The sequence below is a fragment of the Campylobacter sp. IFREMER_LSEM_CL2194 genome, from assembly GCF_025771685.1.
GTDB lineage: Bacteria > Campylobacterota > Campylobacteria > Campylobacterales > Campylobacteraceae > Campylobacter_D.
On sequence record NZ_JAKMQS010000002.1, the window covers coordinates 1 to 57,671 of the forward strand.

The window sequence follows — 57,671 nt, forward strand, 5'->3', positions numbered from 1 at the left end:
GCATGAGCTTTATCTTTAGGATTATCATAGATTAAAGTGATATTTGAAAGATTTTTATTAGTAGCCATTTGACCATAGAAGTTTTTACCACTTAAGAGTTTATAAGTATCAAGATTATAATCATAGACATCATTGTTCTCATAATGGTGTTTTTTAATTACATAAGCATTAGAAGTTTTATCATAATTTGACTGGGTGGCAGCTTCTAAAGAGCTTAGTGAAAATACAGTAAATAAAGAAAGCTTTAAAAGATTAGAGTTTTTTAAAGAATTTAAAGCATTTAAGCTAAAACGAAAATTATCGTATCCCCCCCCCCCGTGAGGTGATTTTTGGATAAATTTTTATTCATTGAAAATTCCTTTCAAAAAATAGTTAATGTGTTGTTTAATTTATTGCTTGTTTGTATATTTTTGTAATGAGTATTACCAATATATTCTTAACAATTAAGAAATGTTAATACTATATTTATAAATTTAAGCTTAATTATAAAAAATAATAAAATATTAGTATGATAAGAATATATTATATCGGCTTGAATATATTGTAAAATAGGTGTTTGAATAAAGAATAGTGTTATAAATTTTTTAAATTATTTTTTACTAAAATATACTTTATAAAACACCTAAATCTATTGTAAAAATTTAATCTTATTTTCTAAAACACTTTTTGGGGTAAGTCCGATGAATTTTTCATTTATTTTACCTTTTTCATCAAAAAAAATCATCACAGGCACGCCATAAATTCCACCCACAGCTTTAGATAAAAATGAGCTTGCTTTAACTTCATATAAAAGTGGCAAATCTAGCTTTTTTTCCAAAAGAATTTTTTGAGCTTCTTCTTTTGAATTAGCTCCATTTAGCACCGCTAAAATAGGAAAATTTCTTTCCTTATAAAGCTCGTTTAACATAGGAATTTGTGCATTACATGCACCACAATCTTGCGTGAAAAAAAATAAAGCATAAGCTTGATTTGCATTTTGTGTTTTTAAGGTTTTTTCAAAACCATCATATTTGAAAGTATAGTTTTGATTTGAATTTAAGGTTTGAAATTCGTTATTTGAGCATGCGCTAAAGAAAAAAACGCTTATTAAAGCCAAGAAGCAATAGAAGCTTTTAGTTGCGACCATGGTTTTTCTCCTATGATTTTATCTTGTACAACTCCATCTTTAATGACAAAAGTAGTTGGCACTGCAAAAACGCTAAATCTTTGCCATGAGATATCTAAATCATCTTGTAAAAATATAATATTTTTGTAATCATATTTTGTAGCAAATTCTTCAAAATCTTTCCCCTTATCTATAGAATCAAGCGCTAAAACAGTCATTTTTTTAGGGTATTCGTTAGCTAGTTTTTCCAAAAGTGGCAAGTCTTTTAAACAAGATGCACAACCTTGCTCTACAAAAGTTAAAACGATAAGATTATCAAAATCAGCTAGTTTAATTTTCTCACCTTCTAAATTTTTAGCTGCGATCTCTGGTGCTTTTAAGCCTACTTTGCCGCCATTTTTATTGTTGTTTTCAAAACATGCACTTAAAAAAACTAAACATAAACAAGCTAAAATTATACTTTTAATTTTCACTTTTCATCACTCCATGGCTTAAAATGATAGTTCTATCAGCAAAGGTTGCTAAGTCTGGATTGTGAGTGATTAAAACTATGGTTTTACCATCTTGTTTTAATTTACAAAAAAGTTCTAAAATGTTTTTTTCATTTGCCTCATCTAAATTTCCAGTTGGCTCATCTGCTAATAAAATTTCAGGATCATTCACTAAAGCTCTTGCTATGCATAGCCTTTGTTGCTCCCCGCCACTTAATTGGCTAGGTAAATGCGTAAGTCTGTGTGAAAGCCCTACTTTTTCTAGCGCCATTATAGCGTCTTTTTGTTCTATGCTTGAATGATAAAACTGAGCTAGCATAACATTTTCTAAGGCATTTAAATAAGGTATTAAATGAAATTGTTGAAAAATCAAACCTATTTTTTCTCTTCTAATCACGCTTTTTTCTTCTTCGCTTAAATTTCCAACTTCTTTATCATCTAAAAAATACTCCCCACTACTTTGAGTATCCATCAAAGAAAGTATATTTAAAAGTGTTGATTTACCTGAACCTGATGGACCCATAATGGCTAGCCATTCGCCTTGCTTTACTTCTAGGTTGATATTTTGTAAAGCTTTAACTTCATTAAAATTACGATTTAAATTTGAAATTTTTATAATATTTTTCATCACTCACCCTTTAAATTTTCACAAACATTGATTTTTAAGGCTTTTTTTAGCGGTAAAATACTTGCAAAAAATGCAAATACCAAAGAAACAAGCACCGCAAAAAATACTGAAAGCAATCTAAAGTCTATACTTGCATTAAAAATCAAATACCCAAAAATATTTGCCAAAAAATACCCACAAAAAGCACCAAGCAAACTCGCACTTAAACTTAAAATAAACACTTCAGCTCCAAAGAGCTTGATGATTTCTTTATGCTTAGCTCCTAGTGCAAGGTGTAAGGCTATTTCTTTTTTTCTTGAAAAAATAACTGCACTAAGAGTGGTATTTACGCTCAAAGAACTAATGAGTAAAATCGTCAAGCTAATCAAAGCCATTAAAGCTTTAATCTTTTCTAAAATCACACCTTCGCTAATGGACACTGAAGCTATGACTTTAGCTTCTACATTGCCCTTGCTAAGCTCTTTTGCTTTTTGATCTAAGCTTTCATAATCGCCTAGTAAAATAGCTTGAGCATAATTTATAACTTCTTTAGCTGCTAGCTCTTGAGCTTTTTTTAAAGAGATGATTAAAACCCCATCTTGCTCATCGTTACTTCTTAAAATAGCTTTGATTTTTACTTTGACTATTTTAGAAATGCTTGGGTTGTAAATTTGTAATTCTTGTCCTATTTTAAGTTCAAGTTGTTTAGCTAAATCAGCCCCTACAAAGGCACTATCTTCACTAAAATCACTCAAAGAAAAGCTTCCTTTTAAAACCTCCATAAAAGGCTTAGTAAGCTTTAAATTTGCAAAATCAACCCCAACCACCACCGCACTTGAGCTTTCAAGATTATAAAAACCATATAAAAATGGGGTTAAAGCCTTTGCTTTCAAGCTTTCTTTGGCTTGATTAAACTCATCCATGCTTAAAAATTCATCATCTTTTGGCGTGATGATAAAATTAGCCCCATAAGCTTTTAATTCTTTAGATAATTTTGTATCAATATCAAAATAAATATTAAAAAATGAAGCACTAACCATAGCACCCATAAACACAGCTATAAAAATAATACAAACTCTTTTATAAGAAAAAATAAGAGATTTAAAAACCTCTTGCATAAAAAAATTATTTGCCATATAAAACCTCTGAAGTAGAAAGTTTAGAAATTCCTTTGATAGAGAACAAACATCCTAAAAATACTATAAGCATCGCAAAAAATAAACAAATTGGTAAAATAATCCAAGATATAGCAATAGTATGGTCGAATATACTTAGAGCAATAATTTCTGAAACCCCAACGCCAAAAGCAAAACCAAAAACAGCCCCAACTAAAGCTACCACAACCCCTTCTAATGCAAAAATCATATAAATTTGCAAAGTGCTAGCACCCAAAGCTTTTAAAAGTCCTATTTCGCTTTTTCTTCTAAAAATATCTGCACTCATTAAAGATGATATAGCTATGGAAGCTACGATTAAACATATAATGCTAACTACACCCATTAAAGATTGAATTTTAGATACTATCAAACTTTCTGCATCTGAAATCGCACTCACTACTTTTGTGCTAGCACCTTTAAAATCTTCTGCGATTTGATAAGCAATAGAACTTACATAAGCAGTGCAATACCACTGATCATACTCAAGCTGATTAAGACTATCTACATCGCGTCTTGCTTTTTGTGCTAAATCGTTTTCAGGTATAGTCAAAGCTGAAACTTCTGCTTTGGCAAACAAACCTTCTTTTTTAGAAAGTTTTTGTGCTAAAAGTAAAGAAGTAATGATTTTATTTGAAAAGGCTTGAGTTAAGTCTATAATACCAACAATTTTTACTTTAAAAATTTGATTATTTTGCACAAGGGTGATTTCATCATCTATTTTTAAATCATATTTTTGTGCTAAGTCTTTTCCTAGCATTATTTCATCTAAACTATCATCTTTTGGGTAGCTTCCTTTGATTTGACTATATTTGTATAATTCTTTAATGCCTGCATAAAAATCATCATCATCTTGCACCTTTATAGCTTTATCAAAATAAGTTCCCACTAAAGAGATATTTTCATAATTTGCATTTGGAGTTTGAATTTTTACTTGGGTATCTAAAAATGGCGCAAAGGCGTTGATATTATTTCTCCAAAAAATTTCTTTTATAGTATGGAGTTTGCTTTCTTCTAAAAAATTTTGATTTTTCAAAGGCTCATAGATTTTATTACCCACTTCTACACTTAAACTTGCGCCTTTAGGTAAAACTAAAATGTTCGATCCATAACTTCTTAATTCTTTTGTGATTTCATTACCTATGCCTAAAGTAAGATTTAACATCGTAGCCATAAGTAAAGTAGCTAAAAAAATCGTTAGTAAGGCTAGAGATTTTTGAATTTTATTTTGAAAAATGGAATTTTTTACAATCTTAATTTGCATAGTCATTTCCTAATAAATTATGAATTCTATATTTTGATGTTTTATTCATATCGATGTATTTTAAAGGATCGTTTTTAAACTCTTCATAGTTTTTTTCATTCGCAAAAAAATATGTTCTTCCTTTATAAACATAAGATCTTGGCGCTTTTAAATTAATTAGTTCAGTATTATCAATAGGATCATAAACTTTCTTTTCTACTACTTGAGTGAAAAAATTTACCCCATCTAAAATTTCTGAAAAAGGTATAATAACTTTGCCATTTTCAAATTTATATTTCATAGGGATAGGATTACACCCACCTGCCTTACCTACACTTGGTAAGAAAATTCTAACATTACATGAGATACAAATTAACTCTCCACCTTTTTTAACATAACCCATATCCCCACATATACTACAAGCATCAAAAACCGCTACTGGCGAGTCTTTATCTTCTCTTTTGTTGATTAAGAAAAATCTCACTACCTTACCCTCATCGCTAATATAAGCAAAGCGGTGTAAGTTATTATCTCTTAAAATAGCTACATCAAAGACAAATTCATCATTATCATTTGGCTCTACATAGGTTGGCTCATCTATGGTTACCGGTCTTGAAGCATGTAAGTCATAAAAGAGAAAAATACAAAGACTCAAAATCATAGCACTGAAAATACTTGCACTAAAATTAGTTATAGTTGAATTTTTTGCTTGATTTTTTCTAAATTCTATATCAAAATCTTTTTTCTTAGTATTTTCACTTACTCTTTGCTTTAGAGCTAAAACTATAAAAAGCCCCAATAATACAAACCATACATAAGTATAAAATTTAGCATAATACACACTTTTTGCCACATAGCTTAAATACAAGCTTTCTGTTTCTATCACGCCTTCTCTCATAAGGTGTAATAAAATTTGCGCTAAAGCTTCATTTAGATAAAAAATTACGATAATAAATAAAAATAAATTTAAAAACTTGAATTTAAATTCTCTTAGCCATCTTGTAAAAAGATAAACCCCAAAGCACATAATAAAAGCAAGTAAAATAAACCCAAAAGAGCTAATCGCTAAAGAATCTAAAAAATTAGTGCTTAATATAGGAAAGTCAATAGAAATATGTAAGTATTTTATACCAAAAGCAAAAGATAATAAAAAAAGTAATATTGCTTGAATTTTTTCTTTTAAAAAATTATTTTTCATAAAAGAAAAAATGATAATACACAAAAACAATAAAACAAATAAAATATCATTAGAAAAATATAGCAAATCATAACTTAGTGTTTTAGCGCTAATAAAAAAAGCAAAATAAGAAAAAACAAAACCTACAAAAGCAAGTTTAAACACTAAAGAATTTTTTAGATTATAAAAAAATAAAGCACTCAAAAGCGCATAAGAAAAAAATACTCCAAAAAAATGTACAAAATAAATCGACATAGGCTCTTCTTTGATAGAATTTATTTATAAAATCAATAATTTCATAAATAAACCCTAGCAAAAGCTAGGGAAAAATCACTTAGGTTTTCCTGTGTATTTGAAGTTATATTTAACCGAAAATGGCTCAAACCATTTACCAACACCTGTTTCTTTATCAACATGGCGTCCAAAACCTTGTTTTTCTGGACTTTCTATTAAAAATACTAACTCGTAATTTCCAATGCCTGTATCCATTTTTAAATTTGCACCATAGTGAGGGCCATCATCTGCAACCATAGGCATAAGAGTTCCTGTTTTTACTTTACCATTGTCAAGATTAGTTAGCTTATAAGCTATAGTTAAATAAGGGATCCAAAAGCCTTCTGGAAAGCCGTTTTTATTACCCTTTAATGCATGAATATCTGCTTCAAGGTGAATATCTGCCAAACTTGCTGCAAGATCAATCCCTCTTGGCTCCATTTCGATTGGTTGTAAATAAACCGCTGCTATTTCCATACCATTTAATTCATAAGGATCGCCAATTGGCACCTCTGCTGCAAAAACTGAACTAGCTAAAATACTAGCTGCTGCGCCTAAACTTAATAAAGTTTTTTTCATATTTTTTCCCTTTTATTTGAAATTTGCTTTGTTATAAAAATACCCATAATGAGTAAGATTAAAACCATAAACTGAGGTATGATACTCTCATAGTAAGGATAAATTCCAAGCCACAAAATTCCTTCAAAATCAAAAGGAAGTAAGCTTGGGGTGATAACCTTAGCTTCTATGAGCTCACCAATGCCTTTGCCTGTAAAGACAAAGACCATGTAAAAAATAATGTATGAAGTTATATAGAAAAATTGTTTTACTGGTATTTTTAAAGCACCAGCTTTTAATAAATAATAAAGTATGATAAGTATAATTAATCCACTAGCTAATCCTATAAATATAAAACTATAATCTGTGCTTGTTTTTGCATCAAATAATAAAGCCTGATAAAAAAGAATAGTTTCAGCACCTTCTCTATATACAGCTAAAAACACACTAAACCATAAGGTTTTTGCTGAATTATTTGATATAGCTTTAACTGCTTGGGTTTTTATGTGATTTGCCCATTTTTTATTTTGTGCATTTGATAAAAGCCAAAAACCTACATAAAATAATAATGCAACAGCCACAAGCATAGTAATGCCTTCTAGCAACTCTCTGCTTTGCCCTGCTTGTTCTTTAAAAATCCATGAAATAAAAAATGCTGTTACAAAACTTAAAAATACCCCACTCCAAAGTGCTGAATATACTATATTTAAACGCTTTTTATTACCACTTTGAACTAGGTATGAAACTATAGCTACAATAATAATTAAAGCCTCCAAGCCCTCTCTTAAGATAATACCCAAAGCCCATATAAATAAAGACATAGGTGAGGATTCTTGAATTTTATCTAAAGAGCCTTCCACTAAGGCACTAAGCTCGTCAAAATTTTGTTTTAATTCTTCTTTAGAAGCACTTGCTTTAATAAGTGCAACACCTTTTGAAAAATAACTTTCTATTTTTAATTTTAAAGCACTATCAATAGCACCAATTTTACTTTCCATGCCACTTGCTTCAAAAATATCTAAATACACATTTTGTAAAGCATCTATACTATTTAAACTAAATCCCTCATAATTTTGCAAAATATCATTAAGAGCAATTTTCATATCATCATATACTTTAGTATAGTTTTTAGTACTCATAGCACTTTCATCAAAGCCTTTAACTTGAAGCAAGGCTAATTCTTCTTTAGGTAGAGCTAAAAACGCTTCATATAATAAATCTGATATGTTTGAAATTTCATCTCTAATAGTTTTTTCATCTAAAGTATTAGCATTGATTTTTCTTATAATAGTTCTAAGTTTAGTTTGAATTTTTTTATCCACTCCTGCCTTAGTATATCTTGCCACTAAAACTTCTACTTTTGAGTTTCTATAGTCTTCAAACAATGCTGATTGAATCAAATCTTTAGCTTTTTGATAGTCTTTATTTACAAACGCTAATGCAGCCTGATCAAGCTTTGAAATCATAGAATCCATTAAAAATTGCAACCTTGCATCCAAAGTCGAAGCTTCTTGTAAAGCTAGCAATGCTTCATCTTTTTGAGTGTCTTGCTCTTGAGCAATCAAACTTTGAGTTGAGTTTTGTGAAGTTTGTTCTTTAACATTCTCTCCAAGCAAAGCAGCAAACATCGCTTCAGCTTGTGCTTGGCGTTCTTTTTCTGCTTTTAAAGATGAGTTTTCAGCTGCTTTTTTATCATAATTTACATCACTAGCTTCAGCTTTAAGCTGGAAGCCTTTTTCTAAAATAGGAACTATTTCATCTAAATCAAAATACAAACTACTAATCAAGGCTTCTATTTTAGAAAAATCTTCTTTATCTTTATATAACTTTCTTAAATTAACAAATTTACGCTCCATAACAATGGCTTTTCTACCAACATTACGCCCAATAGAACCTTCCATGGTTTCAAAATGCTGAAAATATGCATCTTCTGCCTTTTTTTTCGCTTCTAAATTTTTATTTTCTTTGTATAAAATCATACTTTCATTTAAAATTTGTTTGATTGCTTGGGCTTCTTTTTGATAATCAATCTCTCTAGCATAAACAATAGTACAAAATAAAAAAATTATCAACAAGCTTATTTTTTTAAACACTATTTTACTCCGAAATGATATTCATTTTTAAAATCATAGTCGCAAGTATAGTACTAGCTTTCTTAAATTTAGATAAACATTATCATTATTTATTTCATAATAAATCAGATAAAAATACTACAAAATGCTACTTTTAGCTACAAAATAAGCTAAAAAATTATTATTTTTAAGAGTATTGTTTATTTTTTATTTGTTTTAATCATAAAAATAAGTTTTTCTTTGCTAATATGTGGTGGTTTTAAAAATTCAAGGAGTTTTTGTGCTAGTAATTACCCATGAAAAACCAAGCAAGCTCAAAAAAATGTTAAAAAATTTAGGTTTTTGGGTGATTATAGGAATAATAGCTGGTATTAGCCTTGGTTTATTAGATAAAGAACTTGCACTAGCTAGTAAAATCGGAGTGGATTATTTTATACAAGCTTTAAAATTTTTAATAGGGCCTATTATATTTTTAACTATTGTTTTAGGAGTTGTTAGCCTTGAAAGTCTAAAGCAAGTTGGAAGTATAGGTGCTAAAGCTTTATTATACTTTGAAGTAGTGAGTACTTTTGCTTTAGCTATTGGTATTTTTATGGCAAATATTATGGGACCTGGAAAAGGAATGAACCTTGATCCAAACACCTTAGATCAAGAGAGTGTAGCTCAATTTGTCAATAACAATATAGAAATAAGCGCACAAAATGAGATTTTACATATTTTAAAAGACGCCATACCTACTGATATCATCGCTGCTTTTAGCGAGGGAAAAACCTTGCAAATCTTAGTTATAGCCCTAGCTTGTGCTTTCATTATTTCGCTTATGAGAATTGATGAGAGAAAAGCTATACAAAAAACCTTAGAAATAATGCAAAGTTTTGTTTTTAAAATCCTAGAAATCATTATGTATTTTTCTCCTATTGCTGCTTTTTCTGCGATGGCTTTTTTAGTGGCAAAATATGGACTTGACTCTTTGTTAAATTTAGGATATTTACTTGTTGTTATGTTGCTTGCTTCTTTGCTTTTTATCTTTGGAGTTTTGGGAATTATTTGTTTTATTGCCAAAGTAAATATTTTTAAATTTATGCGTTTTATTTCAAGAGAAGTTTTGATAGTTTTTGCTACAAGTTCTAGCGAATCAGCATTAGCTCCACTTATGAGAAAGCTTGAAAAAGCAGGAATTTCAAAAGCCACTGTGGGTTTGGTATTGCCAACTGGATATAGTTTTAATCTTGATTGTACTAATATTTATTTGGCTATGAGTTTGATTTTCCTTGCACAAGCTTTTAATGTAGAGCTTTCTTTAACGCATGAAATTAGCATTTTAATCGTACTAATGATAGCTTCAAAAGGTGCTGTTGGTGTAACTGGTTCAGGTTTTATCATACTAGGAAGTACGCTGGCAGCTTTATCTAATATGCATATTGCAGAAGCTAACAATGGCTTAGGAGCAAGTTTAGGCGAGGTTTTACCAGTAGCTGCTATTTCTATACTCTTGGGTGTGGATAAGTTTATGTCTGAAATTCGTGCGGTAGGAAATTTATGCGGTAATAGCGTAGCAGCTTTAATCGTAGCTATTTGGGATAAACAAATAGACTGGGAAAAGTTTCGCTACGCTCTTGATAATCCTAAAGAATTTACTAATGCGGGTTTTGATTAAAAAACCTCTTTTTGTATTTTTTCTACATATTTTTCTCTTAGTTTTTGGGTATAAAAGCCTACTTTACCATCATTAATCACCTTGCTATCTGCTTTTATAACACCTAAAATCAAAAAAGTAGCCGCAGAAATAAATACCTCATCAGCCTCATATACTTCTTTCATACTAAAAGCTCTTTGATCTACTTTAAGATCAAGTTCTTTGGCAAATTTCAAGATATTTTTACGGCGAATTCCTGGTAAGATTTCATTAGAAAATGGCTTAGTAATTAAAGTTTTATCTTTTATAATAAAAGCTGAACTACTAGAAGCTTCCGTTACTAAAGCATTTTCTACCATAAAAGCTTCAAAAACCTTAGCTTTTATAGCTTCTTCTTTTGCAAGACATTGAGCCAATAAAGAAATTGATTTTATATCCCTTCTTTTCCATCTTAAATCAGCTGTTGAAATAACACTTACCCCATTTTTAGCATACTCATGCTCAATCACCTTGCATTCAAAAGCAAAAGCCATAATAGTAGGTTTTAATCCCTTCAAAAGAGCAAAATTTCTACTAGCAACCCCTCTAGTAACTTGCATATAAAGCCCACCTTCTTTAAGAGAGTTTTTAATGATTAATTGCTCTAAAATATTTTCAAATTCTTCTTTTGTATAAGGAATTTGTAGTTCAATTTGAGCCAAACTACGCTCAAAACGCTCCCAAAATTCTTCTTTGTCAGCTATTTTTGCATTTACCACAGGAACTACTTCATAAATTCCATCTCCAAAGATAAAACCTCTATCAAAAACACTCACTTTAGCTTCACTAGCTTTTACAAACTCATCATTTAAAAACACCACTTCCATTTCTTGCATAAGTCCTCCTTTTAATCAAATAAATCAACAATATCTTTTGGCAAATCAAGCTGATTAGAATAATAAAAATACTTAGCTAAAACTAAAATTCCTATATAAAATTCTATCTTTTCATCCAAAAATTGCTCTATGTAAGCATGGGCATTTTGAATGATTTCTTTTGCTCTATACGGATTAATTAAATAATAATCAAGCAAAGCTTCTACATTTTCATAATCATCATCAATCAAAGCAAAGTGCTCATTTGGAACTAGCTTTCCTTCCATAAACCAAGTTTCATAGCGCATTTTTGGTGCCAAAACTAAAGAATTTGTTCTCATCGCCCACTTTAAGTTGCTTGCTACATCATTGCCTTCTAAAGAAAGTAAAAATTTAAACTGAGTTTGATAGGCTCTACTGATTTTAAAATTTAAATTTTTAATCCATTTTTCGGCTTGAATTTTTCTACCACCAACATGAGCAATATCACAACGAGGATTATCAAAATACTTTTCAAAAAATTTAATACGATGAGGTTGATAAATTGCGCCTCTAAAAAAAAGCAAATCTTCTTTATCTTCAAATTGGTTTTTATCTTGTATAAAATCAAAATGTCTGTTTTTGTCTAATTTTAAAATGATATTATTAAAACCATTTTCAACCGGTCTTGATTTAGCTATACTTGGATATTTAAGATTATAACTAATATCCCCAAAACCTTTAACCCATAAAAAATCATCATCAAAATACTTACTGATTGCATAAGCATCGTAAGCATAAGAAGTTTTTTTAAAAGGAAATTTTCCTATTTTTTCATAATTTTCAAATTTTTTTATATCAAAAAAATCATTTTGCAGATTATAATAATTTAAACGAGTAATAATATTATCTATATTTTTTGATTTTAAAATTTCTTTTAAAATATTTTGCAATTGATTTTGATAAATTTTTCTAGGTATAAAACTTTTAGCTATGCCTTTTACATTCATCATAAATCTAGAATCTGCCATTTTTCTTCCATTTTGATATTAAAATAATATAAATTTTAACACAAGAATTCATTTACAAGACTTAAAATTTAGTTTAATTAAAAACAAAAATGTTAAAATCACAAAAATCACATACTAATTGGGTAAAAAATGAAAATACAAGAATTTATTTTAAACTTTATTTTTAAAGTTTCAAACCAACCTGTTAATTTAAAAGATTTATTAGAAGCAAACGCCTTACTTAATGAAGGCATGATGGTAGATCCTGCGAAATTAAATTTTAAATTTAAGGTGTTTAATTCTTATCTTATTTATGCATTTTTTTGCATAGCTATTTTAGTTCCTATGCTTATCATTAGTCATTATTTTTTAACAATTATTGATTTTCATATTAGTATTTTAAGTGCTGTTTTTGTAACCGCTTGTGTTTTTATTGGCTATGATATTTTTAAAATTTACACTAGAAAAGCAATAAGCAAAAGATTATTAAAAAAAGCTTGGGTTTTGCATTTTCCATATTTTGCTTATGAAAAATATTCAAAAATAGCAGAAAATATTTATAACCAAGCCATTAAAGAAGAAATCCCAAAAAACCAACTCGAGCAATATGTTTTAGAAAAAATCATTCAAACACAAGATTAATCTAAAAAGTCTAAAACTTGATTTTGAAAATATAGCGCTTCAAGCTGTCTTTGAAGCTCTTTGTTTTCTTCATCTAAAACAAGTTCTTGCGATCTTAAATCCGCTATATCTCTACTTACATAATAAATTTGATTTCTAATATAAATTTGTGGGAAAAATATCAATAAAGCAAATGCTATCATCAAACCTGCATATATTAAATTTTTAGGACTTAAATTTTTATTCTCCTCACTTACTATACTATCTAAAAGCTCATATTTATCTTCTTGATTATACTCTTGGTTTTCTTCAAGTCTTACTTTTTCTTCTAAAATTTTTTGTTCTTGCTTGGCTAGTTTTTCTTTTTCTTTTAATTCCTCTTGAGCTTTTCTTAGTTTTTCTTGTTCGATTTTTTTTTGCTCTTTTAATTCTTGTTTGAGTTTAGCTTTTTCTTTTCTTTTTTCTTTTAAATCTTGAAATTTTGAAGTGACAAAAACATTGCTTTGAGTAAGAATTTTAGATATTTGAATAGGATCTTTATTTTCTTGTTTTTTTTCTATTTTTCTTACTTCTTGAGTTGATTTGTTACTTTTAAGCGTTTTAGAATTTGCAATATTTTTTTTATCGAATTTTTCTTTTTGCTTTTTGAAAAAATTAAGTTGTAATTTAAAAGGCTTTTTTTCTTCTAATTTAACATTAATCAAATCTTCTTTTAAATAAATAGCAGATTGCTTCTTAGGTTTTTCTTCATACTCTTCATCAAAATCTGTAAATTTAGGTCTTTTTTTACGTTGTATTCTATTTTTTAGTATACGATCGCTCTCATTAAAATTTTGCTCATATTCTTCATAAGGCCTACCTTCTTTAATAGCCCTGGAATATTTCAACATTTTTTCACGTATATTTTGCTTTTCTTTTAAAAAATCATCTTCAACCATTATTTACCTAAAATAAAAAATTCTCATTTTTGCACAACTTGATCTGCTATTATAGCTTATTTCTTCTTTGGAGGCACTTATAGCTTTTTTACTTAAAATTTTCCCAAGACTATGTCCTTTGCCACATTCGCATTTTATGGCTCTTTCATCACAAATGCAGTCTTTTTCCCATCTTTTAAAAGTATTTTTTACTATCCTATCTTCTAAAGAATGAAAACTAATAATAGCTAATTTACAATCTTTTAATTTTACTTTTTCTATGTTTTCAAGCAAGGATTTTAATTCGCCAAGCTCATTATTTACTTCTATGCGTAAAGCTTGAAATACAAGCAAAGCTAAAGACACATTGCGTCCTTTTAGCTTAGCATTTCCTATAATTTGACTTAATTCTTTTGCGCTTGTAATCTCTTTTTGACTTCTTGCATTGATGATTTTTTGAGTAAGCATTGAAGCAACCGGTGTTAAATCTCCATAGTCTTTAAAAATTTGCTCCAAGGCTTCCTTGCTGTAAGAATTTACCACTTCTTTAGCGCTTAAAGGATTATTTTGATCCATTCTCATATCTAAAAAATCAGAATTTAGTGAAAAACCTCTATCATTTTTGTCAAGCTGCAAAGAAGATACACCGATATCAGCTAAAATTCCTCTTAGGTTTTGCGTTGGAATTTGAGTTAAAATGTCTTTAAAACCTATATGATTAAAACTTATCCTATCTTGAAATTTTTTTAAAAATTCTTTAGAAAAATTTAAAGCTTCTAAATCTTTATCACAAGCAATTAATCTTAGTTTCTCATGAGCTTGCAATAACGCCTTAGAATGCCCTCCATAACCCAAAGTGCAATCTAAAAAATCTCCACTATCAAAATCATCAAAAGCGTCTAAAACTTCTTGCAGTAAAACAGGAATATGTGGACTTTGCAAAATAAACCTTTAAAATATTTTTTAGTATAATATCTTAGTTAAGTTTAAAACAAGGTTTTTAATGAATAAAGAAAATATCATTTCTCAAATCAAAATACTTTCTACTTCAATGTTTAAAAAAAATTTTTTTGGAATTTGCCACGGATCAGTTTCAGCAAAACTATCTCAAAGTTCTTTTATTATAAATAAAAATGACACTTTTTTAAATCAACTAGATGAAAAAAGTTTAAGTATTTTAAAATTTGCAAAAGATTATAGCTGGGATGAGGCAAGTAGCGATAGTGAAATCCATAAAAGTATATATGAGAACATACCTGAAGCTAAATTTATATGTTTTGCCTGCCCAACCTATACCTTATCTATGAGTTTAAATCATGATTTTATAACACCTCAAGATTATTTTGGTGAAATTTTTCTAGAAGAAATTCGAGTTTATAATCCTAAAAATTATGAAGATTGGGAGGATAGATCACAAACTGAAATTTATCGTTATATGTTAGAACAAAAACAAAATTTTGTTGTTGTAAAGGGCTATGGTATATTTGCCTATGGTAGAACAAGTTATGAATTAGGTAAAATTATAGATTTAATTGAAAATTCTTGCAAAATTATCCATTTAGCGGAAACAAATTTATCATAATAATTTAAAATTAATCTTTTATTAATCACAAATTATTTATAATTTATAGTTTAATTTATTTAATCAGATTGGGGTAAAAATGCTCACTTGGATGCAGCATCATAAAAAATACTTAGTTGTAACTATTTGGATTAGCGTTATTGCTTTTGTTGGAGCAGGTTTTGTTGGTTGGGGGAGTTATGATTTTAACACTGACAGGTCAAATTCTGTTGCAAAAGTAGGCGATGAAAAAATAAGTTATGATGAGTTTAATCTTAAATATTCTCAATTATTTGGCTATTATTCTCAGCTAAACAATGGCAATTACACACAAGAACAAGCACAAAAAGATGGCTTAGACACCCAAGCTATTAATGAACTTATACAAGAAAAATTACTACTTTCTTATGCTAAAACCTTGGGTTTAAATGTGAGCGAGGAAGAAATTGCTTATGATTTAGCACATCAAAAAATCTTTCATAATGCTTCAGGTGTTTTTGACAAAAATTTATACTATAATCTGCTTGCAAGAAACAACTATACACCAAAAACTTATGAAAAAATCATTCACGATGAGTTATTACTTAAAAAAATCAATGCTATTTTAAATTTACAAATCAAACCCAATGAACTTGATATGTTTGGCGCAAGTTTTTTAATGCAAGATAGTTTAAAAGTTCAAGCTATAAAACTTGATAATAAAAACATAACAATGGATGAAAAAGAATTAAAACAAACTTGGGAGAAAAATAAAGAGCTTTATAAGACGCAAAAAAGTTACGAGCTTGCAACTTATTTTTTAAACCCTGATATAATCAAAATTGATGACAAAGAAATCCAAGCTTACTATGAAGAAAATAAAAATGACTATAAAGATTTTGCAGGGAAAATTCTAAGTCTAGAACAAAGCAAAGATAAAGTTATAAAAGATTTAAAACTTTCTAAACTTAAACTTAAAGCCAATGAAAGCTATGTGGCTTTGAGAAAGAACGAGCTTAGTTTTGATAAAAATATCACAATCAGCGATGCTGATATTTATTATCCTTTAGAAAATATACAAAAAGCTAAAGAAAATGATTTTATTAAGCCTTTTAAATTTGAAAACGGCTATATGATTGCAAAAATTATAAAAATAAATCCTATACAAACTATGACTTTTGAGCAAGCTAAAAACGAAGTAAGTAAACTTTACATTAAAGAAAAAACTAAAGCCTTATTAGAAGAAAAAGCAAAACTCACCCTAGATAATTTCCAAGGTATAGACATAGGTACTTATAGCCGTGACTCAAGCAAAAATGCAAAAGTGGGTAATATGATGAATGATACTGAATTTAGCGAGTTTTTAATGCATGTATTTGACTCAAACAAAGCTAAATCTTATGTATTATTTGATGATAAAGCAATAGTTTATGAGATCACAAAACAAACTTTAGAAAATAAAAACAAAGAAGAAATTTACAAATTTATCATAGAGCAAAGCGCTAAACAAACTAAACAAGCTTTACTTAAGGAAGAATTATTAAAAAAACTTATAGAATTATATCCAATTCAACGCTATTATAAAGGAAATACAAATTGAATATTTTAGGAATTGATTTAGGCTCAATACAAACTTGCGCCATATTAGCACAAAAAAGCGAAGAAGGACTAAAAGTCATTGGTTTTGGAAAATCAAAATCAAATGGTATAAAAAAAGGAGCAATTACTAATATAGAACTTGCTTCAAAATCCATAGAAGAAGCAGTAGCTGATGCACAAATGATGTCAGGCGTGCATTATGATAAAGTAATTGTATCTATTTCAGGTGCTTACGCAAAAAGCGTAGATAGTATAGGTGTAGTTAATATACCAAATCATGAAATAGGCATTAAAGAAATTCACAGAGCAGTAAGCACAGCAAAGCATACCGCAAATATACCTAGTGGATATGAAATCATTCATGTATTACCTTATAATTTTAAAGTAAATGATCTTGAACATGTAGAAGATCCTTTGGGAATGAGTGGAAATCGCCTTGAAGTTTCTACGCATATTGTAATCTCGCAAGAAGTGCATATTAAAAATCTAAAAAAAGCTGTGGAGCTTGCTGATCTTAGAGTAGATAACATCGTTCTTTCAGGCTATGCTTCTTCTATTGCTTGCTTTGATGATAGTGAAAAAGAATTAGGTGCTATTTTAATCGATATGGGTGGAGCAGTTTGCGATATGGTCATTCATGCGGGTAATTCTATACGCTACAATGAATGCTTACAAATTGGCTCAGTAAATATCACCAATGATTTATCCATAGCTTTACATACCCCGCCAAAAGAAGCAGAAAAACTAAAATTAAATTATGCATCTTTAGCGCAAAATGAAAACTCAATTATACAAATTCCATACATGGGTGATGAAAAAAGAAAAAATGAAGTTTCAGTAGAAGTCATATCCAATGTAATTTATGCAAGAATTGAAGAAACTATTATTATTTTAGCTAAAATGCTAAGCGATAATGCTTGTGCAAATCAAGCAGGAGCAGGTATAGTATTAACAGGTGGAATGACAAAATTTGCAGGACTTGACAAGCTTGCTTCAGCTTATTTTGATAATAAAGCTGTTAGAATAGCGACTGCAAAAAAAGATACTATGGATGGTTTTAAAGAAATTTTTGAAGATGCAGAAAATAGCTGTGCTATAGGTCTTTGTTTGTATGGTGGTGGGCATTTTACTCCTTATGAATTAGATTCTAATGAGAAACTAAGATACAAAGGAGAGCCTGAGTTTATCAATAAACAGATCAAACAAAATCTTACCATAGATGAAAACGAAGAAGAAAATAAAGATTTTGAAGAAATTTTTCAAGATCAAAAAGAATTTGAAGATGAAAAAACAGAATTAGCAAAAATAGAAACAAAGAAAGATAAAAAAACGAATTTAATGCATAAATTTTGGAATAAATTAATAAACCAGTTCTAATAGGAGACACAATGAGCGAATATCTAGTGGAAGAAATGCAACACGCAAAAGGTGCAAAAATAAAAGTCATAGGCTGCGGTGGCGGTGGCGGTAACATGATAGATCATATGGTAAATATGGGTTTACATGATCTTGATCTTATTTCAGCTAATACTGATGCACAAGCTATAGCTAAATCTTTAGCAAAAACTAGAATTCAACTAGGTGAGAAAAAAACCAAAGGTTTGGGTGCTGGAATGCAACCAGAAATTGGGGCAGAAAGTGCAAGAGAAAGTTTTGAAGAAGTAAAAGCTGCTTTAAGTCAAAGCGACATAGTATTTATTTCAGCAGGACTTGGTGGTGGAACTGGTACAGGTGCAGCTCCTGTTGTAGCACAAGCTGCTAAAGAAGTAGGTGCGCTAACTGTTTCAGTTGTAACTATGCCTTTTGCATTTGAAGGAAAACAAAGAAAAAAATTAGCAGAAGCTGGTTTAGCTGAATTAAAAAAAGAAAGTGATTCTATCATTGTAATCCAAAACGAAAAACTTCTTAGCATACTCCCAAAAAAAGCAGGTATAAAAGAAGCATTTAAACTAGTTGATGATATTTTAGCTAGAGCTGTTAGGGGTATGGTGTCTATCCTTTTAGAAGATGGTGATATTAATGTTGACTTTGCTGATGTTAGAACTGTTATGAGCCACAGAGGTTTAGCACTAATGGGCGTGGGTCATGGAGAAGGTGAAAATGCTATCATGGATGCATTATCAAGTGCTATAGAATCTCCATTATTAGACGGCATGACTATGAAAGGCGTTAAAGGCGTAATCATCCATTATAAAATTGGTCCTGAATGCTCATTGATAGAAATTTCACAAGCTACTCAAAGCATTAGCGATATAGCAGATGAAAACGCAAAAGTAATCTTTGGTGCAACGACTGATGAGAGTATGGGTGATCGCGTTGAAGTTACTATCATTGCTACAGGTTTTGAAGATAAAGCTGAAATAGAAAGTGCTAAAGAACAAGAAGAAAGTAAAAAAAATAGCTATATGAATTTACGTAAAGCTAGCGGTGGATTTGATGAAGAAGTGATTTCTCAGCTTGATGTTCCTGCTTTCTTGCGTCGCCAAATGGATTAATTTTTTAGTAAAAATCCTTATATGAATTCTTCATTATTATGTGATTTTTACGAACTAAGTATGGCTTATGCTTATTTTAAACAAAATATGCATAAGCAAATTGTTTATTTTGAAGTTTTTTTTAGAAAAGCTCCTGATAATGCTTCTTATGCTGTTTTTTGTGGATTAGAACAAATCATAAATCATATTAATCATTTTTCTTTCTCTAAAGATGACATAGATTTTTTGAAAAATACTAAAAAATTTGATGATGAATTTTTAAACTACCTTTCAACTTTAAAATTTAGTGGAGATATACTAAGCGTTAAAGAAGGTGAATGTGTTTTTGCTAATACTCCTTTAATGATTATTAAAGCACCTATAATAGAGGCTTTATTGTTAGAAACTTTCATACTTTTAACCCTAAATCATCAATGTCTAATTGCCACTAAAGCTAGCAGAATTACTCAAATTGCAAAAGAAAAATTGCTTTTAGAATTTGGTTCTCGTAGAGCTCATGGAGAAAGTGCAGCTTTAAATGGAGCTAGAGCTGCTTTTATAGGTGGTTTTCATGCAAGTGCTTGTACTTTAGCTGGGAAAAAATTTAATATTCCTATTAGTGGAACCATGTCTCATGCTTGGGTGCAAATGTTTGATGATGAGTTAAGTGCTTTTAGAGCATATTGTCAAATTTATAAAGACAATATAAGTCTTTTGATTGATACTTATGATTATAAAAAAGGTATTGAAAATGCTATTTTAATTTTTAATGAGTTAAATGCACAAGATTCTATGCAAAATTATTCCATCCGTATTGATTCAGGAGATTTGCTGAAAATCTCTAAATATATTAGAAAAAAACTAGATCTTGCTGGATTAACAAAATGCAAAATCATAGCTAGTAATACTTTAGATGAGTTTATCATAGAAAAATTACTAAAAAACAAAGCTCCAATCGATGCTTTTGGCATTGGAGAAAAGCTTATTACTTCGGCAAGTTCGCCTATTTTTGGAGCTGTTTATAAGCTTGTTGCATTAGAAAAAAACAATCAAATCATCCCTAAAATAAAAATCAGCGCAAGCTCAAGCAAAACAACCTTGCCACATTTTAAAAAACTTATAAGGTATTATAAAAACAATAAAGCAAGTTTTGATATTTTATATACACATGATGAAAGTATCAAAAATTACCAAGGTTATACATATAAAAATTTACATGAGCTTATTTTTAAAGATGGAAAATTAATCTATGGGCTTCCTAACTTAAAAAATATTCAAGAGTATCATAAAAAAAGTGTTGATGGTTTGGATTTTAAACTAAAAAAACTTCAAAATCCAAGTATTTATAAAGTAAAAATTTCTAAAAAATTACAAAATATGCAAAAAACTTACTTAGAAAAAAATTAATCTTTTTCTCTAAGTTTTACCTCATCTTCTACTTCAAGTAAAAATCTATCCACAAGCTCATCTTCTTTTAATTTTGCCACTACTTCGCCATGTCTTATAACTAAACCTTGATTTTTTCCAAAAGCAATCGCCACATCAGCACCCTTAGCCTCGCCCAAGGCATTTACAACACAACCCATAACACTTATATTTAATGGCTCTTTAATATGCTTAGTTTTTTCTTCTACTATTTTAATCGCTTTGATCAAATCACTTTGAATTCTTCCACAAGTTGGACATGAGATGATATTTACTCCACTTTTTTGCACTCCACTATCTTGCAAAATAGCCCTTGCTACTTTAATCTCTTCTTCAAGCTCCCCTGTCATAGAAACTCTCATTGTATCGCCTATGCCTTTTAAAAGCAAATTTCCTAAGGCAATCGAGCTTTTAACCGTGCTATGAAATTTAGTTCCTGCCTCAGTAACCCCTAAATGAAATGGATAATCACAAAGTGGTCTTAGAGCTTCATAAGCTTTTATGGTATTTTGCACATCTGAAGTTTTCATAGAAATTTTAATGTCAAAAAAGTCTAAATCTTCTAGTAATTTTATATTATATAAAGCGCTCCCAAGCATAGCCTCTATATTATAACCATATTTATCGCTAAATTGCTTTTCTATAGAGCCATGATTTACCCCTATTCTAATAGGAATTTTTCTTTGCTTACAAGCTTGCACCACTTCTTTGATATTTTCTTTTGAGCCTATATTTCCTGGGTTAATTCTCACCCCATCGATAAATTCAGCACAAAAGACTGCTAGCTTATGATTAAAATGTATATCCACTATTAAAGGCAAGGGGCTTTTTGCTTTGATTTCTTTTAAAGCTCTTGCATCTGCCATATCCAAACAGGCTAAACGCACTATATTTGCACCAGCAAAATAAAGTCTGTTAAGCTGCTCTAAACAACCTTCAATATCTCTTGTTTTAGTAAAAAGCATAGATTGCACAGAAATAGGAGCATCTCCGCCTATTAAAACATCACCTACTTTTATTTGTCTTGTTTTGTATCTTGTCATTAAAATCACTCTAAAAATATTTTTAGAGTATTATAGCCCAAAAATGGGCTATATCATTAATCTTTTTTATTTTTATTAAGAGATTTATATTTTATATCTGTATCTCTTGTTAAAAGGGTAAAAATTTGATTTGTTAAATCTTGAGTAAGTTTTTTAGCTTCCATTTGATTTTGTAATGAAAAATCAACTAAAATTTGCTTTGCTTTGTTCTTATCTTTTTTATAAAGACTTAAATATTCTTTTTCCATAGCTTCTTGTTTTAAAGATGTGTCTTTTTCAAATTTAGCATAAGCATTTTTTACGATAGGAGCATATTTATTATAATCACTCATTACAAGAGTTTGCAACTTGCGATAAATCCAATAAATTGATTTATCATCAGCTTCATTTGTTCCTTGTTGATATCCTGCAATAAACTCATCATTACCAAAATAATAAGGCAAATACACACTCAAATCAGCCATTCCTATTGCGACATAATTTAACCTACCTATTTCTTTAGGAAGCCACGGCCTAACTTGCATAATGTGAGATTCATAAGTTCTAAACACACTCACAACACGGTAAATGTTTTCATTTTTATTGAAATTTGCATATGGATCATATTTTGTTCCATCATAGTGCGATCTTAAAGCTTTTTTTAAATCATCCACACTAAGTTTTTGCTCAGGTTGTAAAAACACATTAAAATTAGCACCATTTTTTACATCTTGATTTAAAGATGGATTAAACATTTTTTGTATCCACCAAACTCTAGGATAATTATAAGTTAAATCTCTATCATCATTTCTTGTATAAACTTTAAAAAAATCAAAATCCTTATCCACTTTAGGATTATACGCTTTATGTATTATGGCAAAATTTATTAAATTTTTAGAATGCAAGGTATTTTCATCGTTGAATTTTAGTTGTTTTAGCCTACCTTGGTTCGCACTAACAAAATACGAATTATTAGGAATTTTTACAGCCATCCACTGATGTGCTGTAGCACTTTCTAAATACCAAATTTCTTTAGAATCCACAAAAGCTACTCCAAAGCCCTCAGCAACTCCTTGTTTTTCTATAATATCACCCAATAATAAAACACCTTCTTTTGCACTTTTAATTCTTGGAAGCAAAACATCCAAAATATCATCTTCGCTAATGCCATTTTTCTCATTATAAGGATCAAATTTTAAAAGTTCATCTTTTGCATAAATTGATTCAGTAGCACTTATCCCAACACCCATTTCATTAAAACCAGTAGCACCGTGTAATTTACTTTGCCAATTAGCTATAGTGCTATATTGAAAAGATTTAGTAGGTAAAGGGTAAGTAAAATCATTCATTCCTTGATGTGTTTTAGTGCTATAAATACCTTTTTGATTTTCAACTCTTGGGTGGATTAGAAAAACTTGTGCTTTATCTGCTTTACTATCAGCACTTCTTGCAACCAACATAGAGCCATCTTTACTTGCTTCATTTGGTACTAAAATAGTAGTGCAAGCTAAAGCATTATTAAACAAAGCACCAAAAAGTACACAGTTTGTAAGAAAACTAAACTTTTTCATTTTCTCTCCTTTAAATTTAAGAAATTAAAAAAGTATATTCTTATCAAAATAAATTTAAAATTAAAAATAAAATATTGTTTTTATTATAAAATAATAATTATTTATAAATAAATATATTTTTCAAGAAAAATCAACTGGATCTATATCGCAAGTAATATTTTTAAAATTTAAGGCAAAATGCTCAAATTTTACAAGCTCTTGGTGAGTATTAGCACGCAATAATACATAAAAACGCCATTTTTTATTTAGCATTTCAATACCACAAGCACCATGGCCTACTAATTGCACTTGTTTTAATTCTTGAACTTTATTAGCTATAAATTCACATAAATTTAAAGCTTTGTTTTTATCCTCATCTTCAATAATTAGCCTTAAAAGTCTTTTAAATGGAGGGTAAAGCCCGCTCCTAGCATTTAATTCATCTTTTAAAAAACTATCGTAATCTTGTATATATTTTTCAAAAAAAGATCTATTCTTAGTTTGTAAAAGCACCCTACCCTCACCCTTTCGACCTGCACGACCTGCTACTTGCATAGCAAGAGCCAAAGTCTCTTCTAAGGCTTTAAAATTAGGTCTAAATAAATACTCATCAAGACCTAAAATCACACTTAAATCCACGTTGTGATAATCATGCCCTTTAGCAAGCATGGAAGTGCCTACTAAAATATCAATTTTTTCTTGGTTAAAATCTTTTAAAATCATATCAAGCTTTTTTACACTGCTAATCTCATCACTATCAAATCTTTTTATGATAGGATTAAACTCAGCTAATTCTTTTTCTAAAAGCTCACAAAGCTCTGCTGTGCCCATTTTTTTAGCTTCAAGCATAACTCCATTGCAAGTTGGGCAGATTTGATCGATTTCTTTAGTGAAATTACAATAATGGCATTTTAATGCATTTTTATTTTTATGTAAACTCAAAGCAATAGAACAAAAAGGGCATTTAATGGTATTAGCGCATTCTTTGCATAAAATTTGTCTAAAATTTGCCCTTGTAGGTAAAAATACCACGGCTTGCTTTTTATTTCTTAAGCTAATTTTTAATTCTAAAAGTAATTTTGACGAGACACTAAGCTCACTCTCATCGTATAAAAACTGCTTTTTACTTTCAAAGAAAGTTCCTTTAAGTCTAAAACAAGGATGTTTATAAAAACTTACAACACTTGGAGTAGCCGAACCTAAAAGAACTTTTATATGCATTTTTTTTGCTACAAATAAAGCCAAATCTCTTGCATTGATTTTTGGATTATTAGAAGCTTTATAAGAATTATCATGCTCTTCATCAATAATAATCAAACCCAAATTCTTAAAAGGTAAAAACAAAGCCGATCTAGCTCCCACCACTAAAAGAGCTTTTGAATTTGCTAAATCTTGCAAATATTCTTGCTTTTTTTTCTTAGTAATTTTAGAATGCCACAAGAAAAAATGCTCGCCAAAATACACTTTTAATCTTTTTTGCATTTGTGGAGTTAGAGCGATTTCTGGCATTAAAAGCAAAACTTGCTTTCCTTGCTCTAGATATTCTTTTATCAAGCTAATATAAATTTCAGTTTTACCACTTCCTGTATCACCAAATAGCAAACTAGTTTGTTTAGTTTTTATAAATTCCAAAGCCTCTTGCTGGTTTTTACTTAAACTAGGTACTTTTTCTATATGAATTTTTTCATTTTTATACTCTTTAATGCTTTCAAACATACCTAAAACAAAAGCTATTTTACTAGCATAATAATAAGCAATAAATTGAGCAAGTTCGTATTGATATTGCGTTAGTTTAAAACCTGTTTTTTCCTTTATAGCTTGGGTTTTAAAATCAGGCTTTGAACATTTTTGTAAAATTATAGCTTTGAGATTTTTTTTCCTTGCAAGATCAACTATTACCTCATCTAAAATTTCAAATTCTTCTTCACTTTCATAAGTTAAGGTATCTAAATAATATCCTTTAATAGCAAGTTGATAAAAATTCAAAACCCATAATCCTTACAATTTAAACTCACACATTCTAAAAAAACTTTTTCACTATTATAAGAAAAATCTATGTAATTTTTAGAATTTATAAAAAATCTATATTGAGTATTTGCTATTTTCATCCACGATTTTTTAGATGAAATGATTGGTTTTTCTAAAACGCTGTAAGTGCATTGTTTTGTATTTTTATGATTTTGAGAATGAGAACATACAAATAATTTTTGATTTTCGCTATTTATCAAAGCTTCATCTAAAATTGCTGGAAAATCCTTACTTTCTTTAAATAAAAACTGATTTCTAAGTAAAGACAAAGAAGTATTGATAAGCTCCACCTCACTTTTTACTTGAATGAGTTTAGCATCATTTTTTCCAAAAGAAAAATACGGATAAGCAATTACGCTAAGAATAGCAATAATCATCATACAAAAAACAAGCTCTATCAAAGTAAAAGCTTTTTTTGTTTGCATTTATTTTATTTCTTCATCGATAGTATTGATAAGTTTATTGAGTTCTTTTTTTAAGATATAGTTTTCGTAGCTAAGTTTTACAAAAGCATTAATGAAATTTGCAAGCTCTATCTTGCCTGTACCTCCAGAAATTAAAGCAATTTCATCTTCAAGATGATTTGCAAATTCATTACTGCATGTTACAACAAAGTCTTTCGCATAGACATTAATTGTAACTTTTCTTTGGTTATTGTTTGCCAAGAACTGCCTCTATTTTTTTGATCACATCTTCGCTTTCAATATTTTTACTTTTAAGCTCTTCTTCTAAACGTGCGATTTGATTGTTTTTAGCTTCATTTTGTGCTTTTACACTTACTAATTCATTTCTTAAATTTTCATTGATTTCACATACTTCATTATATTTAGCCAAAAGCTCATTTACTTTATCTGTCATTGTGTTGATTATTCTTTCATCATACATATTTTCTTGCCTTTATTGATTTTATATTTAGAGTATTTTAAACACATAATTGTAACAAAAAAAAATTTAATTTTGCATAGCTTTTTGTTTTAAAATTTAAATTTTTACAAAAAATTTTGTGTAAAATTAGCAAAAATACAAGTTAGGAAAATTTATGTTTGAACTTACTAGTGATTTTAAGCCAAGTCCTGATCAAAAACAAGCCATTGATGGTATAGTAAAAAGCATTAAAGCGGGCAATAAATACCAAACCTTGCTAGGTGTTACAGGCAGTGGAAAAACTTTCACTATGGCAAATATCATTAAAAACTTAAACATGCCTACTCTTATCATGAGTCACAATAAAAGCCTATGTGCGCAACTTTATAGTGAATTTAAAGGTTTTTTTGCAAATAATCATGTGGAGTATTTTATAAGCTATTATGATTATTATCAGCCAGAAGCTTATATACCAAGAACGGATGTTTTTATAGAAAAAGATAGTTCTACTAATGAAGACTTAGAAAGATTAAGACTAAGCGCAAGTGCTTCGCTTTTAAGTTATGATGATGTTATTTGCATAGCTAGTGTTTCAGCAAATTATGGTTTGGGAAATCCAAGTGAGTATGTAGGTATGGTTTTAATTTTAGAACTAAATATGCAAATTTCACAAAAAGAACTTTTAAAAAAACTTGTAGATATGGGCTATAAACGCAATGATAATTTCTTTGATAGGGCTGATTTTAGAGTAAATGGAGATATAGTAGATATATATCCAGCTTATTATGAGGATGAAGCTATTAGGCTTGAGTTTTTTGGCGATGAGCTTGAGGCGATGTATCATTATAATGTCTTAGAAAATAAAAAAGGTAAAGATTTAAAAAAATTCATACTTTACCCAACCAGTCAATTTAGCGTAGGTGAGACTAGGCTTAAAGAGGCTATAAAAGGCATAAAAGCTGAATTAAATGAACGCCTTGCTTATTTTGAAAATGAAAATAAACTCGTAGAAGCACAAAGACTAAAACAAAGGGTAGAATTTGACCTTGAAATGCTTCAAAGCACTGGAATGTGTAAAGGAGTTGAAAATTATGCTTTGCATTTAACAGGGCTTAAGAGCGGCGATACACCCTATACGCTTTTTGATTATTTTGCCATTAAAAATCAAGATTTTTTAGTCATTGTGGATGAATCTCATGTATCTTTACCACAATTTCGCGGGATGTTTGCAGGGGATAGAAGTAGAAAACAAACTTTGGTTGATTATGGTTTTCGTTTGCCAAGCGCCTTAGATAATAGACCTTTGATGTTTGATGAATTTATTAATAAAAATTGTAAATTTTTATTTGTTTCAGCTACACCTGCACCTTTAGAACTAGAATTAAGCAAAGAAAATATTTTTTATCAAATCATGCGTCCAACAGGGCTTTTAGATCCTAAAATAGAAATCAAAGATAGTGAAAATCAAGTAGAAATTTTATACGATGAAGCTAAAAAAGTTATAGAACGCAATGAAAGAGTTTTAATAACCGTTTTAACTAAAAAAATGGCTGAAGAGCTTAGTAAATACTACTTAGAACTTGGCTTAAAAGTAAAATACATGCACTCAGAAATTGATGCAATAGAGCGTAATGAAATCATCCGTGGTTTAAGAAGTGGTGCTTTTGATATTTTAATCGGGATTAATCTTTTAAGAGAAGGACTTGATTTACCTGAAGTTTCTCTTATAGCCATTATGGATGCAGATAAAGAAGGCTTTTTAAGAAGTACCACTGCACTCATTCAAACGATGGGGCGTGCTGCTAGAAATGTCAATGGAAAAGTTTTACTTTTTGCCAAAAAAATCACAAAATCTATGCAAGAAGCTATCGATACTACTAACAAAAGAAGGGCTTTACAAGAAGCTTATAATAAAAAACACAACATCACACCAACCTCAGTAAAAAGAAATATAGAAGAAAGTTTAAAACATGAACTTGAGCAAGGAGAAATTTATCGTAAAGGCAAAGAACTTGAAAAAATGCCTGCAAAAGAACGCGCTAAAATAGTAAAAGAATTAAGAAAACAAATGTTAGAAGCAGCTAAAAATCTTGAATTTGAAAAAGCAGCAATGCTTAGAGATGAGATTAATAAATTAAGAACTTTATAATCCCTTAAAATAAGGGATTATTTATTTGCTCTTTCTATATACTCTCCACGCACAGTATCAACGCGAATTACTTCCCCTTCTAATACATGGAAAGGAATTTGCACTACTGCACCTGTTTCTAAAGTAGCTGGCTTTTTGTTTGAGCCTTGAGTGTCACCTTTGAAATTTGGTGCTGTTTCGATAATTTTAAGCTCCATTACTTGAGGCACTTCCACACCGATTGCTTTTCCATTGTGGAATAAAACATCCACCATAGTTCCATCAAGCATCCATTTTTTAGCTTCACCCACATCTTCATCGCTAATTGCAACTTGCTCATAAGTTTGAGTATCCATAAATTGACAATTTTCACCATCATCGTATAGATATTGCATTTGTTTTTCTTCTAAATTTGGAGATTCACATTTATCTCCTGCATGGAAAGTTTTTTCTAAAACCTTACCATCGATAAAAGATTTAATTTTAATACGTACAAAAGCAGGACCTTTTCCTGGTTTTACGTGTTGATATTCTACGATTTTAAAAGGAATACCATCAATTTCTATTTTTAAACCTTTTTTTAAATCTCCCATTCCATAAGAAGCCATATATTTTCCTTAATTTTAAAATTAAAAAATAATTGTAACAATTAAGGCTTATAAAAAGCCTTAAATTTCTGCATATTCTGCAAAAATACAAGCATCAACAGCTCTTAATTCTTCAAGCAAAGCTTTTGAAATTTTTGCATCAAGTAAAATCACAGCTAAAGCTTTTCCAAAACCATTTCTACCAAGTCTAAAATCAGCTATATTAACATTATTTTTAGCTAAAATTCCGCTAACATTAGCAATAACTCCTGGTATATCATTGTTATTTAAAATTATCATTTTCCCTTTTGGTTTAAAATCTACATCAAAACCATTTAACTCTACTATCCTTTGTTCATTTTCACCAAAAATAGTTCCTGAAATAGAAAGGTTAGAATTATCTGTGATTACCTTTATGGTGATTTTATTACTATAACCACTACTTGGTAAAATACAAGAAGAAAGCTCCACGCCCTTATCTTTAGCTACAAAATGTGCGTTAATATAATTAATATTTTCACCTAAAATTCCTCTTAAAACACTCACTGTTGCAAAAGTTAGCAAAGACTCATTATACTCGCTAATTTGTCCTTCGCTCTCAAGTTTAATAGCCTTAATAGGAGTTTTATCAAGCTGAGCAGCCAAAAAGCCCATTTTAGAAATAAGCTCAATATAAGGTGCTACAAAACTTGGTAAATCTTCAGTTTTAATCGGTAAATTTAAAGCATTAGGATAAGAAATTCCTCTTGCAGCATTTAAAGCTTGCTCGCATGCTTGGATAGCTATATTTTCTTGACTTTCTAAGGTATTTGCACCAAGATGAGAAGTCACAGAAACATTTTCAAAGTCTAAAAATGGATGATTAGTTGCTGGTTCTTTATTAAACACATCGATACCAAGCCAAGCTATTTTACCACTTTTTAATCCCTCACACAATGCATCTTCATTATAAAGACCACCTCTGGCACAATTTATCAATCTTACGCCATCTTTCATTTTAGAAATTTCTTCAAAAGAAATCATATCTGTTGTTTCTTTTGTTTTTGGTGTATGTATGGTAATAAAATCACTTTGAGTTAAGATTACATCTAAAGAATTCACACATTCAATACCCAAATCAGTCATTTTAGAAGCTACCACATAAGGATCATAAGCTATAACTTTCATACCAAAAGCTTTTGCGCGTACAGCTACTCTTGAACCTATATTGCCAAAACCTATAACCCCTAAAGTTTTGTTCATAAGTTCAACACCATACCACTTTTCTCTTTCCCATCTTCTTTGTATTTTTAAAAAATTATGAGCATTTACAAAAGATCTTGCAGAGCATAATAGATGATTCATAGTAAGTTCGACTGCTGCTATAGTATTAGCCGTTGGTACATTCATAACTATAATGCCTTTTTTAGAGCATTCATCTATATCAACATTATCAACCCCAACACCTGCTCTAACTAAAGCTTTTAAATTAGAACATGCACTGATAAATTTCAAATCCACATCTGTTGAACTTCTAGTAATAGCTACATCTACATCACTTAATTTTGTTAAAAGCTCATCTTTAGGTAAATGCGCTGCTTCAATAAGTTCTACATCATCAGCTTTTCTTAAAAGCTCCACACCTTTGTCTAATATTGCATCACATACAATAATTTTTTTCATAACCAAACCTCCTTTAATTTTGCATTTATGTTGTAAATTTTTAATTTGTCGATCAGTGCGTTTAAAACTTTTTCATTATTTGTATCTAAATAAATTGCCACTTCATCTTTGCTTTGTGTTAAAGTGTATTTGATAAAAAAAGAATGCAAAGTTTGCTTTAAACAAAACATAGAATAAACATCGTTTTTATTTACATCGAGCATATAAAATTTTTGTTTTGGTTTTACTACAGAATCATCCATATTAAAACTCATATAAAATTCATTCGCTGCTGGAGAAAAATCATTAATTTTAAGATTTGAAAGCTTATCTTGCCAAGTTTGTGGCAATTCTTTTTTTATCTCATCAAAAGAATATTTAACATTTTGTGAGATAGGTAAATTTCCAACATTTACATATCTCACCATAAAAACAAAAGCAACAATCAAAGCTAGGCTTAAAAAGCCTAAAATACCATAAAGGGTATATTTTTTCATTTGTTATTATGAAAGTTGATCTTTGATAATATCACCTAAAGTTACTTTATCATTATCATTGATTTCATTTAACGCTTCTCTTTCTTTCATTCTTGCAAGACTTTTTACGCTTAAACGAATTCTATTTTTCTTTTCATCAATGAAAACAATTAAAGCTTCTATTGTATCGCCTACTTTTAAACTTGAAAAATCAATATTACCTAAATCTTCTTTGTGGATTAGCGCATCAACACCCTCTTCAAGCTCTACAAAAACTCCAAAATCTTTAATATCTCTAATTTTTCCTGAGATAATATCATTCACTTGGTGTTTTTGCGCATAAACTTGCACAGGACTTTTTTGCAATTCTTTAGTACTTAAAGAAATTTTTTGATTTTCTTTATCTAGCTTGATGATTTTAACTTCTACAACATCACCAACTTTATACATATCTTTACATTTATCGTTTCTATTCCATGAAGCGTCTTCATTATGCAATAAACCTTCTAAGTTTGCAATTTTTACAAAGGCGCCAAAATTAGTCACAGAAGTAACGCTACCTTTTACCACATCACCTACTTTATGTGATTTTAAAAACTCATCAAAAGGTTTTGCTAATAAATTTTTTAAAGAAACTCTAAGTCTTCTTTCTTTAGCATTAATCTCAATTACTTCCACATCAAGCTCTTGACCTTCGCTAATATAATCTTTTGGATTTTTAGCATTTTTATCCCAAGAAATTTCACTTATATGTAAAAATCCTTCTATATCATTTCCCAAATCAACAAAAGCACCATATGGCTCTATATTTGAAACTGTAACCTTAATAGTGTCACCAACCTCTAAACCATCTTTAATTTCATCCCAAGGATCAGGCATAGCAAGTTTGATAGATAAAGAAAGATGTTTTTTATCTTTATCATATTTAATCACTTTTACAGGAACCTTATCGCCCTCATTATACAATGAACTAGGATTTACTGGCCCTTTGTAAGAAATTTCACTATAGTGAACCAAACCATCAACACCGCCTACATCAACAAACATACCATAGGTGGTGATTTTTTTAACAATACCTTCTATAATTTCTTCTTGATTTAACACATTTGAGATAATCTCTTTGCGTTTTTTTCTTTCCTCGTCTACTATTTTTTTTCTAGAAACTACTATGCTTTGAGCTTCTTTATCTATTTTGATGATTTTAACTTTGAAAGTTTTATTGATGATGTTATTTGAATCTTTAAAGCTACTTTGTGATTTTGGCAAGAAAAATTCTACTCCATTTTCATCCACAGCCACAAAGCCACCTCTATTTTTACCAATGATTTTTACATCAAACATGCTTTCATCATCTTTATAATTATCAATGAATTCTTTAACTTTTTGCTTTCTTAAAGCTTTTTTATGAGAAAGTAAAGATCTGCCACCGCGAGAACCCACTATAGCAACTTCTAATGTATCGCCTTCTTTGAAGATAAATTCGCCTTTGTCGTTTTGAATTTCTTCCATTGCTAAAATACCTTCTGATTTTTGCCCTACATTTACAAATACTTCATCGCCTTTAATCGCGACAATTATACCCTGTGTAGTTGCCTCCTCATCAGACTTAAAAGATTCTTCAAGCATTTGCTCAAAATCTTCTTCTATGATAATATCCTCTAGTCTGTTTTGAACTTTTTTGTTCACCTCGCTCATCGTGGTCCTTTGTTTTAAATTTTAATTCTTGATTATAGTATTGTTTTCTTTAAACTTAGTTAATTTTGGTGTATTCTTTGATTTTTTCCAAAACCAAGTCAATCACCCAATCTGGTGTAGAAGCACCTGCACTAATACCACATTTTTCTTTGCCACTAAACCATTCTTTTTGAATCTCTTTTTCATTTTCGATTAAATAACTATTCTCACAGTAGTTTTTTGCTATCAAAAAAAGTTGCTTAGTATTAGCTGAATTTTTTCCTCCAACTATTATCATTACATCACTTTTTTTAGCAAGCTCATTGATTGCTTCTTGATTTTTAAAAGTCGCATCACATATGGTATTAAAAACACGCACTTCTTTAACTCTAAGCATTAAAAAATTCACAATCTCCATAAATTTTTCTATCTTTTTTGTAGTTTGTGATACCACTGCAATTTTAGAAGGCAATTTAATATCAAGTAATTCTTTTTCATCAAGCACTACATAAGCCTTAGTACTTACATAACTTCTCACCCCTTTTACTTCAGGATGATTTTCATCTCCAAAAATCACAACTTCATAGCCTTCATTGCTCATTTGCTCACAAATTTTTTGAGGTTTAGTCACAAAAGGACAAGTTGCATCAAAAATTTCTATATCTTTTTGCTTTAATTTTTCCAAATCTTGCTTTGTAATACCATGAGTTCTAATGATAGCTTTTTTTTCTGTGCTTAATTCATTGATATCATTTAATGTTTTAACATTATAATTTTTCCAAAGTCTTGTGATTTCTTCATTGTTATGAATTAAAGGACCTATGGTAGCTGCATCTTTAATCTGCTCAGCCTTTTTAATAGCTCTTTTTACCCCAAAACAAAATCCATAGCTTTTTGCTAGTTCAATCTCCAATTTTAGCTCCTATTTGCTTTAAAATCTCAATAAAATTTGGGAAAGAAGTTTTAATACATTCACTATCATCTACTTCCATTCCACATCTTAAACCTAAAATTAAAAAACTCATCGCAATTCTATGATCTCCAAAGCTTTCTATTTTAGCACTTTTAGCTTCGCCACCTTCTACTTCAAAACCATCTTCAAATTCTTTTACCTTTATGCCACATTTTTGCAAATTTAATACAATTGATTTGATTCTATCGCTTTCTTTTACGCGCAATTCTTTAGCATTTTTTATAACGCTTTTTCCCTTTGCACAAGCAAAAGCTATGGCTAAAGCTGGAATTTCATCAATCAACCATGCGATATTTTCACTCACATTTACCGCCTTTAAAGGCGCACTTTCAACGTAAATTTCTCCAATACTCTCAAAGTCTTCATTGATAATATTATAAGTGATTTTTGCACCCATTTTTTCTAAAATTTTAAAGGCTTCAATACGTGTTTTATTTAACAAAACATTTTTTAAAACTACTTTTGAATGAGGTAAAATACAAGTAGCTAAGGCAAAATAAAATGCCGATGATGGATCATTTGGCACACATACTTCAAATGCTTTTAATTTTTCTTTTAAAGGATTTATTTTGATAAAAGTTTTTTCCTCATTTAAATATTCAATGCAAGCTCCCATTTTATTAAGTATAATCTCACTATGATCTCTTGAAAGCTCAATTTCTTTAAAATAACTTTCTTTTTTGGCAAATAAAGCTGCTAAAATTAAAGCCGATTTTACCTGAGCTGAAGCAATATTACTACTAAAATCAAAACCTTCTAACTTAGCTCCTTGTATACAAATAGGTGCTAAATTTGCATTAGCTCTTCCATAAATTTTAGCCCCTAAACTCATCAAAGGCTCGCTTACACGTCTCATCGGCCTAGCATTTAAATAACAATCCCCACTAAGTACAAAAATTTCATCTTCAATAGCGCTTAAAAGACCTATTAAAAGTCTCATAGCTGTACCTGAATTTCCACAATCTAAAACACAATTTGGAGATTTTATATATTTTGGAGCTTTAATATAAATTAATCCATCAATTTCTTCAACCTCAGCTCCCAAAGCTTGAATAATTGCTAAAGTATGCAAAGTATCTTGTGCTTTTAAATAATTTTTAATCTTACAAGTTCCTTGAGTGAGTAAAGAAAAAATAGCAAAGCGATGAGATATAGACTTATCAGAAGCTATATCTTCAAGCTCTGCTCTAAAAGAACCAATAGGACTGATTTTCATCGAAGTTTTAAACCATGCTCATCATCTAAAGCTTTGATGATTTTATCAATATATTCAAGGATAATATTATCTTCTAAGGTTTTTTCAAAATCTCTAAATACTAAATTAATAGTCAAGCTATAAAAATCGCCTAAATTCTCATCTGTATATAAATCTACCACTCTAAAACTTTCTAATCTTTCAATATCTAATTTAGTAATAGTGTGTTTGATTTTTTCATATTCAAAACCCTTAGGTATAACTATACTTAAATCCCTGCTCATAGATGGAAATTTAGAATAAGCTTTAGCGGTTTTAAAGTCTTGTTTTAAGCCTTCTAAATCAAGCTCGCAAATATAAGTTTTAACCAGATCTCTTTTATTTTCTATACTTAAATGCACTCTACCTACAAAACCTATACGTTTACCGTTTTTATATACATTTGCTTGCTCATATGGGCTTAAAAATGCGTATTCTGATTTTTGCAAACTAAACTCACCTATAATGCTTTTTAATTCTGCTAAAAAAGTATAAAAATCCACTAAAACAGGCTTGGCCTTATTTGTGATTTTAGCTTCTTCTTTGCAGCCACTAAAGATCATCGCAAATTTAGCATGCTCATTTGAAAACTCATCAAAAACACTACCACATTCAAAAAGTTTGATTTTCTTTTTTGAATTTCTTAAATTAAAACTTGCTGCATTTAAAAGATGATTTATCAAAGTGCTTCTTAAAGTATTAAGCTCATTGGTGATAGGATTAATAAGCTTATTTTTAATGCATTTAAATCCTAATTGACTTAATTCTTCTTCATTATCTAAAACATAATGCACACTTTCAAAATACCCATTACTACTTGCTTTTAATCTTAAATTTTTAAGCTCTTGATAATCAAAATATACTTGATTTAGGCGATTTTTTTCTTTAAATTCTAAAGCTTTTGATGGGATATTATCAATGCCAATAATTCTTACTATTTCTTCACTAATATCAGCTATATTTGCTATATCACTGCGATGAAGTGGGATTTTGATATTAAATTGCTCATCATTTACCACACTTATTTCAAAGCCTAGTTTTTTAAGAATTTTTACTAAATTATTTTTATCTATAGGCATACCAATGATTTTATCAATCTCTGCACCAAAAATACCAATAATATTTGCTTCATTTTCTTTAAAAACTTGTTGACTTCCAGAAAAAACACTCATCGTGCTAATTTTCAAGCACTCATTAAATAAATACTCCATTCCCAAAGAAAGCTTAGGTTCACTACCTCTTAAAGAACGATATATAGTGTCATTTTTCTTTTTATAAAAGGCTATTGCATTTGCTATAGTTTGAGGATGAGTATAACTTGCTTCTATAATGATGATTTTGCTCTCATCATTAATTTTAAATTTATCTTCTTGCTCTATACCCGCTAAAGCAATCAACTCATCTTTATAATAAACTCCATATTCTCCATGTTCTTGAGTTTTAATTTCTAAAACAATCTTTTCATCGATTTGACAATCTTGACAAAGTTTATGAAAATCATAAGCACAAAAAATCACTCCACTTGCATGAGTTGCATATGTTAAAAGATTTTCTATGTTATTATTTTTGTATGCTTCAATCAAGGCAAGGCGAATTTGTATCGTAATATTTAGCTTAAATTCTTCTTTAATCTCTAATGCTTTATAAGCAAAAAAGCCTTCAACATCACTCTGATTTTTAACACTTAGTATTCTTCCTATACCTACGCTATTTTCACTTTCTTTTAAAGGATTTAATTCTTTTAAATTTAAATCAAGTGCTGCGCTTAAATCTCTAGCAACACCATATAAGCTCAAACAATCTCCACGATTTGGAGTAAGTTCTATTTCAATTAATTCATCATTAAACAAATCATAATCATTTAAGGCTTTTCCTAGAACTAATTCTCCCATGCTTTCATCTAAAACCATAATGCCTTCATTGCTTTTTCCAAAACCAAGCTCACTAGAAGAGCAAATCATACCCATAGATTCAACACCTCTAAGTTTGGCAGGTTTTATCTCAAGTCCATTTGGAAGCACTGCACCCACTAAAGATACGGCTACAAATTGATCTTTATCAACATTTTTTGCACCACAAACAATTTGTAAAATTTCATTCCCAACATCTACTTTGCAAATATTCAATTTATCTGAATTTTCATGTTTAACTTTTTCTAAAACCTTACCTATTACAACTTTTTGGGGAGCTTTGACACTTTTGAAACTATCAACTTCTAATCCTATAGAATTTAAAGTATTTACTATAGTTTGCGTCGATATTTCACTTAAATCAATCCATTCATTTAACCAATTTCTACTAATAATCATCTAAATTGCTCCAATAATCTTAAATCACCTTCAAACATAGAACGCAAATCAGGAATTTTATGTAAAAGCATAGCAAAACGCTCCACACCCAAACCAAAAGCATAGCCACTTACATTTTTATAACCAACAAATTTATAAACATTAGGATCAACAACACCGCATCCTAAAACTTCAAGCCATCCTGTTTGCTTACAAACCCTACATCCACAACCTTTACAAAATACACAAGAAATATCTACTTCAGCAGATGGCTCTGTAAAAGGAAAAAAGCTAGGTCTAAAACGCACTTTTACATCACCAAACATATGTTTTAAAAAATGCTCTAGCATATCTTTTAAATTTGCAAAATTTACCTTATCACCCTCTTCTACCACAAGTCCTTCCACTTGATGAAACATAGGTGTATGGGTAATATCAAAATCTCTTCTAAAAACTGCACCTGGTGCTATCATTCTAATAGGTGGTTTTTGAGATAGCATAGTTCTAATTTGAACTGGAGAAGTTTGGGATCTAAGCAAGGTTTTATCTTCAAAATAAAAAGTATCTTGCATATCTCTTGCAGGATGATTTTGTGGTAAATTTAATGCTTCAAAATTATGAAAATCATCCTCAATCAAAGGCCCTTTTTCTATGCTGAAATTTAAAGCTGTAAAATATTCTATGATTTTATCCATAGTTTGCATGATTGGGTGCAAAGCACCTGCATTTGAAGTTTCATCAAAAAAGCTAAAATCTTGCACATCTTGTTTCATTTTTTCATTTAAAGCTTTTTCTTCCAATTCTTTTAATTTTACTTGATAAGCTTCATTAAATTCATCTCTTGCTTTATTTAAACCATTAGCAAATTCTTTTTTTTCTTCACCTTGCAAATCTTTTAACTTTGCAAATTCCAAAGTCAAAATACCTTTTTTTCCTAAAACACTTACTTTTATATTTTCAAGTTCTGCTAAAGTACTTGCAGAAGCAATTTTTTTTATCATATCTTGCAATTTTAGCTCCAACTAAATTTTTTTTAAACATTCTAATGTAAAATTATTTAAAATTAGCAAAAATAACAAAAAAAAGGACTATTAAATGAGAGAAAAAACCGTATTTGAACTAATCATAGAAGGAAAAATCCCTGCTAATAAAGTTTTAGAAAGTGAAAAATTTTTAGCCTTTCATGATATTAATCCTAAAGCACCTATTCATATTTTAATCATTCCAAAAGAACATTTTGAAAACTTTCAAGAATTAAGACCTGAATTAATGAGTGAAATGACACAATTCATTCAAGAACTAGCTATTCTTTTAGGACTTGATAAAAGTGGATATAGATTAATCACAAATTGTGGAAAAAATAGCGGGCAAGAAGTCTTTCATTTACATTTTCATATGTTAGGTGGATTTGAGCTTCCAAAAAACAAAGAAACCCAAATCAATCCTGAATCACTATTCTAAAAAGAGCTTAACTCTTTTTAGATAGCAGGACCAGCTAATTTAAATTCTGCTCCTTCTTTTACATCTTCATAGCGTTTAAAATTTTCTATAAACATTTTTGCAAGCTTTAATTTGGTTTCATCATAAGCTTTTTTATCTTCCCAAGTATTAATAGGATTTAATAGCTTACTTTCTACACCTGCTAATTCTTTTGGAACTGCAAGATTAAATAAATCATAATTTTCAAACTCACAATTTTGTATACTACCATCTAAAATCGCATTAATGCAAGCTCTAGTAGCTTTTATACTCATTCTTTTGCCTACACCATAAGCTCCACCGCTCCAACCGGTATTTACTAGATAAACATTCACATTATGCTTGCTGATTTTTTCACCTAAAAGTTTTGCATAAACAGTTGGGTGTAATGGCAAAAACACTTCTCCAAAACAAGCTGAAAAAGTCGCAACAGGCTCAGTAATACCTCTTTCAGTTCCTGCTACTTTTGCAGTATAACCACTTAGAAAATAATACATTGCTTGTTCTTTACTAAGTTTACTAACCGGAGGTAAAACACCAAAAGCATCTGCTGAAAGGAAAATAATATTACTAGGATGACCTGCGCTAAGACTTGGCTCGTGATTTAAAATATGTTCTATCGGATAAGAAACTCTAGTATTTTCAGTTTTAGAACCATCATTGAAATCAACACTTAAATCATCTTTTAAAACTACATTTTCTAAAAGTGCATTTTGCTTTATAGCTCCATAAATTTCTGGCTCACTTTGAGGGTCAAGGTTAATACATTTTGCATAACAACCTCCTTCAAAATTAAACACACCCTCATCATCCCAACCATGCTCATCATCGCCTATTAATTTTCTTTTTGGATCGGTTGAAAGAGTAGTTTTACCTGTACCGCTAAGTCCAAAGAAAAGCGCCACATCACCTTTTTCTCCAACATTAGCACTACAATGCATAGGAAGTTTATTTTCTAGCGGAAGCCAGTAATTCATCATAGAAAAAATTCCTTTTTTCATCTCTCCGCCATACCAAGTCCCACCAATTACTGCTATATTTTTTTCTATGTTAAAAATGACAAAAACTTCTGAATTTAAACCATCTTTTTCATAGTCTTCATTCACACATTTGCAAGCATTATACACCACAAAATCAGGTTTAAACTCACCAAGCTCTTCTTCTTTTGGACGAATAAACATATTTTTTACAAAATGCGCTTGCCAAGCAATTTGTGTTACAAAACGCACAGCTTTGCGACTTTTTAACGAAGCACCACAATATGCATCTTGGATATAAATGTCACTATTACTAAGCTGCTTTTTAGCTTTTGCTAAAAGTTTTTCAAATAATTCCTCGCTAATAGGTTGGTTAATTTTACCCCAAGCAATATATTTTTGTGAAGGATCTTGTTTTACAAAATATTTATCCTTAGGGCTTCTTCCGGTAAAAATTCCCGTATCCACACTAAAGGTACCATTTTTAGTACATACACCTTCATTGTTGTTTTTTTCGTGCTTTAAAAGCTCATCATAACTAAGATTGTGAAAAACTTGTCCGATATTTTCTAAGCCTAAATTTTCTAAACCTTTCATCTTTACCTCCTTATTTATAAGTCATTAAAGCTTGACCTTCACTTACGCTCTCACCAGCATTTACTAAAAGTTCTGCAATTTCTCCATCTTTACTTGCACTAATCTCAATTTCCATTTTCATAGCTTCAAGTACAGCTACAACTTGATCTGCCTTTACACTATCATTTTCTTTAACTAAAATTTTAAATACATTTGCATTCATACTTGCAACAATAGCATTATCATTTACTTGAGTTTTTGCAACTTTTGCATTATCTGCACTTACTTTTACAGCACTTTTAACATTAACATCTCTATCAAAGCCTGCACTTACTTCCACATGATATTTATTACCATTAACTGAAACGGTAAATTGATTTTCATTGATAAGACTTGGTTTTAATTTGCTATTTTTTCTAACATTAACCTTAGCTTCACCTTTTAAGAAAGCTATACCTTTTTCTTTACAAGCTGCAACGATAAAAATATTTTCTTCACTTGTTTCTAAATTTTCTTTTTCCAATAAGTTTTTAATATAAGCTATACTTTTACTCTCATCTGCATCAGCGATATCTGTAGCTAATTTTGTAGTTGGTTCTAATTTTAATTGCTCGCTTGCAAGCTTAATTACTTCAGGATCTGGAGCAACGGGAGTTTTTCCAAAATATCCTAAAACCATTTTTCCATATCCATCTGCAATTTTTTTCCAAGGACCAAACATTACATTATTAAAAGCTTGCTGGAAATAAAACTGCGATACAGGAGTAACAGAAGTACCATAACCACCTTTTTCTACCACTTCTTGCATGGCTTTTATAACTTGAGGAAATTTATCTAAAATATTATTATCTCTCATCATTTGTGTATTAGCAGTTAATGCTCCACCTGGCATAGGTGAAAAAGGTATTAAAGGATTTACCGCTGTTGCTTCAGGTGGTAGAAAATAATCTTTTAAACAATCTTTTAACACTTCTTCATATTTTAAAATTTTTTCTTCATCCAAACCAAGATCAAAATTGCTTCCTTTTAGAGCATGAAGCATTGTTAAAATATCAGGTTGAGAAGTACCGCCACTAACAGGAGCTGCAGCTAAATCTATACCATCAACACCTGCTTCTAAAGCCGCTAAATAGCATGCTATGCTTACCCCTGCGGTTTCATGCGTATGTAATCTTATATGCATATTTTCAGGCAGGTTTTTTCTAGCCATTTTAATAACTTCATAAATTTTATTTGGATTTGAAGTTCCGCTTGCATCTTTAAAACAAATACTATCAAAAGGAATTTGAGCTTGTAGGATTTCTTTTAAAATTCTTTCATAAAATGGCACATCATGCGCACCTTTACATTTTGGAGGTAAATCCATTAAAGTAATGGTAATTTCATGTTTTAAGCCATGTTTAACTATACATTCTCCACTAAATTTTAAATTATTTACATCATTTAATGCATCAAAATTTCTTATTGTAGTTGCGCCGTGTTTTGCAAACATTTTTGCATGCAAATTGATAATTTCTTTACTACCTGTATCAAGTGCTACGGTATTAACCCCTCTTGCAAGAGTTTGTAAATTTGCATCTTTTCCAACGATGGCTCTAAATTTATCCATCATTTCAAAAGCATTTTCGTTCAAATAAAAAAATAAACTTTGAAATCTAGCTCCACCACCAAATTCAAAATGCTTAATATCTGCTTCTTTAGCTGCTTCTAGGGCAGGAAAAAAATCATTCATTAAAACTCTAGCACCATAAACAGATTGAAAACCATCCCTAAATGTGGTATCCATCACATCAATTAACTTTTTAGCCATAATTTTTCCTTATTTTTACATCTTTGCAATTATAACTCTACTTTCTTAAAAAATAAATTTATAAAATTTGATTTAACATAATGATAATAATCGCAATAGGTGCAACAAATCTAAGTAAAAAATACCATACTTCAAAAATACTTCTACTCATAAACTTAGAAAATAAATTGTAAATTTTTATTTTTTCCACAAAAAATCCTACGAAAATAGCACTTGCAATAGCTCCAAGTGGGAGCATAAAATTAGAAGTTAATTTATCTAAAATATCAAAAAAACTTAAACCAAAAAAACTAAAGCTAGCCCCATAATTAGCACTAAAAGATAAAATACAACTCATTCCCAAAAGAAAAACTACAAAGCCTATAAAAACCAAAGCTTTCTTTCTTGAAATTTTATATTCATTTACAAGATAAAAAGTAAAAGGTTCTATCATAGAAACTGCTGAAGTAATCCCTGCAAAAAATAAAGCTAAGAAAAAATAAAAAGCTAAAAAATGTCCAAAGATAGCACCTAAATTAGAAAATAAAGTCGTTAAAGATATAAATACAAGCCCAGCTCCTTCTGCAGGATTAGCATTAAATTTAAATATAAAAGTAAATACAATAAGTCCCATCATCAAACCTATACTGATATTTAAAAGCACAATTATGGCCGAACTTGTAATTAAATTTGTATCGTCTTTTAAAGAGGCTGCATAAGTGGTAATACAACCTATACCTAAACATAAAGTAAAAAAAGCAAGACCTAAAGCTGTTAAAACAGAGTTTAAACTAAGCTTGGTAAAATCAGGATAAAACAAATAAACAAAAGCTTCCTTAAAACCATCTTGAAAAAAACAATATACTAGCATTAAAACAAGCATAATAAACAAACTTGGCATAATCCAAACATTAAGTTTTTCTATACCACTTTTAACCCCTCTTGAAACAACAAACAAGGTAAGAAAAAAAGCAATTAAAAAATACAAACTACTTTCTAAAATACTATTTTGTATTAAATTTCCAAATAAAGCTCCTGCTTCTTGAGTATTACTAGGTAGATAATAAATCGAAGTTATCATGTATTTTAAAACCCAACCCATAATAACAAGATAAAAAGATAATACAAAAATTCCACCGAGCATAAAAAATCCAGCAAATTTCCATTTTTGAGCATATTTAGTTGCTAAGCTTTTATAAGCATTTACAGGATCACTCTGACTTAATCTTCCCATAGCAATTTCAGCCAAAAATACACAAAATCCTATACTAATAGTCAAAAGCAAATACAAAAGCACAAAAGCAAAACCACCATTTTGGCCTACTAAGGTTGGAAATTTCCAAGCATTTCCAAGCCCTATAGCTCCACCTGCTACTGCTAATACAAAACCTATTTTAGAAAATTTATCATTCATTTTAACACCTTAGAAAAAAAGCTGTCTAGCCATGATTAAAATAACCGCTAATGGAGAAATGTATCTTAAAAAGATATACCAAATTTCAAAATATATCCCACGCATAAATGGGTAAAATAAAGTTTGTAAAGCTTCTTTTTTAAGCACAAAACCCACAAAAAATGCTGTAATTAAAGCAGAAATTGGCATTAATAAATTTTGTATGAAAAAGTCTAAAATATCAAAAAAACTTTTCCCAAAGAAATTTAAACTTGGCGCGCTTACATGATAAAAAGAAAGTATAGATAAACTTCCAAGAAAATAAACAATCATACCCACAAAAACCAAAGCTTTTTTTCTTGAAATTTGATAACGATTTATAAGATAAAAAGTAAAAGGTTCTATCATAGAAATAGCCGAAGTAATCCCTGCAAAAAATAAAGCTATAAAAAAGGCTATGGCTAAAACATTTCCCAAAAATCCTAACTTTGCAAAAAGCGTTGTTAATGATATAAATATAAGTCCTGGACCTTGTTGAGTAGGATCAGCTCCGAATTCAAATATAAAAGTAAATACAATAAGTCCCATCATCAAACCAATGATAGTATTAATAATGATAATATTTAAAGCACTACTTATAAAATTTGTTTTATCAGGTAAACTTGCTGCATAAGTTAAAATCACACATACACCTAAAGACATACTAAAAAATGCAAGCCCTAGTGCATCTAATATAGAATTAACACTTAATTTTGAAAAATCAGGTACAAATAAAAACTCACTTGCCTTAGAAAAACCATCCATACTAAAAGAATATCCAAGCATTAAAATAAGTAGTATAAATAAGCTTGGCATCATCCAAACATTGAGTTTTTCTATACCACTTTTAACACCTTTTGATACTACATAAAAAATAACTATAAACACAAAAGTAAAACATATAAATTGAGATAAAACATCATTAGAAAGTAAATTTCCAAAAATAGCGCCTGCTTCATTTGTATCTTTAGGTAATTCAAAAAACCCAAAATAAGCATATTTTGCTATCCAACCTATAACAACACTATAAAAAGACACTAGAATAATAGCACCAAGCATAAAAAATCCTGCGAGCGACCATGCTCTTTTATTTTTTGGCGCTAAAGTATGATAAGCATTTACAGGATCTTTTTCACTAAGTTTTCCTATACTAAGTTCAGCTAAAAATATCACAAAAGCCACACCCAAGGTTAAAAGTAAATATACCACCACAAAAGCTGAACCGCCATTGTTACCCACTAAAGTTGGAAATTTCCAAGCATTTCCAAGTCCAACAGCTGAACCTGCTACCGCTAATACAAAGCCTATTTTAGAAAATTTTTCATTCATCTTTTAACCTTAAAAAAATAATTGTTTTACCATGATTAAAATCACAGCTAAAGGCGAGATATATCTTACAAAAAAATACCAACACTCAAAGTATTTACCCCTCATATAAGGATAAAATAAAGTTTGTAAAGCTTCTTTTTTAAGCACAAAACCTACAAAGATTGCACCAAATAATCCACCTAAAGGCATCATTAAATTTGAAGCAATAAAATCTAATATATCAAAAAAACTTTTTCCAAAAAATTCTAAAGAATCTTTACTCCACTCAATTCCTGATAAAATACACAAACTTCCCAAAAAATACACAATGAAAGCTATAAAAATCAAAGCTTTTTTTCTTGTAAAATTATAAGAATTGATTAAATAAAAGGTTAAAGGTTCTATCATGGAAACTGCTGAAGTAATCCCTGCAAAAAACAAAGCTATAAAAAAAGCCACAGCTAAAATATTTCCCAAAGGTAAAAAGCCAATTGGGTCAATATTTGAAAACAAACTCATCAAAGATACAAAAATCAAACCTGGACCTTGTTGAGCTGGATCTCCATTAAATTCAAATATGAAAGTAAATACAATAAGTCCCATCATAATACCAATAATAATATTAATAATGATAATGTTAATAGTGCTTGTAATAAAATTTGTTTTATCAGATAAACTTGCAGAATAAGTTATAATTGAACCCACTCCAATAGATAAAGAAAAACAAGCAAGTCCCAATGCACTTAAAAATGCTCCTACACTAAGCTTAGAAAAGTCCGGAGAAAATAAAAACTCACTTGCTTTAGAAAAACCATCCATACTAAAAGAATATCCAAGCATTAAAATAAGTAGTATAAATAAGCTTGGCATCATCCAAACATTGAGTTTTTCTATACCACTTTTAACACCTTTTGATACTACATAAAAAATTACTATAAACACAAAAGTAAAACATATAAACTGAGATAAAACATCATTAGAAAGTAAATTTCCAAAAATAGCGCCACTTTCTTCTATACTTTTTGGTAAAGGAAAAAACCCAAAATAAGCATACTTAACAATCCATCCTATTATCACGCTATAGAAAGAAACAATCAAAATAGCACCTATTAAAGAAAAACCAACTATAGACCAAGCTCTTTTATGTTTTGGAGCTAAAGTATAATAGGCATTTACAGGATCTTTTTCACTAAGTTTTCCTATGCTAAGTTCAGCCAAAAATATTACAAACCCTACCCCCAAAGTCAAAAGCAAATATAAAAGTACAAAAGCTGAACCTCCATTTTGTCCTACCAAAGTTGGAAATTTCCAAGCATTTCCAAGTCCAACAGCTGAACCTGCTACCGCTAATACAAAGCCTATTTTAGAAAATTTTTCATTCATAAAGATAACCTTAAATTTATAAAACTATAAAAATTTTTAATGTAGCTAAAAAAAACTTTAATTTATTTTAAAATATATAATATTAATTTAAATTTCAATAATTTTAAAGTTATATTTGTATATAATTTCGCTTTTATAAATCACGAGTAGGGATACGCAAGCCGAAAGGATTTAAATTTTTACAAGGAAAAACTATGAAAAAAATCGTATTTTTAATGCTAGCTTTAAGCGGTTTTGCATTTGCAGCTGAAGGTTCTATGAATCAATGGTTAGCTTCTTTTTCTATCTTAGCAGCAGGTTTAGGACTTGGTGTTGCAGCTTTAGGTGGAGCTATCGGTATGGGTAATACTGCAGCAGCAACTATAGCAGGTACTGCTAGAAACCCTGGTCTTGGTGGTAAATTAATGACTACTATGTTTATTGCTTTAGCGATGATTGAAGCTCAAGTTATTTATGCACTTGTTATTGCTCTTATCGCTCTTTATGCTAATCCATTCCAAGCATTAGTAGCAGCTTAAAATTTTCAAAGCCCTCTTGTGGGGCTTATGCGGTTATGGTGGAATTGGTAGACACGCCATCTTGAGGGGGTGGTGCGCTCAGCGTGTGCGAGTTCAAATCTCGCTAACCGCACCATTTTTATTTTTTAAGGATTATCAAAACAAAATGACTTTCTATATTTTAGTCAGTGCAATAGCTTTTTTAATTCTTTTTTTTGCCATAAAAAAATATACTCTAAAACTAGATGAACAAGCCTTACTTGAACCTATTAAAAATGATATTTATCCTGAATTTTGTGATCTAATTAACGAAGAAATAAGAAATATAAAAAATAATCTTTTACAAAATACCTTTACACTCCAAGATGAAAATTATAAAGATGAATTTTTAGAGAATTTAAGCGATATGAGTAGAAAACTTAATCATATCCAAACAATGAATTTAAGTAAAAGAAATAATGCTTTATGGGAAGAAACACTTTTTGGATTTTTAAAAGAGCTTGAAGAACTTAACAAACAATATCTAAATGACAATGAGAAAATTAACGATGAAATAAGAAATTCTCTCCAAGAAAAATTTTATAATTTAACAAAAAGCTAATATAAACAAATTATTTATTTTAAAAAGCACTATATAATTCCGAATTATTTTATAAAGGGGTTTTATGTTTATCAACAAGAAAAAAATTAATGAACAAATTACTCAATTAGAGCAATCTAATCAAGCTTTTCAAGATATACTTAATGCTATTAGCAAAACTATGGCCATGATAGAATTTCAAACAGATGGAACTATTATTAATGCTAATGAAAATTTTCTAAAAACTATGAATTACTCTTTAAATGAAATCAAAGGTAAACATCATAGTATGTTTTGTTTACCAGAGGTTGTAAAGTCACAACGCTATGTTGATTTTTGGAGAGATTTAAAAAGTGGTATATCAAGAAATGGACTTTTTAGACGCATTGCAAAAGGCGGGAAAGATATTTATCTTGAAGCCAATTATCTTCCTATTTTAAACCAAAACAATGAAGTGTATAAGGTTATTAAATTTGCAAATGACATTACTCAAAGAAACTATGAAATGCTTGATCTAAAAAACACCATAGATGCCGCTAATCGCTCTATGGCTATTATTGAATTTAATCCTTATGGAGAGATTTTAAATGCTAATGAAAACTTCACTCAAACCATGGGTTATTCACTAAGTGAAATCAAAGGAAAACACCATAGTATGTTCTGCGAGGAAAAATTTAGAAATTCCAAAGAATATACAATTTTTTGGGAAGAGCTAAGAAGTGGTAAATTTCAATCAGGAAAATTCATACGCTTTGGTAAAAACAACAAACTAATCCATTTAGAAGCAAGTTATAATCCTATCAAAAATGATGATGGAGAAATTTACAAAGTTATTAAATTTGCAACAGATATTACCGAACAAGTTGTAAGAGATGAGGAAAAATTAAAGCTCATTAGTGAATTAGCTGAACAAAATGACAATCTCACTCAAGAGGGCGATAGTGTTATAGAAAATACGGTTCAAAATATTCAAGGCATTGCTGATATGATGAACAATAGTAGTAATCTCGTATCATCATTAAATGAGCAATCAGAAGAAATTAAAAATATCATTCAAACCATTAGCGATATAGCTGATCAAACCAATCTTTTAGCTCTAAATGCAGCTATTGAGGCAGCGCGTGCAGGTGAGCATGGTAGAGGTTTTGCTGTTGTTGCTGATGAAGTTAGAAATCTAGCTGAAAGAACTGGACATTCAGTAAATGAAATCACTACTACCATTAATTCTATCAGAAATGTAACAGCTGAAGTTGTACAAAGCATTAAAGATGGCTTAAGTGGCGTAAATCAAAGCGTGGATTTAGCCAAAGAAGCTAGAGAATGTATGGAAAAAATTAGAAATAGTTCAGCTCAAGTAGCTCAAGCTATGCAAGATAAATAAAAGTTTTTAGCTTAAAGGCTAAAAACTTTTCCTGCTATAAAACTTTTTTCTACCTTACCTTGCAAGATATCATTTGCATATAAACCTTCTCCATTAAAAGAAAGTTTTTCATCAAATACAACTAAATCAGCATCAAAACCAAGTTCTATTTTACCTTTATTTAATCCTAAAAATTGCGCTTGATTATAGCTTGTAAAATCACATAATTCTTTCCAAGTTAAGATACCTTCTTTTACTAAATATGTAAAACATAAACTCATATATATAGCTATGGCATTAACTCCAAAATCTGCTTCATCAAAAGCCAAATCTTTTTTAGTGTTAGGAGCATGTAAAGAACTTAAGAAAGTAATTTTCTTATCTTGAAGCAACTTTTTAAGATTTGTTACTTCATCTTTTGTTCTTAATGGAGGTAAAATTTTTGCTTGAGTGTTAAAATTTTCACAAGTACTTTCATCTTTGATTAAATGATGGATTGAAATTTCACTATATTGATCATGTAATAATTCAAACGATCTTGTAGTTGCTAAAGAGCTAAAACAAGCTTTATTTTTATAAAATTCCACTAATTCTTTCATTTTTGCCACTTCACTAGTTTCAGCTATATCACTAATTCCTATAAGTCCTAATTCAAAGCTTATTTGTCCATCATTCATTACTCCATGATCGTCAAAACTCTCATCAAAACACTTTAAAAATACAGGGGTTGATTTCATATTGGCATATTGCATACATTGTCTTAAATAATTTGCTCCTAAAGTACTTGAAAGCTCTAAGCCTTTTGCACCCATATCAATTAAGGTAGCAATATTTTTTAATTTTTCTGTTTTATCTAATACATTAATAGTAGGTAAAACATTAATATCTAAAGATTTTAATTTATCAAAATAAAGCGCATAGCCTTGAGTGTTAGCTTCTAAACTATCTTTTAAAACAATAGTCCCTACCCCACCTTTTAAGCATGCTTTTTCAAGATCATATAATTTATCTATACTAAATTCATTATCAAGCAAACTAACATTTAAATCAATAAACGAAGGAAGTAAAGTTTTACCTTCTATATCAACAATATACTCATCATCATTTAAATCATTAGCAATTTGAGTAATTTTTCCATCTTCTATTTTAAGATCAAGCTTTTGCTCGCCATAAATTTTTGCATTTTTGATGATCATGATATTTCCTCCTTTGATGACATCAAATCTTTCAAAGATTCCCAAGCATTCTTACCCTCTAGCATTAAGACTACTTCGTTAACAATCGGGGTATAAATTTGAAATTGTTTCGATAAAGAATGTATAGCATAAGCAGTTTGCACTCCTTCAGCTACCTCTCCAAGTTCCATTAAAATATCTCTTATATTTTTGTCACTAGCCAAACTTAAACCTACTCTATAATTTCTTGATAGATTGCTTGAAGCTGTTAAAAATAAATCTCCAGCCCCACTAAGTCCCAAAAAAGTTTCTTCTTTAGCGTTAAAAAATTGTCCAAAACGGTGCATTTCTACTAAGCCTCTTGAGACTAAAGAAGCTCTTGCATTATTACCTAAATTTAAACCATCGCAAACCCCACTTGCAATTGCTAAAACATTCTTATATGCACCACAAATCTCAGCACCTTTAACATCAGAACTTGTATAAGTTTTAATATAATTTGGAAAAAAACTTGCAAATTGATTGCAAAGATCTTGATTTTTACCGCTAACAACCAAAGCACAAGGTTTTTTTTCTAGCACTTCACTTGCAAAAGAAGGACCACTTAAAAAACAAAGTCTATCACTACTTATAAACTCGCTAAAAACCTCATCCATAAATTTTAAACTTTTACAATCAATACCCTTAGAAGCTACAAGAATTTTTTGATTTAAATCTTTAAAATTATTTACAAGCCACTCATGTATTCCTTGAGCATATAAAGCAAAAACTAAATATTCATATTCTAAAGCTTCTTTGGTGCTAACAAAATAAGAAAGATCTTTTTCATGAAAAGAAGTTATTACGCATTCATTTTTAACGCTCAATACATCATATAAAGCACTTCCCCATTTTCCTGCACCAATAACTGCTATTTTCATATTTAACCAAGTTTTGCTTTTAAAATTTCATTCACTTTAGCAGGATTAAATGCACCTTTACCCGCTTTCATTGCCTGACCGACAAAGAAACCAAAAAGTTTATCTTTACCACTTTTATATTCAACCACTTTATCTTCATTGTTTGCTAAAATTTCATCAATAATCTTTTCAATAGCACCATCATCACTTACTTGTTTTAAACCAAGTCTTTCAATAGCATCATCAATTTCAACTTCTGTATTTTCAAATACATAAGCTAAAATATCCTTACCTGCTTTAGCGCTAATAACACCTTCTTCTATGCGCTTGATTAAAATAGCTAATTTTTCTTGTTTTACAGGTGAGTTTTCTATAGTCAACTCACCTTTTAAAAGTCCCATTAACTCAGTCGTAAGCCAAGTAACACAAAGTTTTGGGTTTAATTTTTGGTTAATTAGATACTCAAAATATCTACAAAGCTCTAATGAAGAAACAATCACTTCACTATCACTTTCTTTAATACCTAATTCACTAACAAATCTAGCTTTTTTCTCATCAGGAAGTTCAGGTATATCTTGACTTAGCATTTCATCATCTAAAATTACAGGTAAAAGATCAGGATCAGGAAAATATCTATATTCAGCAGAATCTTCCTTGCCTCTCATACTTCTAGTAACTAAATTAACCGTATCAAATAATCTTGTTTCTTGCACAACTTCTTGATCGTATTTTCCATCTTCCCAAGCTTCACTTTGGCGTTTTACTTCATACTCAATCGCCTTTTGGATAAAACGGAATGAATTTAAATTTTTAATCTCCACTCTAGTATAAAGCTTATCATCACCCTTTGGACGAATACTAACATTGGCATCACATCTAAAACTACCTTCTTGCATATTTGCATCTGAAATATCTAAAAATCTTATAATAGAATGAAGCTTTTTCAAATAAGCCACTGCTTCATCAGAACTTCTAAGTTCAGGCTCGCTAACGATTTCAAGCAAAGGTGTACCTGCTCTATTTAAATCTACTTTTGAAAAATTACTTTCATGTATATTTTTCCCCGCATCTTCTTCTAAATGAGCTCTAGTAATACCTATGCGTTTATTTTCTCCATTTACATTAATAAACAACTCGCCATTTTCTACTATAGGAATGTCAAATTGCGAAATTTGATAAGCCTTTGGTAAATCGGGATAAAAATAATTTTTTCTATTAAAAATACTTTTTTTATTTATAGTTGCATTAACTGCTTTTCCAAATGCTATAGCTTTTTTCACTGCTTCTTGATTTAATACAGGTAAAGCACCTGGTAAAGCTAAACATGTTGGGCATACATTAGTATTTGATTTTTCTCCAAAAGAAGTTGCACATGAACAAAAGATTTTTGTTTTGGTATTTAATTGTGCATGAACTTCAAGTCCTATAACAACTTCAAACATTAAAATTTTCCTTAGAATTTTTTGTTTATTCTAGCGTTTTTTATTTCAAAAAGAGTTTAAAAAAGAATAAAAGAGGAATATTAAACAAAGAAAAAAGCAAAAAATATTTTTTGCTTTTTAAAAATTAATGATGTTCATCAACTACAGTCGCACCTGCTAAATAAACATAAGTTAAAATCATAAAAATAAAAGATTGCAAAAATGCCATAAAAGTTAAAAGCATATAAGCAGGCAATGGCGCAACCCAAGGCACAAGAGCTAAAATAACTGCTAAGAATAAATCATCTCCTTTGATATTACCAAATAAACGGAAAGATAAAGAAATAACTCTTGAAAAATGAGAAACCACTTCTATAGGAAACATTAAAGGTGCTAGAATTTTAACAGGTCCCATAAAATGTGCAAAATACTTAAAAAATCCTTGAGTTCTAATGCCTTCAAAATGATAATACACAAATACTATAATAGCTAAAGAAGCACTAAAATTTAAACTAGCACTTGGAGCTTCAAAACCTGGGATAATTCCTATAATATTACTAAAAAACACCATAAAACCTATAGTTGCAACTAAAGGCAAGTATTTTCTAGCAGCTTCATCACTACCCATGGTATCTCTACCCATGCTTAAAATGCCTTCCATATAAGCCTCAGCTAAATTCTGACTACCTCTTGGGACAATTTGCATGGATCTTGTAGCAAGTTTTGCTAAAATTAAAGAAATCACAACCACTATACCCAAATGAAAAAAGTATGCAAAAGTGTGACTAGAATCTATAAAAGAACTAAATAAAAATAAATCTTTCATTAAAAATCCTTAGCAGAATAAATATTTCAAAGCTAATATTATAAAAAAAAATTGCTTATATTTTAATGAAAATTCATTTTATTGGCGCAAAAATATCCTCCTAAAATCGCACCTGTAAAACCACCACCAGGAAATATAAAGGCATTAGCAAAATATAAATTTTCTATACTTTTACTTTTGTAATGCAATCTGTATTTAGCCCCTTCTTGATCTTGAGAAAATCCATAAATTGTACCCTCATAAGCTTTGGTGTATCTTTGTATAGTTTTTGGCGTAGCTAATTCTTGATGGATTAAGTGTGAACTTAAATTTGGAAATATCTCATCTAGTCTCTGCGCTATAGCTTTTAATAGCTCTTCTTTTTTAGCTTTATAATCTTGTTTATTTAAATCCCACTCTTGATAATTTGAACTAAAAGCTACAACACCTATGTATTTATCGCTAGCTAAACCACTATCAATTTTAGAATAATTCACAAAAGCCATAGGTCTTTTTTTGATATCTAATTTTAAAATATTAGTATTTTCATATGAACTATTTAAAAAATCATCCTCAAATATAAAATTGCAATAATCCATATTTTCATAAATTTTAGAAATATCTTTATCATAAATAAAATAAGCACTTACCAAAGAACAAGCACGCTTTTTAGACTCTATTGCTTTGATTTCTTGGGTTAAATTTAAATCTTTAAGTAAGTCTTTATATACGATTAAAGGATCACAATTTGCAATGATATTTTGTGCACAGATGGTGTGTTTTTGATTATTTTGAATGTATTCCACTCCATAAGCTTTTTGATCTTTTGTGAGTATTTTAACAACTTCAGCCTTAGCTAAAACCTGTCCTTGATTTTCTTTTATAACCTCAGCCAAAGCATCACTTAAAGCTTGTGAGCCACCTTTAATATATACCCCACCATCATAATAATGCTTTTGAGCAATGCCATGAAAACTAAAAATAAATTCCTTACTATCATGATGATAATAACTCATATTTGCATTTAAAATCTTTTTTAACTTATCATTTTTAATATAAGCATTTAAAACATCATAAACTTTTTTATTAAACAATCTATTTTTGATAAATATCCAAGAAGTGCTAAATGGAAATAACAATAATTCACTTAATTTTAAATCCCAAGGAAACCTTCGAATAGCATAAGCTTGTAATCTTATAGCTTTAAAATATTTATCTATGCCTTTACTTTCTTGTGGAAATTCTTTTTTCAAAACCTCTTTTACTTTTTCTATGCCATGAGGTAAAGTTAGATTATAATTTTTACTTTTAATACTCCATGCACTTGGTAAAAGTAAAATTTCAATTTTATTCTTTATACCAAGTTTTTCAAAAATCAAATGCTTCATATCAGTTTTTGCTTCACCTAGGTCCATTTCATGAAGCCCCGCATCAATCAAAGCACCTTTTCTTTTAAAACAAGTAGCACAACCACCAATTAAAGAATGCTGTTCTAAAACTAAAACTTTTTTACCATTTCTAGCTAAAAAAGCACCCGCGCTTAAGCCTCCAAGTCCTGAACCTATAATGATTACATCAAATTTTACATCCATTCTAAAACCTCACGTAATTCTTTAGCTACAAAACATTTTAAACCAAGTTCTTCCATAGGTTTAACCGGCACTATGGCATTTTTAAATTTTTGCATTTTAGCTTCTTTTAAACGCACATCAAGCGAAAATACTTCTTTAATCTCACCATTTAAGCTAAGCTCACCCACAAAAACACTATCTTTGCTTAAAGGGCGGTTTTTAAAACTTGAAATAATCGCTGCAACCACCGCTAAATCTGCCGCAGTTTCACTAATTTTCACCCCACCACTTACATTAATAAACACATCATAATATCCCAAAGGAATTTCAAGCTTTCTCTCAAGTAAAGCTATGAGCATATCTAAACGATTTTTTTCATAGCCTGTTGCACTGCGTTTTGGGTAAGCACTCTCACAAACTAAGGCTTGAATTTCTAGTACTAAAGCTCTGCTTCCTTCCATCACTACACTCAAAGCGCTACCACTTACTGCCTTACCACGCGTAAAAAATCTATTAGCTATGTCTTTAGCACTAATTAAACCCTTAGAAGTCATTTCAAAAATACCAACTTCGGAAATATTTCCAAAACGATTTTTAAAACCTCTTAAAATCCTTATTTCTTTATTAGCATCACCTTCAAAATAAAGCACTACATCTACCATATGCTCTAAAATTCTAGGTCCAGCTATAGCTCCATCTTTAGTGATATGTCCTATGATAAAAGTGCTGATATTATTAGCCTTAGAATAGCGCATTAACTCAAAAGTAATTTCTCTAACTTGAGTGATACTACCTGCTGCTGAAGTAATTTTATTAGAATATAAAGTTTGAATAGAATCAATAATTAAAATTTCATAATCTTTTTTAGAAAGCTCACTTAAAATATCTTCCAAGCAAAGTTCAGTAAGTAAAAATAAATTCTCGCAATTTGCATTCAAACGATCTGCACGCAGTTTGATTTGAGATTTACTCTCCTCTCCACTTACATAAAGTACTTTTTTACCACTTTTTGCCAAATTAGAAGCAATTTTTAATAAAAGTGTGGATTTTCCAACCCCAGGTGAACCCCCAATTAACACTAAAGAGCCCACAACAAGCCCGCCGCCTAAAACTAAATCAAGTTCATTATCATCAGTACTAATGCGAGTGAAATTTTCTGCTATAACGTCATTTATACATACTGCAGAACTTGGAGTGTTTGAGAGCGAATTTAACTCTTTTAAAACCTTAATTTGTTCTTGCTTTAGCTCAATAAAACTATCCCAAGAACCACATTCAGGACATTTGCCTAGCCATTTACTTTGTTGATTTCCACAAGCTTGACATTCAAATAAAATATGTTTTTTAGCCATAAATTATGCAAAAATCTCTTCAACTAAAGTTTTAACATATTCATTAGGATTAAACTCATGAATTTGTCCTAGCTGCTCCCCTACTCCTACATATAAAATAGGAAGCTCAAGTTCTCTTGCTATGCTAAACAAAGCCCCACCTTTAGCGGTTCCATCAAGTTTTGTAATAATCACTCCATCAAGTTTTACTAAATCATTAAAAGCTTTTGCTTGCAAAATTCCTGCCACACCTTGAGTACCATCAAGTACAAGGATTTTTCTATGAGGAGCTCCTTGCATAGCTTTATCACTTATACGAACAATTTTTTCAAGCTCATTTGCAAGATTTTTTTGATTTTGCAAGCGCCCTGCTGTATCTAAAATAACCCTATCATAGTTTTTTGCCAAAGCTTTAGAAATAGCATCATAAGCAACTGCTGAAGGATCATGTCCTTGTGAAGTAGCTATGATATCTATATCTAATTTTTGCGCCCATAATTTTAACTGCTCTATAGCTCCTGCCCTAAAAGTATCACAAGCTCCAAGTATAACCTTTTCACCATTTTCTTTATGCAAATGTGCCATTTTAGCAATACTTGTGGTCTTACCCACTCCATTTACACCTAAAATCAAATCCACAAAAGGTTTGGCATTAGCAAGTTCTGGCTTATCATAAATAAAATAAGTTCCCATAACACGCTCTAAATCAGCCTTTTTGACCTCATCATTTGGAGGAAGATAGTAAATAATCTCTTCAACTATTTCATACGCCACATCAGCTTCTAAAAGCATTTCTTCAAGCAAATCTTTAGTAATGATTTTATTTGAAGCCTTAACTAAATGAATACTTTCTAAGGTTTTTTTCAAACCATTTTTTAAAAATCCAAACATCACATTATCGCTTTTTGTATATCTATATCTAACATTTCTTCAGGGATTATCCCTAAATACTCTTTAATCTTTTCACCTTTTGTATTAAATAACACCATTGTTGGTATAGAACTGACATTTAAAACTTTAGAAAAAACAAAATTATTCTCTCCTATAGCTACTGGAAATTTAATTTTTTCATCTTCTATAAAAGTTAATATTTCTTGCTCCTTATTCTCTTCTAAAAAAAGCGCTATTACTTCAAATCTATCTTGATATTTATTATTTAAATTATTTAAATGTGGAATTTGAGCCTTACAAGGTGCACACCAAGTCGTAAAAAAAACAAACAATTTAGCTTTAGCTGTATCATCAAAATTAAATGCTTGCTCATGATATTTCACATACATTTTTCTACCATCTAAAAATTTTAAAGTAAAATCAGTATTTTCACTTTGAGTTAAACTTGCATTGTCTGTATTTTCAGTGCTAGAATTTTCTTTATCACTCGAACATGAAGTAAAAAATATCATAATAAAAATTACTAAAAAAATTTTAAATTTCAAGTCTTATCCTTATGATTTTTTAAGCTTAAAAGTATAACATAAAAAGTTAAAAACTTTAAGGAAAGCCTTGATAAAAAACAATTTTAGAATAAAACAAAAATCCAAAATGCATTTAAAATTAAAGTATCAATACAAAAGGGATTTTTTGGTTTTTCAAGAAATAAAGAAAATTCTAAATTTATGCAAAAATTGTAGAAATATCCTTATATATATCCCTTTAAAATATGAAATTAATCTTTATAAATTCAGGCATTTTCTAACAAAAAAATATCAAATTTTCGTCCCATTTATGCAAGATAAAAGTTTAAAGGTAGTAAAATTAAGATTAGCTCTTGAAAAAAAGAGCTTTGGGGTGTATGAGCCAAAAGATTCTTTTTTGCAAACTCGCATTGATATTGCGATTATCCCTGTAATAGGCGTAGATGCAAAGTTAGGAAGAATCGGTCATGGTC

52 protein-coding genes and 1 tRNA gene (1 of these 53 running past the window's edge) are annotated in these 57,671 nt (G+C 29.7%); 14 read left to right on the forward strand and 39 right to left on the reverse strand.

Annotation, left to right across the window (positions count from 1 at the left end; genetic code table 11):
- Positions 1-628: 628 nt before the first annotated feature.
- The 8 genes from L8V79_RS01055 to L8V79_RS01090 form a co-directional block, all read right to left on the reverse strand.
- Positions 629-1,126, reverse strand: coding sequence for a TlpA family protein disulfide reductase (locus tag L8V79_RS01055; protein ID WP_263692678.1), 498 nt, complete (start codon positions 1,124-1,126; stop codon positions 629-631).
- Positions 1,087-1,578: a TlpA family protein disulfide reductase gene (locus L8V79_RS01060; RefSeq protein ID WP_052768384.1), complete on the reverse strand. Its 492-nt coding sequence runs from the start codon at positions 1,576-1,578 to the stop codon at positions 1,087-1,089. The genes L8V79_RS01055 and L8V79_RS01060 overlap by 40 nt, the downstream gene beginning before the upstream one ends.
- Positions 1,568-2,224, reverse strand: a complete 657-nt coding sequence (locus L8V79_RS01065) for an ABC transporter ATP-binding protein (protein ID WP_012661870.1) — start codon at positions 2,222-2,224, stop codon at positions 1,568-1,570. Before L8V79_RS01065 ends, L8V79_RS01060 begins: the two co-directional genes overlap by 11 nt.
- Entirely contained in the window at positions 2,224-3,339 is a 1,116-nt protein-coding gene (locus L8V79_RS01070) for an ABC transporter permease (RefSeq protein ID WP_263702175.1), read from the reverse strand. The genes L8V79_RS01065 and L8V79_RS01070 overlap by 1 nt, the downstream gene beginning before the upstream one ends.
- Positions 3,329-4,621: an ABC transporter permease gene (locus L8V79_RS01075; RefSeq protein WP_263702176.1), complete on the reverse strand. Its 1,293-nt coding sequence runs from the start codon at positions 4,619-4,621 to the stop codon at positions 3,329-3,331. Before L8V79_RS01075 ends, L8V79_RS01070 begins: the two co-directional genes overlap by 11 nt.
- The gene (locus L8V79_RS01080) at positions 4,611-6,032 is read right to left on the reverse strand and encodes a Fe-S-containing protein (protein ID WP_263702177.1); all 1,422 of its coding nucleotides are present in this window, start codon (positions 6,030-6,032) and stop codon (positions 4,611-4,613) included. Before L8V79_RS01080 ends, L8V79_RS01075 begins: the two co-directional genes overlap by 11 nt.
- Positions 6,033-6,107: 75 nt before the next feature.
- On the reverse strand, positions 6,108-6,629 hold the full coding sequence (locus tag L8V79_RS01085) for a ferrirhodotorulic acid transporter, periplasmic binding protein (RefSeq protein ID WP_012661874.1): 522 nt from the start codon (positions 6,627-6,629) through the stop codon (positions 6,108-6,110).
- The gene (locus tag L8V79_RS01090) at positions 6,626-8,701 is read right to left on the reverse strand and encodes an FTR1 family iron permease (RefSeq protein WP_412175166.1); all 2,076 of its coding nucleotides are present in this window, start codon (positions 8,699-8,701) and stop codon (positions 6,626-6,628) included. Before L8V79_RS01090 ends, L8V79_RS01085 begins: the two co-directional genes overlap by 4 nt.
- Positions 8,702-9,002: 301 nt before the next feature.
- Here L8V79_RS01090 and L8V79_RS01095 point away from each other — a divergent pair, with 301 nt between their 5' ends.
- Positions 9,003-10,337 carry a cation:dicarboxylate symporter family transporter gene (locus tag L8V79_RS01095; protein ID WP_263702270.1) on the forward strand — a complete coding sequence of 445 codons (1,335 nt, stop codon included), beginning with the start codon at positions 9,003-9,005 and terminating at the stop codon, positions 10,335-10,337.
- Here the strand turns inward: L8V79_RS01095 and L8V79_RS01100 are convergent.
- Together L8V79_RS01100 and L8V79_RS01105 are read right to left on the reverse strand one after the other, a co-directional pair.
- Positions 10,334-11,191, reverse strand: a complete 858-nt coding sequence (locus tag L8V79_RS01100; RefSeq protein ID WP_263702178.1) for a D-amino acid aminotransferase — start codon at positions 11,189-11,191, stop codon at positions 10,334-10,336. The genes L8V79_RS01095 and L8V79_RS01100 overlap by 4 nt on opposite strands.
- An 11-nt stretch (positions 11,192-11,202) precedes the next feature.
- On the reverse strand, positions 11,203-12,180 hold the full coding sequence (locus tag L8V79_RS01105) for a glycosyl transferase family 90 (RefSeq protein WP_263702180.1): 978 nt from the start codon (positions 12,178-12,180) through the stop codon (positions 11,203-11,205).
- A gap of 129 nt (positions 12,181-12,309) precedes the next feature.
- Between L8V79_RS01105 and L8V79_RS01110 the strand changes: the two genes are divergently transcribed.
- Positions 12,310-12,801: a hypothetical protein gene (locus L8V79_RS01110; RefSeq protein ID WP_263702182.1), complete on the forward strand. Its 492-nt coding sequence runs from the start codon at positions 12,310-12,312 to the stop codon at positions 12,799-12,801.
- Here the strand turns inward: L8V79_RS01110 and L8V79_RS01115 are convergent.
- Together L8V79_RS01115 and rsmH are read right to left on the reverse strand one after the other, a co-directional pair.
- Entirely contained in the window at positions 12,798-13,718 is a 921-nt protein-coding gene (locus L8V79_RS01115) for a hypothetical protein (protein ID WP_263663496.1), read from the reverse strand. The two genes, L8V79_RS01110 and L8V79_RS01115, sit on opposite strands and share 4 nt — an antisense overlap.
- Before the next feature lie 3 nt (positions 13,719-13,721).
- Entirely contained in the window at positions 13,722-14,639 is a 918-nt protein-coding gene (gene rsmH / locus L8V79_RS01120; RefSeq protein WP_263702183.1) for a 16S rRNA (cytosine(1402)-N(4))-methyltransferase RsmH, read from the reverse strand.
- A 61-nt stretch (positions 14,640-14,700) separates the two neighbouring features.
- Between rsmH and L8V79_RS01125 the strand changes: the two genes are divergently transcribed.
- From L8V79_RS01125 to L8V79_RS01145, 5 genes are all read left to right on the forward strand, one after another.
- Complete coding sequence (locus L8V79_RS01125; protein WP_257397147.1) at positions 14,701-15,279, forward strand: class II aldolase and adducin N-terminal domain-containing protein; 579 nt, start codon at positions 14,701-14,703, stop codon at positions 15,277-15,279.
- A 79-nt stretch (positions 15,280-15,358) separates the two neighbouring features.
- Positions 15,359-16,837, forward strand: a complete 1,479-nt coding sequence (locus L8V79_RS01130; RefSeq protein WP_263702185.1) for a peptidylprolyl isomerase — start codon at positions 15,359-15,361, stop codon at positions 16,835-16,837.
- The gene (gene ftsA / locus L8V79_RS01135; RefSeq protein ID WP_263663486.1) at positions 16,834-18,213 is read left to right on the forward strand and encodes a cell division protein FtsA; all 1,380 of its coding nucleotides are present in this window, start codon (positions 16,834-16,836) and stop codon (positions 18,211-18,213) included. The genes L8V79_RS01130 and ftsA overlap by 4 nt, the downstream gene beginning before the upstream one ends.
- A gap of 11 nt (positions 18,214-18,224) precedes the next feature.
- Positions 18,225-19,331: a cell division protein FtsZ gene (gene ftsZ, locus L8V79_RS01140; RefSeq protein WP_039626779.1), complete on the forward strand. Its 1,107-nt coding sequence runs from the start codon at positions 18,225-18,227 to the stop codon at positions 19,329-19,331.
- A 21-nt stretch (positions 19,332-19,352) separates the two neighbouring features.
- Positions 19,353-20,717 carry a nicotinate phosphoribosyltransferase gene (locus tag L8V79_RS01145; RefSeq protein ID WP_263702186.1) on the forward strand — a complete coding sequence of 455 codons (1,365 nt, stop codon included), beginning with the start codon at positions 19,353-19,355 and terminating at the stop codon, positions 20,715-20,717.
- On the opposite strand, the gene ispG is transcribed toward L8V79_RS01145, so the two are convergent.
- The 6 genes from ispG to L8V79_RS01175 all read right to left on the reverse strand — a co-directional run bounded on the left by ispG (position 20,714) and on the right by L8V79_RS01175 (position 26,220).
- Entirely contained in the window at positions 20,714-21,778 is a 1,065-nt protein-coding gene (gene ispG, locus L8V79_RS01150; RefSeq protein ID WP_412175039.1) for a flavodoxin-dependent (E)-4-hydroxy-3-methylbut-2-enyl-diphosphate synthase, read from the reverse strand. The genes L8V79_RS01145 and ispG overlap by 4 nt on opposite strands.
- Before the next feature lie 56 nt (positions 21,779-21,834).
- The gene (locus L8V79_RS01155; protein ID WP_263702187.1) at positions 21,835-23,328 is read right to left on the reverse strand and encodes a C69 family dipeptidase; all 1,494 of its coding nucleotides are present in this window, start codon (positions 23,326-23,328) and stop codon (positions 21,835-21,837) included.
- 120 nt (positions 23,329-23,448) lie between these two features.
- Positions 23,449-25,293, reverse strand: a complete 1,845-nt coding sequence (locus L8V79_RS01160; RefSeq protein ID WP_263702188.1) for a primosomal protein N' — start codon at positions 25,291-25,293, stop codon at positions 23,449-23,451.
- Complete coding sequence (locus L8V79_RS01165) at positions 25,290-25,760, reverse strand: type II secretion system protein (protein WP_263702190.1); 471 nt, start codon at positions 25,758-25,760, stop codon at positions 25,290-25,292. The genes L8V79_RS01160 and L8V79_RS01165 overlap by 4 nt, the downstream gene beginning before the upstream one ends.
- Positions 25,761-26,000 carry a hypothetical protein gene (locus tag L8V79_RS01170; protein ID WP_012661889.1) on the reverse strand — a complete coding sequence of 80 codons (240 nt, stop codon included), beginning with the start codon at positions 25,998-26,000 and terminating at the stop codon, positions 25,761-25,763.
- Entirely contained in the window at positions 25,987-26,220 is a 234-nt protein-coding gene (locus L8V79_RS01175; protein WP_263702191.1) for a hypothetical protein, read from the reverse strand. The genes L8V79_RS01170 and L8V79_RS01175 overlap by 14 nt, the downstream gene beginning before the upstream one ends.
- A gap of 154 nt (positions 26,221-26,374) precedes the next feature.
- Here L8V79_RS01175 and uvrB point away from each other — a divergent pair, with 154 nt between their 5' ends.
- Positions 26,375-28,348 (forward strand): excinuclease ABC subunit UvrB, encoded by a 1,974-nt coding sequence (gene uvrB / locus L8V79_RS01180; RefSeq protein WP_263702192.1) that lies wholly within the window; start codon positions 26,375-26,377, stop codon positions 28,346-28,348.
- Positions 28,349-28,365: 17 nt separating this feature from the next.
- Here the strand turns inward: uvrB and efp are convergent, their stop codons facing one another.
- The 8 genes from efp to pheS are packed head-to-tail and all read right to left on the reverse strand — an operon-like array spanning position 28,366 to position 38,201.
- Positions 28,366-28,935, reverse strand: coding sequence for an elongation factor P (efp, locus tag L8V79_RS01185; RefSeq protein WP_039618934.1), 570 nt, complete (start codon positions 28,933-28,935; stop codon positions 28,366-28,368).
- A 60-nt stretch (positions 28,936-28,995) separates the two neighbouring features.
- Positions 28,996-30,576, reverse strand: a complete 1,581-nt coding sequence (gene serA / locus L8V79_RS01190; RefSeq protein WP_263702193.1) for a phosphoglycerate dehydrogenase — start codon at positions 30,574-30,576, stop codon at positions 28,996-28,998.
- Positions 30,573-31,052: a hypothetical protein gene (locus L8V79_RS01195; protein ID WP_263675239.1), complete on the reverse strand. Its 480-nt coding sequence runs from the start codon at positions 31,050-31,052 to the stop codon at positions 30,573-30,575. The genes serA and L8V79_RS01195 overlap by 4 nt, the downstream gene beginning before the upstream one ends.
- Positions 31,053-31,058: 6 nt before the next feature.
- Positions 31,059-32,726, reverse strand: coding sequence for a 30S ribosomal protein S1 (locus L8V79_RS01200; protein WP_263702195.1), 1,668 nt, complete (start codon positions 32,724-32,726; stop codon positions 31,059-31,061).
- Between the two features lie 55 nt (positions 32,727-32,781).
- Positions 32,782-33,618 (reverse strand): 4-hydroxy-3-methylbut-2-enyl diphosphate reductase, encoded by an 837-nt coding sequence (locus tag L8V79_RS01205; RefSeq protein WP_039618941.1) that lies wholly within the window; start codon positions 33,616-33,618, stop codon positions 32,782-32,784.
- Positions 33,608-34,894, reverse strand: coding sequence for a 3-phosphoshikimate 1-carboxyvinyltransferase (gene aroA, locus L8V79_RS01210; RefSeq protein ID WP_263702197.1), 1,287 nt, complete (start codon positions 34,892-34,894; stop codon positions 33,608-33,610). The genes L8V79_RS01205 and aroA overlap by 11 nt, the downstream gene beginning before the upstream one ends.
- Positions 34,891-37,221: a phenylalanine--tRNA ligase subunit beta gene (gene pheT, locus L8V79_RS01215; protein WP_263702198.1), complete on the reverse strand. Its 2,331-nt coding sequence runs from the start codon at positions 37,219-37,221 to the stop codon at positions 34,891-34,893. The genes aroA and pheT overlap by 4 nt, the downstream gene beginning before the upstream one ends.
- Entirely contained in the window at positions 37,218-38,201 is a 984-nt protein-coding gene (gene pheS / locus L8V79_RS01220; RefSeq protein ID WP_412175168.1) for a phenylalanine--tRNA ligase subunit alpha, read from the reverse strand. The genes pheT and pheS overlap by 4 nt, the downstream gene beginning before the upstream one ends.
- A gap of 94 nt (positions 38,202-38,295) precedes the next feature.
- Between pheS and L8V79_RS01225 the strand changes: the two genes are divergently transcribed.
- The gene (locus L8V79_RS01225) at positions 38,296-38,661 is read left to right on the forward strand and encodes a histidine triad nucleotide-binding protein (RefSeq protein ID WP_240379776.1); all 366 of its coding nucleotides are present in this window, start codon (positions 38,296-38,298) and stop codon (positions 38,659-38,661) included.
- 17 nt (positions 38,662-38,678) lie between these two features.
- Here the strand turns inward: L8V79_RS01225 and pckA are convergent, their stop codons facing one another.
- Genes pckA through L8V79_RS01250 form a run of 5 tightly spaced genes read right to left on the reverse strand, consistent with a single transcriptional unit; the run spans position 38,679 to position 46,144 of the window.
- Positions 38,679-40,253, reverse strand: a complete 1,575-nt coding sequence (gene pckA / locus L8V79_RS01230; protein WP_263702202.1) for a phosphoenolpyruvate carboxykinase (ATP) — start codon at positions 40,251-40,253, stop codon at positions 38,679-38,681.
- A 10-nt stretch (positions 40,254-40,263) separates the two neighbouring features.
- Positions 40,264-42,042 carry a biotin/lipoyl-containing protein gene (locus L8V79_RS01235; RefSeq protein WP_263702203.1) on the reverse strand — a complete coding sequence of 593 codons (1,779 nt, stop codon included), beginning with the start codon at positions 42,040-42,042 and terminating at the stop codon, positions 40,264-40,266.
- Positions 42,043-42,100: 58 nt separating this feature from the next.
- Positions 42,101-43,435: a sodium-dependent transporter gene (locus tag L8V79_RS01240; protein WP_133319885.1), complete on the reverse strand. Its 1,335-nt coding sequence runs from the start codon at positions 43,433-43,435 to the stop codon at positions 42,101-42,103.
- A 9-nt stretch (positions 43,436-43,444) separates the two neighbouring features.
- Entirely contained in the window at positions 43,445-44,782 is a 1,338-nt protein-coding gene (locus L8V79_RS01245; protein WP_263669931.1) for a sodium-dependent transporter, read from the reverse strand.
- 9 nt (positions 44,783-44,791) lie between these two features.
- The gene (locus L8V79_RS01250) at positions 44,792-46,144 is read right to left on the reverse strand and encodes a sodium-dependent transporter (protein ID WP_263702204.1); all 1,353 of its coding nucleotides are present in this window, start codon (positions 46,142-46,144) and stop codon (positions 44,792-44,794) included.
- Positions 46,145-46,338: 194 nt separating this feature from the next.
- Between L8V79_RS01250 and L8V79_RS01255 the strand changes: the two genes are divergently transcribed.
- From L8V79_RS01255 to L8V79_RS01270, 4 genes are all read left to right on the forward strand, one after another.
- Positions 46,339-46,662, forward strand: coding sequence for a F0F1 ATP synthase subunit C (locus L8V79_RS01255; protein ID WP_012661906.1), 324 nt, complete (start codon positions 46,339-46,341; stop codon positions 46,660-46,662).
- A gap of 29 nt (positions 46,663-46,691) precedes the next feature.
- Positions 46,692-46,777, forward strand: a tRNA-Leu gene (locus L8V79_RS01260).
- A 30-nt stretch (positions 46,778-46,807) separates the two neighbouring features.
- A complete protein-coding gene (locus L8V79_RS01265; RefSeq protein WP_220566681.1) occupies positions 46,808-47,242 on the forward strand; it encodes a hypothetical protein in 435 nt (144 codons plus the stop codon).
- Between the two features lie 64 nt (positions 47,243-47,306).
- A complete protein-coding gene (locus L8V79_RS01270) occupies positions 47,307-48,602 on the forward strand; it encodes a methyl-accepting chemotaxis protein (RefSeq protein ID WP_220566680.1) in 1,296 nt (431 codons plus the stop codon).
- A gap of 11 nt (positions 48,603-48,613) precedes the next feature.
- Here the strand turns inward: L8V79_RS01270 and L8V79_RS01275 are convergent, their stop codons facing one another.
- The 8 genes from L8V79_RS01275 to L8V79_RS01310 form a co-directional block, all read right to left on the reverse strand.
- Positions 48,614-49,777 carry a metal-dependent hydrolase gene (locus L8V79_RS01275; protein WP_263702205.1) on the reverse strand — a complete coding sequence of 388 codons (1,164 nt, stop codon included), beginning with the start codon at positions 49,775-49,777 and terminating at the stop codon, positions 48,614-48,616.
- Positions 49,774-50,676, reverse strand: coding sequence for an NAD(P)H-dependent glycerol-3-phosphate dehydrogenase (locus L8V79_RS01280; RefSeq protein ID WP_263702206.1), 903 nt, complete (start codon positions 50,674-50,676; stop codon positions 49,774-49,776). Before L8V79_RS01280 ends, L8V79_RS01275 begins: the two co-directional genes overlap by 4 nt.
- Positions 50,677-50,678: 2 nt before the next feature.
- Positions 50,679-52,097 carry an Asp-tRNA(Asn)/Glu-tRNA(Gln) amidotransferase subunit GatB gene (gatB, locus tag L8V79_RS01285; RefSeq protein ID WP_263702207.1) on the reverse strand — a complete coding sequence of 473 codons (1,419 nt, stop codon included), beginning with the start codon at positions 52,095-52,097 and terminating at the stop codon, positions 50,679-50,681.
- A gap of 124 nt (positions 52,098-52,221) precedes the next feature.
- On the reverse strand, positions 52,222-52,902 hold the full coding sequence (locus L8V79_RS01290; protein WP_039668715.1) for a F0F1 ATP synthase subunit A: 681 nt from the start codon (positions 52,900-52,902) through the stop codon (positions 52,222-52,224).
- A 62-nt stretch (positions 52,903-52,964) separates the two neighbouring features.
- On the reverse strand, positions 52,965-54,473 hold the full coding sequence (locus tag L8V79_RS01295; RefSeq protein ID WP_263702210.1) for a phytoene desaturase family protein: 1,509 nt from the start codon (positions 54,471-54,473) through the stop codon (positions 52,965-52,967).
- Positions 54,464-55,804, reverse strand: coding sequence for a DNA repair protein RadA (radA, locus tag L8V79_RS01300; RefSeq protein ID WP_263702211.1), 1,341 nt, complete (start codon positions 55,802-55,804; stop codon positions 54,464-54,466). Before radA ends, L8V79_RS01295 begins: the two co-directional genes overlap by 10 nt.
- Before the next feature lie 3 nt (positions 55,805-55,807).
- Positions 55,808-56,674 carry a signal recognition particle-docking protein FtsY gene (ftsY, locus tag L8V79_RS01305; RefSeq protein WP_220517071.1) on the reverse strand — a complete coding sequence of 289 codons (867 nt, stop codon included), beginning with the start codon at positions 56,672-56,674 and terminating at the stop codon, positions 55,808-55,810.
- Positions 56,674-57,219 (reverse strand): TlpA family protein disulfide reductase, encoded by a 546-nt coding sequence (locus L8V79_RS01310; protein ID WP_263702212.1) that lies wholly within the window; start codon positions 57,217-57,219, stop codon positions 56,674-56,676. The genes ftsY and L8V79_RS01310 overlap by 1 nt, the downstream gene beginning before the upstream one ends.
- A gap of 67 nt (positions 57,220-57,286) precedes the next feature.
- Here L8V79_RS01310 and L8V79_RS01315 point away from each other — a divergent pair, with 67 nt between their 5' ends.
- Positions 57,287-57,671 carry the 5' portion of a 5-formyltetrahydrofolate cyclo-ligase gene (locus tag L8V79_RS01315; protein WP_263692177.1) on the forward strand. It continues 245 nt past the right edge of the window, so only the first 385 of its 630 coding nucleotides appear in the window; it begins with the start codon at positions 57,287-57,289; the stop codon falls past the right edge of the window.

Coding starts and splice junctions, on each gene's coding strand:
- L8V79_RS01055 (WP_263692678.1), bottom strand. CDS start 1,126: ATGGTCGCAACTAAAAGCTTCTATTGCTTCTTGGCTTTAATAAGCGTT.
- L8V79_RS01065 (WP_012661870.1), bottom strand. CDS start 2,224: ATGAAAAATATTATAAAAATTTCAAATTTAAATCGTAATTTTAATGAA.
- L8V79_RS01070 (WP_263702175.1), bottom strand. CDS start 3,339: ATGGCAAATAATTTTTTTATGCAAGAGGTTTTTAAATCTCTTATTTTT.
- L8V79_RS01075 (WP_263702176.1), bottom strand. CDS start 4,621: ATGCAAATTAAGATTGTAAAAAATTCCATTTTTCAAAATAAAATTCAA.
- L8V79_RS01080 (WP_263702177.1), bottom strand. CDS start 6,032: ATGTCGATTTATTTTGTACATTTTTTTGGAGTATTTTTTTCTTATGCG.
- L8V79_RS01085 (WP_012661874.1), bottom strand. CDS start 6,629: ATGAAAAAAACTTTATTAAGTTTAGGCGCAGCAGCTAGTATTTTAGCT.
- L8V79_RS01095 (WP_263702270.1), top strand. CDS start 9,003: ATGTTAAAAAATTTAGGTTTTTGGGTGATTATAGGAATAATAGCTGGT.
- L8V79_RS01100 (WP_263702178.1), bottom strand. CDS start 11,191: ATGCAAGAAATGGAAGTGGTGTTTTTAAATGATGAGTTTGTAAAAGCT.
- L8V79_RS01105 (WP_263702180.1), bottom strand. CDS start 12,180: ATGGCAGATTCTAGATTTATGATGAATGTAAAAGGCATAGCTAAAAGT.
- L8V79_RS01110 (WP_263702182.1), top strand. CDS start 12,310: ATGAAAATACAAGAATTTATTTTAAACTTTATTTTTAAAGTTTCAAAC.
- L8V79_RS01115 (WP_263663496.1), bottom strand. CDS start 13,718: ATGGTTGAAGATGATTTTTTAAAAGAAAAGCAAAATATACGTGAAAAA.
- L8V79_RS01125 (WP_257397147.1), top strand. CDS start 14,701: ATGAATAAAGAAAATATCATTTCTCAAATCAAAATACTTTCTACTTCA.
- L8V79_RS01130 (WP_263702185.1), top strand. CDS start 15,359: ATGCTCACTTGGATGCAGCATCATAAAAAATACTTAGTTGTAACTATT.
- ftsZ (WP_039626779.1), top strand. CDS start 18,225: ATGAGCGAATATCTAGTGGAAGAAATGCAACACGCAAAAGGTGCAAAA.
- L8V79_RS01145 (WP_263702186.1), top strand. CDS start 19,353: ATGAATTCTTCATTATTATGTGATTTTTACGAACTAAGTATGGCTTAT.
- ispG (WP_412175039.1), bottom strand. CDS start 21,778: ATGACAAGATACAAAACAAGACAAATAAAAGTAGGTGATGTTTTAATA.
- L8V79_RS01155 (WP_263702187.1), bottom strand. CDS start 23,328: ATGAAAAAGTTTAGTTTTCTTACAAACTGTGTACTTTTTGGTGCTTTG.
- L8V79_RS01165 (WP_263702190.1), bottom strand. CDS start 25,760: ATGCAAACAAAAAAAGCTTTTACTTTGATAGAGCTTGTTTTTTGTATG.
- L8V79_RS01175 (WP_263702191.1), bottom strand. CDS start 26,220: ATGTATGATGAAAGAATAATCAACACAATGACAGATAAAGTAAATGAG.
- uvrB (WP_263702192.1), top strand. CDS start 26,375: ATGTTTGAACTTACTAGTGATTTTAAGCCAAGTCCTGATCAAAAACAA.
- efp (WP_039618934.1), bottom strand. CDS start 28,935: ATGGCTTCTTATGGAATGGGAGATTTAAAAAAAGGTTTAAAAATAGAA.
- serA (WP_263702193.1), bottom strand. CDS start 30,576: ATGAAAAAAATTATTGTATGTGATGCAATATTAGACAAAGGTGTGGAG.
- L8V79_RS01195 (WP_263675239.1), bottom strand. CDS start 31,052: ATGAAAAAATATACCCTTTATGGTATTTTAGGCTTTTTAAGCCTAGCT.
- L8V79_RS01200 (WP_263702195.1), bottom strand. CDS start 32,726: ATGAGCGAGGTGAACAAAAAAGTTCAAAACAGACTAGAGGATATTATC.
- aroA (WP_263702197.1), bottom strand. CDS start 34,894: ATGAAAATCAGTCCTATTGGTTCTTTTAGAGCAGAGCTTGAAGATATA.
- pheT (WP_263702198.1), bottom strand. CDS start 37,221: ATGATTATTAGTAGAAATTGGTTAAATGAATGGATTGATTTAAGTGAA.
- pheS (WP_412175168.1), bottom strand. CDS start 38,201: ATGATAAAAAAAATTGCTTCTGCAAGTACTTTAGCAGAACTTGAAAAT.
- L8V79_RS01225 (WP_240379776.1), top strand. CDS start 38,296: ATGAGAGAAAAAACCGTATTTGAACTAATCATAGAAGGAAAAATCCCT.
- pckA (WP_263702202.1), bottom strand. CDS start 40,253: ATGAAAGGTTTAGAAAATTTAGGCTTAGAAAATATCGGACAAGTTTTT.
- L8V79_RS01235 (WP_263702203.1), bottom strand. CDS start 42,042: ATGGCTAAAAAGTTAATTGATGTGATGGATACCACATTTAGGGATGGT.
- L8V79_RS01240 (WP_133319885.1), bottom strand. CDS start 43,435: ATGAATGATAAATTTTCTAAAATAGGTTTTGTATTAGCAGTAGCAGGT.
- L8V79_RS01245 (WP_263669931.1), bottom strand. CDS start 44,782: ATGAATGAAAAATTTTCTAAAATAGGCTTTGTATTAGCGGTAGCAGGT.
- L8V79_RS01250 (WP_263702204.1), bottom strand. CDS start 46,144: ATGAATGAAAAATTTTCTAAAATAGGCTTTGTATTAGCGGTAGCAGGT.
- L8V79_RS01255 (WP_012661906.1), top strand. CDS start 46,339: ATGAAAAAAATCGTATTTTTAATGCTAGCTTTAAGCGGTTTTGCATTT.
- L8V79_RS01265 (WP_220566681.1), top strand. CDS start 46,808: ATGACTTTCTATATTTTAGTCAGTGCAATAGCTTTTTTAATTCTTTTT.
- L8V79_RS01270 (WP_220566680.1), top strand. CDS start 47,307: ATGTTTATCAACAAGAAAAAAATTAATGAACAAATTACTCAATTAGAG.
- L8V79_RS01275 (WP_263702205.1), bottom strand. CDS start 49,777: ATGATCATCAAAAATGCAAAAATTTATGGCGAGCAAAAGCTTGATCTT.
- L8V79_RS01280 (WP_263702206.1), bottom strand. CDS start 50,676: ATGAAAATAGCAGTTATTGGTGCAGGAAAATGGGGAAGTGCTTTATAT.
- gatB (WP_263702207.1), bottom strand. CDS start 52,097: ATGTTTGAAGTTGTTATAGGACTTGAAGTTCATGCACAATTAAATACC.
- L8V79_RS01290 (WP_039668715.1), bottom strand. CDS start 52,902: ATGAAAGATTTATTTTTATTTAGTTCTTTTATAGATTCTAGTCACACT.
- L8V79_RS01295 (WP_263702210.1), bottom strand. CDS start 54,473: ATGGATGTAAAATTTGATGTAATCATTATAGGTTCAGGACTTGGAGGC.
- radA (WP_263702211.1), bottom strand. CDS start 55,804: ATGGCTAAAAAACATATTTTATTTGAATGTCAAGCTTGTGGAAATCAA.
- ftsY (WP_220517071.1), bottom strand. CDS start 56,674: ATGTTTGGATTTTTAAAAAATGGTTTGAAAAAAACCTTAGAAAGTATT.